The sequence below is a fragment of the Micromonospora sp. CPM1 genome (genome assembly GCF_023896895.1).
Lineage (GTDB): Bacteria > Actinomycetota > Actinomycetes > Mycobacteriales > Micromonosporaceae > Micromonospora > Micromonospora tulbaghiae.
On sequence record NZ_JAMHIU010000012.1, the window covers coordinates 1 to 55,419 of the forward strand.

The 55,419-nt window shown below is 72.7% G+C and carries 58 protein-coding genes, 2 tRNA genes and 1 pseudogene (1 of these 61 only partly in view); 22 read left to right on the top strand and 39 right to left on the bottom strand.

Annotated elements, in window-relative coordinates:
- Positions 1-599 precede the first annotated feature (599 nt).
- On the top strand, positions 600-821 hold the full coding sequence (locus M8C11_RS16210; RefSeq protein WP_091423357.1) for a hypothetical protein: 222 nt from the start codon (positions 600-602) through the stop codon (positions 819-821).
- Positions 822-827: 6 nt separating this feature from the next.
- On the opposite strand, the pseudogene M8C11_RS16215 reads toward M8C11_RS16210, so the two are convergent.
- Positions 828-1,576 (bottom strand): annotated as a pseudogene (locus tag M8C11_RS16215) (carbon-nitrogen hydrolase family protein).
- Between the two features lie 39 nt (positions 1,577-1,615).
- Entirely contained in the window at positions 1,616-2,449 is an 834-nt protein-coding gene (locus M8C11_RS16220; protein ID WP_120574193.1) for an EamA family transporter, read from the bottom strand.
- Between the two features lie 41 nt (positions 2,450-2,490).
- Between M8C11_RS16220 and M8C11_RS16225 the strand changes: the two genes are divergently transcribed.
- Positions 2,491-3,114, top strand: a complete 624-nt coding sequence (locus tag M8C11_RS16225; RefSeq protein WP_252450168.1) for a helix-turn-helix domain-containing protein — start codon at positions 2,491-2,493, stop codon at positions 3,112-3,114.
- A gap of 25 nt (positions 3,115-3,139) precedes the next feature.
- Here the strand turns inward: M8C11_RS16225 and clpX are convergent, their stop codons facing one another.
- The 5 genes from clpX to M8C11_RS16250 all read right to left on the bottom strand — a co-directional run bounded on the left by clpX (position 3,140) and on the right by M8C11_RS16250 (position 7,723).
- Entirely contained in the window at positions 3,140-4,432 is a 1,293-nt protein-coding gene (gene clpX, locus M8C11_RS16230; protein WP_091423211.1) for an ATP-dependent Clp protease ATP-binding subunit ClpX, read from the bottom strand.
- A gap of 227 nt (positions 4,433-4,659) precedes the next feature.
- Positions 4,660-5,322: an ATP-dependent Clp protease proteolytic subunit gene (locus tag M8C11_RS16235; protein WP_013288034.1), complete on the bottom strand. Its 663-nt coding sequence runs from the start codon at positions 5,320-5,322 to the stop codon at positions 4,660-4,662.
- 14 nt (positions 5,323-5,336) lie between these two features.
- Positions 5,337-5,978: an ATP-dependent Clp protease proteolytic subunit gene (locus M8C11_RS16240; protein WP_013288035.1), complete on the bottom strand. Its 642-nt coding sequence runs from the start codon at positions 5,976-5,978 to the stop codon at positions 5,337-5,339.
- A 175-nt stretch (positions 5,979-6,153) separates the two neighbouring features.
- Positions 6,154-7,500, bottom strand: a complete 1,347-nt coding sequence (tig, locus tag M8C11_RS16245) for a trigger factor (protein ID WP_120573609.1) — start codon at positions 7,498-7,500, stop codon at positions 6,154-6,156.
- 149 nt (positions 7,501-7,649) lie between these two features.
- Positions 7,650-7,723: transfer RNA gene (locus M8C11_RS16250), tRNA-Pro, on the bottom strand.
- Positions 7,724-7,953: 230 nt separating this feature from the next.
- Here M8C11_RS16250 and M8C11_RS16255 point away from each other — a divergent pair.
- Positions 7,954-8,027: transfer RNA gene (locus M8C11_RS16255), tRNA-Gly, on the top strand.
- 121 nt (positions 8,028-8,148) lie between these two features.
- On the opposite strand, the gene M8C11_RS16260 is transcribed toward M8C11_RS16255, so the two are convergent.
- Entirely contained in the window at positions 8,149-8,655 is a 507-nt protein-coding gene (locus M8C11_RS16260) for an O-acetyl-ADP-ribose deacetylase (protein ID WP_252450548.1), read from the bottom strand.
- Positions 8,656-8,712: 57 nt separating this feature from the next.
- Positions 8,713-9,126 (bottom strand): contact-dependent growth inhibition system immunity protein, encoded by a 414-nt coding sequence (locus M8C11_RS16265; RefSeq protein ID WP_252450169.1) that lies wholly within the window; start codon positions 9,124-9,126, stop codon positions 8,713-8,715.
- 273 nt (positions 9,127-9,399) lie between these two features.
- Here M8C11_RS16265 and M8C11_RS16270 point away from each other — a divergent pair, with 273 nt between their 5' ends.
- Entirely contained in the window at positions 9,400-9,855 is a 456-nt protein-coding gene (locus M8C11_RS16270; RefSeq protein ID WP_252450170.1) for a hypothetical protein, read from the top strand.
- Here the strand turns inward: M8C11_RS16270 and M8C11_RS16275 are convergent, their stop codons facing one another.
- From M8C11_RS16275 to M8C11_RS16290, 4 genes are all read right to left on the bottom strand, one after another.
- Positions 9,856-10,131: a hypothetical protein gene (locus tag M8C11_RS16275; protein WP_252450171.1), complete on the bottom strand. Its 276-nt coding sequence runs from the start codon at positions 10,129-10,131 to the stop codon at positions 9,856-9,858. It abuts the gene before it with no gap.
- A gap of 601 nt (positions 10,132-10,732) precedes the next feature.
- Entirely contained in the window at positions 10,733-10,972 is a 240-nt protein-coding gene (locus tag M8C11_RS16280; protein ID WP_252450172.1) for a YrhB domain-containing protein, read from the bottom strand.
- Between the two features lie 140 nt (positions 10,973-11,112).
- A complete protein-coding gene (locus tag M8C11_RS16285) occupies positions 11,113-11,538 on the bottom strand; it encodes a nucleoside deaminase (RefSeq protein WP_194803417.1) in 426 nt (141 codons plus the stop codon).
- A gap of 15 nt (positions 11,539-11,553) precedes the next feature.
- Positions 11,554-12,585 (bottom strand): questin oxidase family protein, encoded by a 1,032-nt coding sequence (locus M8C11_RS16290; RefSeq protein WP_252450173.1) that lies wholly within the window; start codon positions 12,583-12,585, stop codon positions 11,554-11,556.
- Positions 12,586-12,666: 81 nt separating this feature from the next.
- Here M8C11_RS16290 and M8C11_RS16295 point away from each other — a divergent pair, with 81 nt between their 5' ends.
- On the top strand, positions 12,667-13,182 hold the full coding sequence (locus M8C11_RS16295; protein WP_252450174.1) for a hypothetical protein: 516 nt from the start codon (positions 12,667-12,669) through the stop codon (positions 13,180-13,182).
- Positions 13,183-13,193: 11 nt separating this feature from the next.
- Here the strand turns inward: M8C11_RS16295 and M8C11_RS16300 are convergent, their stop codons facing one another.
- Entirely contained in the window at positions 13,194-13,841 is a 648-nt protein-coding gene (locus tag M8C11_RS16300) for an MOSC domain-containing protein (RefSeq protein ID WP_252450175.1), read from the bottom strand.
- A 128-nt stretch (positions 13,842-13,969) separates the two neighbouring features.
- On the opposite strand from M8C11_RS16300, the gene M8C11_RS16305 reads away from it, so the two are divergent.
- Together M8C11_RS16305 and M8C11_RS16310 are read left to right on the top strand one after the other, a co-directional pair.
- Positions 13,970-16,927, top strand: a complete 2,958-nt coding sequence (locus M8C11_RS16305; RefSeq protein WP_252450176.1) for an Hsp70 family protein — start codon at positions 13,970-13,972, stop codon at positions 16,925-16,927.
- A gap of 77 nt (positions 16,928-17,004) precedes the next feature.
- The gene (locus M8C11_RS16310; RefSeq protein WP_252450177.1) at positions 17,005-19,125 is read left to right on the top strand and encodes a M14 family zinc carboxypeptidase; all 2,121 of its coding nucleotides are present in this window, start codon (positions 17,005-17,007) and stop codon (positions 19,123-19,125) included.
- Between the two features lie 70 nt (positions 19,126-19,195).
- On the opposite strand, the gene M8C11_RS16315 is transcribed toward M8C11_RS16310, so the two are convergent.
- Positions 19,196-21,076, bottom strand: coding sequence for a propionyl-CoA synthetase (locus M8C11_RS16315; protein WP_252450178.1), 1,881 nt, complete (start codon positions 21,074-21,076; stop codon positions 19,196-19,198).
- 155 nt (positions 21,077-21,231) lie between these two features.
- Between M8C11_RS16315 and M8C11_RS16320 the strand changes: the two genes are divergently transcribed.
- Together M8C11_RS16320 and M8C11_RS16325 are read left to right on the top strand one after the other, a co-directional pair.
- Positions 21,232-21,483, top strand: a complete 252-nt coding sequence (locus tag M8C11_RS16320) for a hypothetical protein (RefSeq protein WP_252450179.1) — start codon at positions 21,232-21,234, stop codon at positions 21,481-21,483.
- Between the two features lie 199 nt (positions 21,484-21,682).
- Complete coding sequence (locus M8C11_RS16325; protein ID WP_252450180.1) at positions 21,683-22,162, top strand: hypothetical protein; 480 nt, start codon at positions 21,683-21,685, stop codon at positions 22,160-22,162.
- A gap of 54 nt (positions 22,163-22,216) precedes the next feature.
- On the opposite strand, the gene M8C11_RS16330 is transcribed toward M8C11_RS16325, so the two are convergent.
- Complete coding sequence (locus tag M8C11_RS16330; protein WP_120573593.1) at positions 22,217-22,759, bottom strand: hypothetical protein; 543 nt, start codon at positions 22,757-22,759, stop codon at positions 22,217-22,219.
- Between the two features lie 99 nt (positions 22,760-22,858).
- On the opposite strand from M8C11_RS16330, the gene M8C11_RS16335 reads away from it, so the two are divergent.
- Positions 22,859-24,079 carry a GNAT family N-acetyltransferase gene (locus M8C11_RS16335; RefSeq protein ID WP_252450181.1) on the top strand — a complete coding sequence of 407 codons (1,221 nt, stop codon included), beginning with the start codon at positions 22,859-22,861 and terminating at the stop codon, positions 24,077-24,079.
- 125 nt (positions 24,080-24,204) lie between these two features.
- On the top strand, positions 24,205-24,612 hold the full coding sequence (locus tag M8C11_RS16340) for a hypothetical protein (RefSeq protein ID WP_252450182.1): 408 nt from the start codon (positions 24,205-24,207) through the stop codon (positions 24,610-24,612).
- A gap of 16 nt (positions 24,613-24,628) precedes the next feature.
- Here the strand turns inward: M8C11_RS16340 and M8C11_RS16345 are convergent, their stop codons facing one another.
- The 4 genes from M8C11_RS16345 to M8C11_RS16360 all read right to left on the bottom strand — a co-directional run bounded on the left by M8C11_RS16345 (position 24,629) and on the right by M8C11_RS16360 (position 27,539).
- Positions 24,629-25,099 (bottom strand): ribose-5-phosphate isomerase, encoded by a 471-nt coding sequence (locus M8C11_RS16345; protein ID WP_120573590.1) that lies wholly within the window; start codon positions 25,097-25,099, stop codon positions 24,629-24,631.
- A 72-nt stretch (positions 25,100-25,171) separates the two neighbouring features.
- The gene (locus M8C11_RS16350) at positions 25,172-26,371 is read right to left on the bottom strand and encodes a DUF1015 family protein (RefSeq protein WP_252450183.1); all 1,200 of its coding nucleotides are present in this window, start codon (positions 26,369-26,371) and stop codon (positions 25,172-25,174) included.
- 87 nt (positions 26,372-26,458) lie between these two features.
- The gene (locus M8C11_RS16355; protein ID WP_252450184.1) at positions 26,459-26,788 is read right to left on the bottom strand and encodes a hypothetical protein; all 330 of its coding nucleotides are present in this window, start codon (positions 26,786-26,788) and stop codon (positions 26,459-26,461) included.
- A gap of 127 nt (positions 26,789-26,915) precedes the next feature.
- Positions 26,916-27,539, bottom strand: a complete 624-nt coding sequence (locus M8C11_RS16360; protein ID WP_252450185.1) for a disulfide bond formation protein DsbA — start codon at positions 27,537-27,539, stop codon at positions 26,916-26,918.
- 228 nt (positions 27,540-27,767) lie between these two features.
- Between M8C11_RS16360 and pepN the strand changes: the two genes are divergently transcribed.
- The gene (gene pepN, locus M8C11_RS16365) at positions 27,768-30,314 is read left to right on the top strand and encodes an aminopeptidase N (RefSeq protein ID WP_252450186.1); all 2,547 of its coding nucleotides are present in this window, start codon (positions 27,768-27,770) and stop codon (positions 30,312-30,314) included.
- Between the two features lie 107 nt (positions 30,315-30,421).
- On the opposite strand, the gene M8C11_RS16370 is transcribed toward pepN, so the two are convergent.
- The 14 genes from M8C11_RS16370 to M8C11_RS16435 all read right to left on the bottom strand — a co-directional run bounded on the left by M8C11_RS16370 (position 30,422) and on the right by M8C11_RS16435 (position 43,344).
- The gene (locus M8C11_RS16370; protein ID WP_091423148.1) at positions 30,422-30,835 is read right to left on the bottom strand and encodes a DUF5130 family protein; all 414 of its coding nucleotides are present in this window, start codon (positions 30,833-30,835) and stop codon (positions 30,422-30,424) included.
- The gene (locus M8C11_RS16375) at positions 30,822-31,106 is read right to left on the bottom strand and encodes a hypothetical protein (RefSeq protein WP_026268244.1); all 285 of its coding nucleotides are present in this window, start codon (positions 31,104-31,106) and stop codon (positions 30,822-30,824) included. The genes M8C11_RS16370 and M8C11_RS16375 overlap by 14 nt, the downstream gene beginning before the upstream one ends.
- A gap of 70 nt (positions 31,107-31,176) precedes the next feature.
- Complete coding sequence (locus tag M8C11_RS16380) at positions 31,177-32,649, bottom strand: amidase (RefSeq protein WP_252450187.1); 1,473 nt, start codon at positions 32,647-32,649, stop codon at positions 31,177-31,179.
- 63 nt (positions 32,650-32,712) lie between these two features.
- On the bottom strand, positions 32,713-33,708 hold the full coding sequence (locus M8C11_RS16385) for an amidohydrolase family protein (RefSeq protein WP_252450188.1): 996 nt from the start codon (positions 33,706-33,708) through the stop codon (positions 32,713-32,715).
- Between the two features lie 3 nt (positions 33,709-33,711).
- Complete coding sequence (locus M8C11_RS16390) at positions 33,712-34,236, bottom strand: 3-hydroxyanthranilate 3,4-dioxygenase (RefSeq protein WP_121683149.1); 525 nt, start codon at positions 34,234-34,236, stop codon at positions 33,712-33,714.
- Complete coding sequence (locus tag M8C11_RS16395; protein WP_252450189.1) at positions 34,229-34,666, bottom strand: RidA family protein; 438 nt, start codon at positions 34,664-34,666, stop codon at positions 34,229-34,231. The genes M8C11_RS16390 and M8C11_RS16395 overlap by 8 nt, the downstream gene beginning before the upstream one ends.
- Positions 34,663-35,436, bottom strand: a complete 774-nt coding sequence (locus tag M8C11_RS16400; protein ID WP_120573583.1) for a 2-keto-4-pentenoate hydratase — start codon at positions 35,434-35,436, stop codon at positions 34,663-34,665. The genes M8C11_RS16395 and M8C11_RS16400 overlap by 4 nt, the downstream gene beginning before the upstream one ends.
- Positions 35,433-36,491: a 4-hydroxy-2-oxovalerate aldolase gene (gene dmpG / locus M8C11_RS16405; protein WP_252450190.1), complete on the bottom strand. Its 1,059-nt coding sequence runs from the start codon at positions 36,489-36,491 to the stop codon at positions 35,433-35,435. Before dmpG ends, M8C11_RS16400 begins: the two co-directional genes overlap by 4 nt.
- A complete protein-coding gene (locus M8C11_RS16410; protein WP_252450191.1) occupies positions 36,488-37,417 on the bottom strand; it encodes an acetaldehyde dehydrogenase (acetylating) in 930 nt (309 codons plus the stop codon). The genes dmpG and M8C11_RS16410 overlap by 4 nt, the downstream gene beginning before the upstream one ends.
- Positions 37,418-37,462: 45 nt before the next feature.
- Positions 37,463-38,272: a 2-keto-4-pentenoate hydratase gene (locus M8C11_RS16415; protein WP_121683144.1), complete on the bottom strand. Its 810-nt coding sequence runs from the start codon at positions 38,270-38,272 to the stop codon at positions 37,463-37,465.
- 56 nt (positions 38,273-38,328) lie between these two features.
- Entirely contained in the window at positions 38,329-39,810 is a 1,482-nt protein-coding gene (locus M8C11_RS16420; RefSeq protein ID WP_252450557.1) for a 2-hydroxymuconic semialdehyde dehydrogenase, read from the bottom strand.
- A gap of 20 nt (positions 39,811-39,830) precedes the next feature.
- Positions 39,831-41,168: an NAD(P)/FAD-dependent oxidoreductase gene (locus tag M8C11_RS16425; RefSeq protein WP_252450192.1), complete on the bottom strand. Its 1,338-nt coding sequence runs from the start codon at positions 41,166-41,168 to the stop codon at positions 39,831-39,833.
- A complete protein-coding gene (gene kynU / locus M8C11_RS16430) occupies positions 41,165-42,445 on the bottom strand; it encodes a kynureninase (RefSeq protein ID WP_252450193.1) in 1,281 nt (426 codons plus the stop codon). Before kynU ends, M8C11_RS16425 begins: the two co-directional genes overlap by 4 nt.
- A gap of 14 nt (positions 42,446-42,459) precedes the next feature.
- Positions 42,460-43,344, bottom strand: coding sequence for a tryptophan 2,3-dioxygenase (locus tag M8C11_RS16435; RefSeq protein ID WP_120573576.1), 885 nt, complete (start codon positions 43,342-43,344; stop codon positions 42,460-42,462).
- A gap of 142 nt (positions 43,345-43,486) precedes the next feature.
- Between M8C11_RS16435 and M8C11_RS16440 the strand changes: the two genes are divergently transcribed.
- The 3 genes from M8C11_RS16440 (at position 43,487) to M8C11_RS16450 (ending at position 45,399) form a co-directional block, all read left to right on the top strand.
- Complete coding sequence (locus tag M8C11_RS16440; protein WP_091423095.1) at positions 43,487-43,927, top strand: Lrp/AsnC family transcriptional regulator; 441 nt, start codon at positions 43,487-43,489, stop codon at positions 43,925-43,927.
- A 78-nt stretch (positions 43,928-44,005) separates the two neighbouring features.
- A complete protein-coding gene (locus tag M8C11_RS16445) occupies positions 44,006-44,515 on the top strand; it encodes a hypothetical protein (protein ID WP_252450194.1) in 510 nt (169 codons plus the stop codon).
- Between the two features lie 14 nt (positions 44,516-44,529).
- On the top strand, positions 44,530-45,399 hold the full coding sequence (locus tag M8C11_RS16450; RefSeq protein ID WP_252450195.1) for a class F sortase: 870 nt from the start codon (positions 44,530-44,532) through the stop codon (positions 45,397-45,399).
- Between the two features lie 9 nt (positions 45,400-45,408).
- On the opposite strand, the gene M8C11_RS16455 is transcribed toward M8C11_RS16450, so the two are convergent.
- Positions 45,409-45,948: an HNH endonuclease gene (locus M8C11_RS16455; protein WP_013288071.1), complete on the bottom strand. Its 540-nt coding sequence runs from the start codon at positions 45,946-45,948 to the stop codon at positions 45,409-45,411.
- 255 nt (positions 45,949-46,203) lie between these two features.
- Between M8C11_RS16455 and M8C11_RS16460 the strand changes: the two genes are divergently transcribed.
- The 3 genes from M8C11_RS16460 (at position 46,204) to M8C11_RS16470 (ending at position 49,305) form a co-directional block, all read left to right on the top strand.
- A complete protein-coding gene (locus tag M8C11_RS16460; RefSeq protein WP_256486828.1) occupies positions 46,204-47,232 on the top strand; it encodes a mechanosensitive ion channel family protein in 1,029 nt (342 codons plus the stop codon).
- 234 nt (positions 47,233-47,466) lie between these two features.
- Positions 47,467-48,840 carry an MFS transporter gene (locus M8C11_RS16465; RefSeq protein ID WP_252450197.1) on the top strand — a complete coding sequence of 458 codons (1,374 nt, stop codon included), beginning with the start codon at positions 47,467-47,469 and terminating at the stop codon, positions 48,838-48,840.
- Between the two features lie 78 nt (positions 48,841-48,918).
- Complete coding sequence (locus tag M8C11_RS16470; protein ID WP_252450559.1) at positions 48,919-49,305, top strand: globin; 387 nt, start codon at positions 48,919-48,921, stop codon at positions 49,303-49,305.
- 16 nt (positions 49,306-49,321) lie between these two features.
- Here the strand turns inward: M8C11_RS16470 and M8C11_RS16475 are convergent, their stop codons facing one another.
- The 4 genes from M8C11_RS16475 to ettA all read right to left on the bottom strand — a co-directional run bounded on the left by M8C11_RS16475 (position 49,322) and on the right by ettA (position 52,809).
- Entirely contained in the window at positions 49,322-49,906 is a 585-nt protein-coding gene (locus M8C11_RS16475) for a YbjN domain-containing protein (RefSeq protein WP_252450198.1), read from the bottom strand.
- A 131-nt stretch (positions 49,907-50,037) separates the two neighbouring features.
- Positions 50,038-50,700, bottom strand: coding sequence for a hypothetical protein (locus M8C11_RS16480; RefSeq protein ID WP_252450199.1), 663 nt, complete (start codon positions 50,698-50,700; stop codon positions 50,038-50,040).
- On the bottom strand, positions 50,697-51,140 hold the full coding sequence (locus tag M8C11_RS16485; protein WP_252450200.1) for a thioesterase family protein: 444 nt from the start codon (positions 51,138-51,140) through the stop codon (positions 50,697-50,699). The genes M8C11_RS16480 and M8C11_RS16485 overlap by 4 nt, the downstream gene beginning before the upstream one ends.
- Positions 51,133-52,809: an energy-dependent translational throttle protein EttA gene (gene ettA / locus M8C11_RS16490; RefSeq protein WP_252450201.1), complete on the bottom strand. Its 1,677-nt coding sequence runs from the start codon at positions 52,807-52,809 to the stop codon at positions 51,133-51,135. The genes M8C11_RS16485 and ettA overlap by 8 nt, the downstream gene beginning before the upstream one ends.
- 214 nt (positions 52,810-53,023) lie before the next feature.
- Between ettA and M8C11_RS16495 the strand changes: the two genes are divergently transcribed.
- The 4 genes from M8C11_RS16495 to otsB form a co-directional block, all read left to right on the top strand.
- Positions 53,024-53,305, top strand: a complete 282-nt coding sequence (locus tag M8C11_RS16495) for a hypothetical protein (RefSeq protein WP_121685652.1) — start codon at positions 53,024-53,026, stop codon at positions 53,303-53,305.
- A 10-nt stretch (positions 53,306-53,315) separates the two neighbouring features.
- A complete protein-coding gene (locus tag M8C11_RS16500) occupies positions 53,316-53,684 on the top strand; it encodes a hypothetical protein (RefSeq protein ID WP_252450202.1) in 369 nt (122 codons plus the stop codon).
- A 141-nt stretch (positions 53,685-53,825) separates the two neighbouring features.
- Positions 53,826-55,226: a trehalose-6-phosphate synthase gene (locus M8C11_RS16505; protein WP_013288079.1), complete on the top strand. Its 1,401-nt coding sequence runs from the start codon at positions 53,826-53,828 to the stop codon at positions 55,224-55,226.
- A protein-coding gene (otsB, locus tag M8C11_RS16510; RefSeq protein ID WP_120573565.1) for a trehalose-phosphatase crosses the window boundary here: on the top strand, positions 55,223-55,419 show its beginning. Its footprint extends 2,404 nt past the window's final position; 197 of the gene's 2,601 nt are visible here — the first part of the coding sequence; the start codon lies at positions 55,223-55,225; its stop codon lies beyond the right edge, outside the window. Before M8C11_RS16505 ends, otsB begins: the two co-directional genes overlap by 4 nt.

Below are 55,419 nucleotides of genomic sequence, written 5' to 3' on the forward strand. Positions count from 1 at the left end.
GGAATCCCAACCAGCAACCATCCTCAAAAAGAACAGCCACCAGTCCGGGGTATAAAACAATTGGCACTGGCTTTACAAGCACCCTGTTGAGTTCTCAAAGAACAACCACACACCAACCAGAAGCCCCGCGCTAGCGGAACCCCCGTTTGGGGCAACCTCTCCAACCTACTCGGTCTTACTTCCGTCGTCAACCTCATGTTCGAGGTGATCAACTTGGTTCGACCGGAACCACGCTGACGCTCACCGTTTCCGGTGGTCGTTGCTCTCGTGGGTTTCGGCGGACCGGCCGGTGTCGCTCTCGCAACCACCCGCCCGGCTCCCTGCCGGCTTTCGCACTCTACCCGGTCGGCTTCGCATTCGCAACTCCGTGTCCCGGAGTGTCGAGCACCGCCCGAATCTCAGTCTGGCTCGGCGTCACCGCCACCAGCCTGGCGCCCGCTCTCGGCCGGTTTGCCCGGCCTCCCGCGTGCAGAGAGAAAGTTACGCGGACCCGCCTCGGAAGGCAAATCAATGATCGTCATTGGGCGAGCGCGACCGTCCGCAGAAGGGCCACTGCCGAAGGGGGACGCCGGGAGCGGCGCCGTGCCAGAGTGGTCGGCATGGATGATCCGTCCCCGGTCCCGGCCGTCGCCGAGGACGCTCTGCTCGGCCTCCTGCTGCCGTTCTGGCAGTTGGTGATCGGGGCCGTCGTGCTCGCCGTACTGCTGCTGTCGGTCAGACGCCTGGCCCGGCGCGGCCCCTCCCGGATGACCACCGCCCTGCTGATCACCGCGGCGGCGATCGCCGGGATCGCCGCACTGGGTCTGCTGTTCGGAAGCTGACCGCGGTCAGAGCCGGCGGTTGGCGAGGCTGGGCAGCTCGCTGCGGATCGTCCGCAGCCGCTCCAGGTCGATCTCGGTGACGGCCAACCCCGGACCGTCGCCGACCTGACTCAGCACCGTCCCCCACGGGTCGACCACCATGCTGCGTCCGAAGCAGGTCCGGCCCGGGTCGTGGTCACCGGTCTGGCCCGCCGCCGCCACGAAGCACTGGTTCTCGATCGCCCGGGCCCGCAGCAGAACCTCCCAGTGGTCCCGCCCGGTGTGCATCATGAACGCCGCCGGCACGACGAGCAGTTCGGCGCCGCCGTCGGTCGCGAGCTGCCGGTACAACTCCGGGAACCGCAGGTCGTAACAGATTGACAGGCCCACCCGGAGGCCCTCCACGTCGACCACCACGGGCTTCTCGCCGGGCGCGACGGTTGCCGACTCCAGGTAGGAGACCCGACCGGGGATCTCCACGTCGTACAGATGGATCTTCCGGTACGCGGCGGCGAGCGCGCCCTCGCGGTCGAAGACCAGCGAGGTGTTCCAGGTGTGCGCCGGGTCCGGACCGGACTCGTGGAACGAGCCGGCGATCACCCACATGCCCAACCGACGGGCGGTCTCCGCGAAGAACCGCCCCACCGTGCCGTCGACCGGCTCGGCGGGCGGCATCCGGTCGGCGTGACCAAGGTAGTCGACGTACTCCGGAAGCAGGGCGAGATCCGCGCCGGCCGGTCGTCGCGGGCGTTGAGCTGGCAGACGGCGACGCGCATGACCCGAGGGTACGGGCGGAAGCGGGCGCGCGACAGGGCTCAGACGCTGGACAGGACGAGCGCTGCCGCGGCGAAGCCGAGCCCCGCGACCTGTGCCGGCCGGAGTCGTTCCCGGTCGACGGCGAGCGCGAGCAGGACGGTGCTCGCCGGGTAGAGCGAGGCGATGGCGGCCACCACGCTCAGGTGTCCCCGGCCCGCGGCGGCGAGGAAGAGCGCGTTCGCGGCGGAGTCGAGCAGGCCGGCCGCCGCGGCCCAGCCGAGGACCCGCCGTCCCAGGCGCAGTCGTGCGCCGGTGCGGACGGCGAGCGCGAGGCCGAACGCGATCGAGCTGACGCGTACCGCCAGGACCGGCCACATGCCGGCGGCCTCGTCGGCCTGGCCGAGCAGCGCGAAGAAGATGCCGAAGAGCAGTCCGGCGGCCAGCGCCATGCCGAGCACGCGGCCGGAGACGCGGCGCGCCGCGCCGCGCTCCCCCAGGCTGACCAGCCCGATGGCGACCACGGCGAGCCCGGCGCCGCCGAGCGCGACGGCGCCCGGGGAGTGGGCGAGGACCAGGCCGGCGACGATCGGCACGATCGCCGCGGTGATCGCGGTGACCGGGGCGACGACGGCCATCACGCCGGTGGCGAGCGCGCGGTAGAGCAGCATGACGCCACCCGCGCCCGCCACGCCGGCGAGCAGTCCCCATCCCAGGTCGAGCGGGCTCGGCGAGCCGGGCACCACGAGGACGAGGACGAGCAGCAGCGGAACGCTGAGGATCTGCGACACCACTGTCACGGCGATCGGGTCGGCGCGCCGGGACGCCTTGCCGCCGGCGAAGTCGGCGGTGCCGAAGGCGAGCGCGGACACGGCGGCGAGGACAATGGGGAGCACCCCGCAGTCGTACCACAATAGTGACCGTGAAGGACAGTGTGATGACCGACGCAAGCGGACGGGTCGGCGCGGTGACCTCCGCTGTCGCCCGTCAGGTACGTGAGCTACGCGCCGCCCGTGGCTGGTCGTTCGAGGAACTGGCCGGCCGGTCCGGGGTCAGCAAGGGCATGCTGGTGCAGATCGAGGGCGCCCGGACCAATCCCAGCATCGGCACGCTCTGCCGGGTCGCCGACGCGTTCGGCGTCAGCATCGCCCGGCTGCTGGAGCCCGCCGAGGAGAGCACCGTACGGGTCAGCGCGGCGGACGAGGCGCCGGTGCTGTGGCGCGGCCCCCACGGCGGCCTCGCGCGTCTGCTCAGTGGGCTAGGCGAACCCGACCTGGTCGAGCTGTGGGACTGGCGGATGGAACCCGGGGAGGCGTTGCAGTCCCCCGACCACGCCCACGGCACCCGGGAGATCCTGCACGTGCTCGACGGTGCCGCCACTGTCACCGTCGACGGCGTCGACCACGAGGTACGCGCCGGCGAAACTGTCGAGTTCCACGCCGACCGGGAACACGGCTACCGCACGGCCGGCGACGGGCCGGTGCGCCTGATGATGGTGGTGGTCACCCCGTCGGGCGAATGGGACCGGCGGACCCGTTCACGCGGACCGCGCCCGAGCTGACCCGGGCGCGGTCGCGAACGGCGGGTCAGGCCGACTTCTCCTCGCGGTCCCGCCGGCGCCGGCCGGTGAACTCGCGGGGCACGATCGTCGGGTTGACGTTCTCCAGGACGACCTCGCGGGTGATCAGCACCCGGGCGGCGTCGGGGTTGCTCGGCACCTCGTACATCACGGAGAGGAGCACCTCTTCCATGATCGCCCGCAGGCCACGGGCACCGGTGCCGCGGAGCATGGCCTGGTCGGCGATGGCCTCCAGCGCGGGCGGCTCGAACTCCAGCTCGACGCCGTCCAGCTCGAACAGGCGCTGGTACTGCCGGACCAGCGCGTTGCGCGGCTCGGTGAGGATCCGCACCAGGGCGCTGCGGTCGAGGCTGCGCACATTGGTGATCACCGGAAGCCGGCCGATGAACTCGGGGATGAGCCCGAACTTCAGCATGTCCTCCGGCATGACCTGGCTGAAGATGTCGTCGGTCGACCGCTCGGACACCGACCGGAGCCGGGCGCCGAAGCCGGTGCCGCCGGAGCCGGTGCGTGCCTCGATGATCTGGTCGAGCCCGGCGAACGCGCCACCGCAGATGAACAGCACGTTCGTGGTGTCGATCTGGATGAACTCCTGGTGCGGGTGCTTACGCCCGCCCTGCGGCGGCACGTTGGCGACGGTGCCTTCGAGCATCTTCAGCAGCGCCTGCTGCACACCCTCGCCGGAGACGTCGCGGGTGATCGACGGGTTCTCCGACTTACGGGCGATCTTGTCGACCTCGTCGATGTAGATGATGCCGGTCTCGGCGCGCTTGATGTCGTAGTCGGCGGCCTGGATGAGCTTCAGCAGGATGTTCTCGACGTCCTCACCGACGTAGCCCGCCTCGGTGAGCGCGGTGGCGTCGGCGATCGCGAACGGGACGTTGAGCATCCGGGCGAGCGTCTGCGCCAGGTGCGTCTTGCCGCAGCCGGTCGGGCCGAGCAGCAGGATGTTGGACTTGGCCAGCTCGACGCCGTCGGTGCCGGAGCCCGGCGCGCCGGCCGCCTCGGCCTGGATCCGCTTGTAGTGGTTGTAGACCGCGACGGCGAGCGCCTTCTTGGCCTGCTCCTGACCGACGACGTAGTTGTCGAGGAACTGGCAGATCTCCATCGGCTTGGGAAGCTCTTCCCACTTCACCTCGCCGGACTCGGCCAGCTCCTCTTCGATGATCTCGTTACAGAGATCGATGCACTCGTCGCAGATGTAGACACCAGGGCCCGCGATGAGCTTCTTGACCTGCTTCTGCGACTTGCCGCAGAAGGAGCACTTGAGTAGGTCGCCGCCGTCACCGATCCGTGCCACCTACGTTCTCCCTGCACTCGTCGGCCGGAACGCCGGCCCTGACCTGCGGGCGCCGGAGCGCCCGTCCGTCCTGTCGTCCCACCATGCTGTCGGCTCCACCTGATCCGACCGGCGGAGCGGTACAGACCCGACGTTACCCGGTGGCCGGGTTTTCTCCGACCCCCAAAACGGGTGTGTCAGAGGTCGACCGGGAACGATACCCCGACCGACCTCCGACCACACGTTGCTCAGCCCGCGGCGTGCGACGCCAGCAGACCCTTCTTGCGGCTGGTCAGGATCGTGTCGACCAGCCCGTACTCCTTGGACTCCTCGGCCGTCATGATCTTGTCACGGTCGATGTCCTTGCGAACCTGCTCGATCGGGCGGTTGCAGTGCCGGGACAGCATGTCCTCCAGCTGCGTCCGCATCCGCAGGATCTCCCGCGCCTGGATCTCGATGTCCGAGCCCTGACCGTAGCCACCCTCGGTGGCCGGCTGGTGGATGATGATCCGGGAGTTGGGCAGCGCCATCCGCTTGCCCGGGGTGCCCGCGGAGAGCAGCACCGCCGCCGCGCTCGCCGCCTGCCCGAGGCAGACGGTCTGGATGTCCGGGCGGACGTACTGCATGGTGTCGTAGATCGCCGTCATGGCGGTGAAGGAGCCACCGGGCGAGTTGATGTACATGATGATGTCGCGGTCCGGGTCGGTGCCCTCCAGCGTCAGCAGCTGGGCCATCACGTCGTTGGCCGACGCGTCGTCCACCTGCACGCCGAGGAAGATGATCCGGTCCTCGAAGAGCTTGTTGTACGGGTTGGACTCCTTCATCCCGTACGACGTGCGCTCGACGAACGACGGCAGGACGTAGCGGTTGTGCACAGCCGCGAACTGGGGCGGCAGGCTCAGGTCGGTCATCGTCAGCTCCTCGGTCAGCTCAGGGTCCCGGCGCCATCCGGAACCTGCGCGGCCCCGATGATCACCTTGTCGATGAAGCCGTAGTCCATGGCCTCCTGGGCGGTGAACCAGCGGTCACGGTCCGAGTCCGCCTCGATCTGCGCCTGGGACTGGCCGGTGTGGAACGCGACCCGCTCCTGGAACATCCGCTTGGTGTAGAGCATCTGCTCGGCCTGGATCGCGATGTCCGACGCGGTGCCGCCGAGGCCACCCGACGGCTGGTGCATCATGATCCGCGCGTGCGGCAGGGCGTAGCGCTTGCCCTTGGTGCCCGCGCAGAGCAGCAGCTGGCCCATCGAGGCGGCCATGCCCATCGCCACGGTCGAGACGTCGTTGTCGATGTACTGCATGGTGTCGTAGATCGCCATGCCGGAGTAGACCGAGCCACCCGGCGAGTTGATCCAGAGGAAGATGTCGCGGTCCGGGTCCTCCGCGGCGAGCAGCAGGAGCTGCGCGCAGATGCGGTTGGCCACCTGGTCGTTCACCTCGCTGCCCAGGAAGATGATCCGTTCCTTGAGCAACCGGTTGTAGACCGAGTCGTCGAGGTTGCCAATGGAGTCGCCACCGCGGGCCTCGTTCACCCGGAGCGACTTCTTGGGGATGTGCATGTCGGTCATGGCAGCCCTTCGCTCTCCGTACCGTCCTACCCGACACTAACCGCTCAGCCGGGAGGCGTACTCCCGGTCGGGGCACTGTTCGCTCTCAGCGCAGTCACCCGCACGGCGTACCCCGGAAAGGGTTTCGGCCGCCACCCGGCGCGCAGCGCGGGACGGCGGCCGACACCCCCGATGATCAGTGCTGGTGGTCGTGCTCGGCCTCGTTCTGGGCCCGCAGCGCGTCGAGGGAGACCTCGTTGCCCGCCGAGTCCTTGATCTTGATCTTCTCCATCACCGCGGCGAGCGCCTTGCCCCGGCGGACGTCGCCGAAGACGGCCGCGGCGGCGCCGGAGCGGACCAGCTGGTCGTAGTACTGCTGCGGGGCCATGCCGGCGCGCTGCGCCCGGTGCACGATCTCGTGACCGAACTCGTCGTCGGAGACCTGCACGTCCTCGGCGTCGGCCAGGGTGTCCAGCAGGAGCTGGATCTTGACGCCGTCGGTCGCCGCCTCGGTCAGCTCGGTGTCGATCTGCTCCTCGGTCTTCTCCTCCGCCGCGAGGTATTCCTCCAGGGAGGCGCCGATGCGCTCGAGCTGGTCGACCATCGCGGCCTTGCGGCTCTCGACCTCCTCCTTGACGACGCCCTCGGGCGCCGGCACCTCGGCGGCGGCCACCATCTGCTCCAGGGCCTTGTCACGGGCGGCGTAGATCTGCTCGACCTGCTTGCCCCGGGTGACCCGCTCCCGCAGGTCGCCGCGCAGCTCGTCGATGGTGTCGAACTCGCTGGCCATCTGCGCGAAGTCGTCGTTGAGCTCGGGGAGCTCCTTCTCCTTGACCGTGCGGACGGTCACCGCCACGTCGGCGTCACGGCCGGCGAAGTCGCCGCCGACGAGCTGCGTGGTGAAGGTGGTGCTGTCGCCGGCGGCCAGGCCGACCAGCGCCTCGTCCAGACCCGGCAGAAGCTGCTTGCTGCCCACCTCGTGCGAGATGTTGCTCGCCGAACCGCCCGGGACCTCCTCGCCGTCGACCGTGGCGTTCAGGTCGATCTGCACGAAGTCGCCCTCCTGGGCGGCCCGCTCGACGGTCTTCAGCGTGGCGAACCGCTCGCGCAGGCTGTTGATCTGCTCGTCGATCTCGCTGTCGGCGATCTCGATCTCGTCGACGGTCACCTCGATGGTGGCCGGGTCCGGCAGGGTGATCTCCGGCCGGACGTCCACCTCGGCGGTGAAGTTGAGCGAGTCGCCGTCGTTGAACTCGGTGATGTCGACCTCGGGACGGCCGAGCGTCTTCAGGTCGTGCTCCCGGACCGCGGCGAGGATGTTCTGCGGGATGGCCTCCTGGATCGCCTCGTTGAGGACGGTCCCCCGGCCCACCCGCTGGTCGATCACCGCGCTGGGAACCTTGCCCCGGCGGAAGCCGGGAACCTGGACCTGCTGGCCGATCTCCCGGTACGCCTTCTTGAGGCTCGGCTCGAGCTCGACGAACGGCACCTCGATGGCGAGCCGCACGCGCGTCGGGCTCAGAGTCTCGACGGTGCTCTTCACAGGCGTACTCCTTGACGGATCTGGGTGTTCAGTCTGGGGCGTGATTGCGCGCATCGAGTGTAGGCGAGCCGGCCGACGGCATCGGCAGGGCCCGGGTACCGCGCGGAAAAAACCGGCGGTTCCCGGGACGATCCGGTCGCGAACGACAGTCGGGGTGGCGGGATTTGAACCCACGGCCCCTCGCTCCCAAAGCGAGTGCGCTACCAAGCTGCGCCACACCCCGGTGGCGACGAAGAGTGTATGCCGTCCGGCCCCCCGCGCGGGTGACCGGGTGCCGCCGGGGTGGCGTCGGGCGCCACTTCGGGGAAGTGGCTGGGTCCGGGGCGCAGGAAGGCGCCACCTCGGCGAAGTTGTGTGGATCTTGACGGTCGGCGGCGTGCGCGGGGTACGCGCTGCACGGCGGCGGGGGTGATTCGGTACGCTGTCGGCGCGCCCTGCTGTGGTGGGGCGCTCGCGGGCGTAGCTCAATGGCAGAGCTTCAGTCTTCCAAACTGACGGTGCGGGTTCGATTCCCGTCGCCCGCTCCAACAGCCTCCGGCCCCGGTCAGGGGCTGCATCCCCGATCCTGGGCCGGTCGGCGGCTCCCCCGCTCGGACCATCCGTGGCCGTCAGCTGCTCTGGCCGCCGGCGAGGATCCGCCTCACGAACTCAACGGCCGGGCCCCTGGAGCGCCGAAGCCAGCAGCTCGTACGTGGCCTGGTCGAAGGCGACCAGGCGGACGTGCTCGACGTTCGTCGGTGTCGCTCTGAGGGTCGAGATTGCGATCTCCGCTGCCTGGTCCCCCGGAAACCCGTAGACACCAGTAGCGATGGCGGGGAAAGCGACGCGGCGAGCGGCGAGCTCATCGGCAACCTCAAGGCTGCGGCGGTAGCACGACGCCAGGACGTCGGCCTCACCGTAGCCGCCGCCTTCCCACACCGGGCCGACGGTGTGAATGACATGGCGTACCGGTGGGTCCAGATCGAACGCCGGCGTGGCGACCGCCTCGCCCGGATCGCACGGTGCCAGCGCGGCACCCGCCTGGGCCAGCCGCGGTCCGGCTGCACGATGAATCGCCCCGTCCACACCGCCGCCACCCAGCAGGGACTCGTTCGCCGCGGTAACGACGGCATCGACGTCCTCTCGGGTGATGTCACCGAGGACAACTTCGATCACAGGCACGGATCGATGATGCCACCAGAGCGCTTCGCCGGCAGATGATCTCCGCCGCTCTCATCGACCGAGGAACCCCACGATGGCGTCGCGCAGGTGCCGGTCCGGCCCGCGAGGGTCAAGGTCGGGGTCGGAGAACGGGCGACCGGCGACGAGTTCGGCCAGAACAGATCGCAGCCGCTCCCGTTCGGCTCGCAGGCCCGACCACGCCGGCTCGGGGAGCCGCAGCACGTTGGCGAGCAGGTCACCCGGGTAGTAGTCGCCCTCCGCCAACGGATCGCGAAGCAGGACCTGCAACGCGAGAGGCAGCAGAGCAGGAACGCCGATTTCCTGCCCGAGCATGATGCGCAGGTCTTCGACTGTGAACTCAGCCAGCGGTTTGCGTCGTAGCTTCACGCAGCGCCTCATGAGAGACGTGGCCTCCGGGCCGGGGTCCGGCCAGACGTCCCGTTCAAGCTGCTCGATCGACGTCACGGCGGTCAGGCTAGCCCGCACTCTGGGATCGCGCGTTCTAGTTCCCGGGCCGCTTCCGGGCTTCGGCGCAACGCAGCCGTCCGGAGAATGGGCGAGCAACCGAAGGCTCATCGGCACCCGCTGGCGGAGAGCCAGGCCGAGCAGGAACCCTGCGGCCACGAACGAGATGGGAGTGGCTGACTCATGACGAGCCCCTGGCATGTCCTGACCGAGGCAGAGCGAGAGCAGTGGACGTACACGCCGTCGGTCAGCGTGGGACCTCTGCGGTTCGGCATGAGCCACGACGAGGCCGTCGAGGCGCTACCCGGGTTCGCTGCATCGGTCTCCGTCGCACAACACGACTTTGACCAGCCGAAGAAGGCGGAGTTCCGCAACGCGTGCGTCCCTGCCCATGCCACCGCCATCACGGCCTATTACGGCAAGACAGAGGGTCTGTTCTGCGTGGTCGTCGATGCGCGGCACGGCCCACAGGTGACGCTGGACGGAATCAGGCTGGTCGGACGTGTGCCGTCCCGGCTGGAGGAGCAGTTCCTGAGCTACGTGCTGGCGCGCGGCATCGCGTCGCGGTACGCCCCGGAAGGCGATCCGGCCTCCGACGAACTGGGGATCGTCGTGCGCGTCCAGCGGGCGGGCGACGTAGTGCTGTCCCGGCCGGTGTTCGCGGTCGTCCGCGAGCGTGCGAACACCCTGTGGGACTGCGTGCCGTACGACGAGTCGGGCGTCCACTGATCAGCCCGCATAACCAGTAGCGACCGGATCGGTGACGGGCACTGCCGGATCCCGTCGCCTCGCGAGGACGATCACGCCGATCAGAAGGAGCACGAGCCAGAGCGGCACCAGCACGGGAGCGAGCCCGCGCCAGACGGGCCACACCGGCTCGGCGAGCCGATTCGCGGCCAGATCCATCCAGGTGAGGGCGGCCCCCGGGAACAGGGCGACGGTCACCAGGGTGCCGACCAGCAGGGGTACGGGCCGACGACTCCGCGCCACCACCCGGAACAGCACCGGCGACGGCGCCGAGCAGGGTGCCGGTGATCGTGGCGGCGCGGAACCCTCCGGGGGCGGACTGCGTGATGCTCAGCCTCGACCCGTGCGCCGGATGGGTGAGCGTGACTGTCATCCCGTCTCGCTCGGCCCGCCAGCCGTCGCACGAGGCGCCCGGCACCCGACGGAGTTCCCGCCATCCGCGCGTCTCGGCGGCCCGCCGCATCTGCTCGGACAGCGCGCAGTCGGCACCGCCGCCGTACTGGAACTCGATCCGGCTCCCGCCGACGTCGTCGGCGGCCAGCCAGACGCCGTACCGGTAGCCCTGCACTGTCGTCGCGCCGCTCGGCTCGACACCGGGAAGCAGTTCGCCGGGCGCGCTCCGAGTTGCCTCGGCGCTCAGCGGCTCGGCGCCCCGGCCGCCGTACCAGGACCCGAGGGCCAGGCCGGCCGTACCGAACAGCAACGCGCCGAGCAGCGCCATCGCGACGTACCCCAGCCGACGCCCCACCGGCCCACCCCCTGTCGCCGTGCGGCACAGCGTAGGCGTCGCACACCGCCCGCGGTGCCCCGCGTGACGACGGTGCCGGCACCCCGGTGCGTGGGCAGGCGATCTCCGCGTTCAGGCAGAGAAGCGGGCTTCGCCCGTTCGCTTGTCCACCGCGACCGGAGAGTTGCCGGCCATCGCCTCGCGCCAGTCGCCGGATTCGACGTACGCCTTCCCGTCGTAGGGGAACACGTACACGTCGTCGAGTTCCTTCACGGCGTCGTCCACGATGACGACCGGATGGGGGAAGCGGTATCGGATCTCGGTGTCCAGGAACTCTTCGGCGATCTGCCGCGCCGATTCCGGTGCGATCACGGTTTCACCGTCTCCACATCTCGGCCCAGCCGCTTCCTCGCAGCAGGGGCGGCCACCACACGGCCATGTAGCGACGCCGGAGGCCACCGCGCCGCTCGACCCGGTGCTCCGCCGTGGCGCGTCCACCGTCGCCCGGGTGCCTAGTAGTGGTCCTCGATCGGCCGGCGTGCCTCGTCGAACAGCGCCGGCCCGTCGTACCGCACCGGACGCGGCGCGGGCGTCGCCGGCTTGACCTGCTCGAACTGCTCGGTGGACAGCGCGTACACGACCCGGCCGAGGCCGGACGCGTTGATCGCCACAGTGCACATCGGGCAGGGCTGACAACTGGTGTACATGGTGGTGGCGACCGCCGCCTCGGGGGCGAGCTGCCGGGCGGCCCAGCGGGCCAGTTTCAGCTCCGGATGGGCGGTGACGTCCCGGTCGGAGACCACCGTGTTGTGGTCCTCGATCAGGACGGTGCCGTCCGCGCCGACGAGCAGCGACGCGAACGGCCGCTCGCCGGACGCGCCGGCCCGGTCGGCGAGTTCCACGGCGCGGCGCAGGAACGCTTCGTCGTCGGGTGTCATCGGCCCTCCACGTGTTCAGTCGGCGGCGATCTGCTCGACGGATCGGGCGGCGACGGCGAGCAGGGCCGGGTCGGCGCTGCGGGCGTACGCATCGCTCAGGGTGTCGACGAATTTGATCGCGTGCGCGTCCCCGGTGTCCAGCGCCCGCGCCACGGCCTCGTCGAGTTCCGGCCCGGCGGCCGGCGGGAGGGAACGGGCCTCGGCCGGGGCGTAGGCCGCGGTGACGGCGGCGGTCGCCGCCCAGGCGGCGGCCAGGCTCGGGTGCCACAGCGCCGGCGGCAGGGCCGGCAGGGTACGCAGGACGGCGTTCGGCGCGGTGGCGGCGTGCACGAGCATCACGGGACTGGCGTACCCGTGCGTGCCGTGCCGGACCAGAGCGGCGTCGACGACAGCGGCGAGCCGGGTGGGCACGTCGGCGGCGGCGTCGCCGGGCACGGCCGCCGCGGCGGCCGGCCACCGGTCCAGGTCGGCCAGCTGCGCCAGGCGGGACCGGATGCCGAACCGCTGATCGGGTACGCGCGGCATGGCGTCGAGCGCGGACCGGGCGTCGGTTCCGGGGTACGGCCCGGCGCCGGGCGGGGCGAGCGGTTGCCAGCGGGCGGCCCAGTAGGCGAGCCCCTGGCCGAGTTCGGCCACGCGCGGTGCGGTCTCGGCGTCGAGCAGCGCGCGCACGGCGTGGCCGACGCGGATGACGCCGTGGGTGGCGCCGGCGGCGATGCCCGGCAGCAGGCGCGGCCACCAGCGGGCCAGCACGTCGCGCCACGGCTCGCCGGCCAGCTCGCGGTCGAAGAGGTCGAGCCAGTCGCCGGTACGCACCGGGTCGCCGAGCGGGTCGCGCCACTCGTCGGCGGCGATGCGCCGGATGCCGCGCGGGCGTTCCTCTAGCCGGTCGGCGTACGCGTCGATCCAGCGGTGCACTGCTCGCTCGTGGCCGTGGCGCACCAGGGCCTCCGCCGCCATCGGCACGTGGTTGGACAGCCACCCGTCGCGCTCGGGACCGGTGTGGCGTACGCGCTCGTACGCCTCGTCGAGTACGGAGTTCAGCACGCCCGCAAGCGTCCGACCTGAAGTCCGGTTGACGTCAAGCGGGCGCGGAACCGACTGGTGTCCGGCGGCGTCGAAGCGGCCATGAGACTTCGTGCCCTGCTCGTCGTCGCCCTGGCCGCGCTCGGCCTGGTCGTGGTCATGTCACCCGCCGAACCCGCGTGGGCCTGCTCGTGCGCCGGGTTCACGCCCGAGCGGGAGGAGCGGGCGGACAGCATCGTCGTCGGCACCGTCTCGCAGGTGACCGACAGCGGGGTCCGGATCACCGTCGACTCGGTCGAGAAGGGCGGCGCCGAGGTCGGGGACACGCTCGGCCTGAAGGTGTCGCGCAGCGAGGAGAGTTGCGGCTACGCCTTCCGCCTCGGCGCCCGGTACCGGGTGAACTCGTCCGCCGGTGAAACCGGGCTGTGCGCCGGGATCCGCGAGATCTCGGCCCCGGCGCTCGCCGCCACCCCGTCCGCCGCCTCGGCGGAGCGGACGCAGGTCGCGGGACGGCACGTCCCCGGCCCGTGGTGGATCGTCGGCGGCGCGACAGTGGCGGTACTCGCCGCCGGGCTGGTGGTGGCGGCCAGGCGGCGGGCCGGAGGCGGACACCCCTGACCGTCCGCCGGTCAGGACAGGCGGCGGCGGAGCCGCGCCATGTCCTCCGCGGGCAGCGCGTCGGCGACCAGCAGCCGGGGCAGCAGCTCCGGCTCCAGCATCGTGGCCCGGAACACCAGCGCCACAGTCACGTCGTGGTCGGGCCGGTGCACGATCTCGACCGGGTCTCCGGCGCCGACGCTGCCCGGAGTGATCACCCGCAGGTACGCCCCGGGCCGTACCTCCTGGGTGAACCGCTTGATCCAGCCGCGTTCGCCCAGCCACCCCTGGAACGTGCCGCAGGGGATGCGCGGGCAGGAGGCCTCCAGCACCAGGTCCGGCCCGATCCGCCACCGCTCGCCGATCCGCGCGCCGTTGACGTCCAGCCCGGTGGTGGTCAGGTTCTCCCCGAAGCTGCCGTCGGCGAGCGGGCGGCCCAGCTCGGCCTCCCAGTGGTCGAGGTCCTCCCGCGCGTACGCGTAGACCGCCTGGTCGGTGCCGCCGTGGTGGGCGACGTCGTAGACCCGGTCACCGGCGAGCCCGACGTCGCCGGTGCCCTTGGGGCCGGGCGCGGTGACGGCGACGCGACCGTCCACGGGCCGCTTGTCGATGCCGGTGGCCCCGATCCCCTTCCACGGGTTCGGTTGCGGTCGGCCCACGTTGACGGAGATCACCTTCATGACGGTGACGGTATGCGGCCGGGCGCCGTACCGGCCAGTCCATTCCCGGGCCGGGTGGGCGGCGCGGCGGCGCGGCCTGCGTACGATGCGGGCCGGACATCCTCGTCGGGTGGTGGAGGTAGCCGCGGATGGCAGGCCAGCAGGACGGTTTCGCCCTCGGCGTGGACCTCGGCACCTCGAACACCGTGGCGGTGCTGCGCTGGCCGGACGGGCGGACCCGGCCGGTGCTCGTCGACGGCCACCCGATCCTGCCGTCCGGCGTCCACGCCGACGCGGACGGTCACCTGCACGTCGGGCGGGACGCGCAGCGCCTGGCCCAGGCCGACCCGGCCGGCTACGAGCCGAACCCGAAGCGCCGGGTCGACGAGGAGACGGTGGAGCTGGGCGGGCGGGCGTACCGGCCGGCGGAGCTGCTGGCCGCGACGCTGCGCGCGGTCGCGGACGCGGCGGTGGCGGCGGTCGGGATGCTGCCCCCGGCGGTGGTCACCCACCCGGCGGCCTGGACGCCGGCTCGCCGTCAGGTGCTGCACGACGCGCTGGAACTCGCCGGCTGGCCGGCCGCGGCCGAGCACACGCTGGCCGGGCCGATCGCGCCGGGCACCCGCCTGCTGCGCGAGCCGGTGGCCGCCGCGCGCTACTTCACGCAGGTGCTGCGCCGGCCGGTGCCGGTGGGCGGCTCGGTGGCGGTGTTCGACTTCGGCGGCGGCACGCTCGACGTGGCGGTGCTGCGCAACGAGGGCGCCGACCCGTGGGGCGACTCCGGTTTCCAGCTGGTCGCCACTGGCGGGATCCCCGACCTCGGCGGTCTCGACCTGGACGCGGCCCTGCTCGGACGGCTCGGCGAGCTGGTCGGCCCGGTCCACCCGCGCGAGTGGGCCCGGCTGACCGACCCGGCGACCACCGCCGAGCGGCGGGACCGCCAGCAGCTCTGGGACAACGTGCGCGGCGCCAAGGAGATGCTGTCCCGGGCCATGGTGGCGCCGGTCGCCGTACCGGGGGTGGAGGCGGCGGTCCCGCTGTCCCGGGAGGACTTCGAACGCCTGGCCGCGCCGCTGCTGGCCCGGGCGGTGACGGAGACCCGGGAGGTGACCGCCGCCGCCGGGCTGCGCCCCGAGCAACTGTCCGGCCTGTTCCTGGTCGGCGGGTCGACGCGGGTGCCGCTCGTGGCCCGGCTGCTGCACGCCGAGCTGGGCATCGCGCCGACGGTGCTGGAACAGCCGGAGATGCCGGTCGCCGAGGGCGCGCTCACCGACCTGCCGCTGCCCCGGCGGTCCGGCCGTCCCGCCCACCCGGCGTCGGCACCACCCGCGCCGACCCGGCCCGAGCCGGCCGAACCCGCGCCCACCCCGCCCGGATCGGCTGCGGACGCCACCGCGGCCACGGTCCCCGCCGGTGCGACGAGGCCGAACCCGACCGCGCCGTTCGGCGGAGCGGACGCGGCGCCCCCCGGTCCGCACGGCACGCTGGTCGCCGACGGGCCCGTCCCACCGACGTCCCCCACGAGGTACGACGGCATGCCGCTCGCCGGGAGCCCGGTCCCCCACCCGAGGCACGACGGCACTCCGGGCGCCCCCGGTTTCGTGCCGGGGGCAGCGCCCGTCGCGCACCACGCCGGACCCGGCGTACCCGGGATGCCGCCGCCCCCGCCCGGTGGAGGATGGCCGCCGGCGGGGCCCGGTCCCGGCGTACCCGGGGCGCCCTTCTCCCCCGCCCCGGGCGGTGTCCGGCCCGGCGGCGGCCGGCCACGGCGCGGCCGGTGGATCGCGCTCGGCGCGGGTCTCGTGGTCGTCGCCGTGGCGGCCGCGGTGCTGCTCTGGGTGTTCCGGGACCGGCACCCGGCGCTTGACTTCCACACCGCCGAACTGGTGAAGACCGTGGCCGCCGGTGACACGCGGCCGGACCAGATGTTCACCGCGACGCTCGGGGAACGCGCCTACCTGGTCCGTTCGCTGCCCGACGACCACCTGCACGTGACGGCCGTCGAGGCGGCCACCGGGAAGACGGTCTGGGAGAAGCGGACCGACGCGGCCGCGCAGCGGTGGGCGGGGATCCGGCCACTGCCCGACGGGCTGCTCGTCCTCGGCGACGCCACCGGCAGCGGCAACCCGCGCGTGCTCGCGGTGCTCGACGGCGACTCCGGCGAGCAGCGCTGGCAGACCGATGTCGGCCGCGACGACACCCTGTACCTCGGGCCCGACACGATCGTCCGGCTGGACCGCACCGGCGAACGCCTGGTCGGGCTGCGGCTGGACGACGGCCGCCAGCGGTGGGAGCGGCGCAACCCGCGCACCGAGTACGGCGACGCGCGCACGAAGGTCGTCCCGGTACGCACGGGCGCGGCACTGGACGGCCCCGCCGACGCCGAGGGCGCGCCGCTCGCGCCGTGGGCGGGGAAGGCGGACCGGCTCGTGCAGGTCGGCGCGGACCGCTCGGTCCGGGTCCTGGACATGCGCAGCGGGAAGATCCTCAAGGAGCGGGGCAACATGGCCGGCCTCGACGATCCGATGGCCGCCCGCGACGACCGGCTGTACGTGGCGGAGAACGATCGTGGCCTGCGGCTGCTCGCGTACGACCTGGGCGGTCTCGGCACGCCCAGCGTCCTGTACGAGGCGCCGGAGCAGGGCGGCCGGGTGAAGGATCTCGTCACCTGCGGGGAACGTCGCGTCTGCCTGCTGGAGACTCCCGGCAGTGGCGCCGACGACACCCGGGTGGTGGCGGCGACCGAGGGTGAGGGCACCCGGCAGTGGCCGGCGCCGCGCGCCGAGTCGCTGGTGCCGGTGGGTGAGCACGTGCTGGCCGGGCGGGACTCACCGGACGCGGTGACGCTGTTCGCGCCGGACGGCGCGGTGGTGCTGCGCGACCGGGACGGGTTCGCGGTCCGGCTGGACGCCGGGAATCTGCTGATCTTCTCCGAGGCGCCGAGCGCGTACGAGGACGACCGCGTCCTCGCCGGGACGGCGGTGGACGGCAAGCCGGTCGAGATGGGGCAGTTGAAGCAGATCCGCAGCGAGTCCTGCTCGTGGAACACGGACATGCTGGTGTGCGGCGCGGACAAGGAGTTCCGGCTGTACCGGTTCGCCGGCTGACCGGAAGTGAGCTTGACAGCGATCGATGCCTCGACTGGTGTGAACGGCAGAGAGATCGACGTTCGTCAGGAGGCCCCGTGTTCGTCCGACGACGGTGGACCGCACTCGCCACCACCAGCATCCTGATCGCCGCGGCGCTGGCCCATCCCGGGCCGGGCGCCGCCGCACCGCCCTCCCCCGCGATCACGCTCGCCCCCACCGAGACCGCTCTGGTCCGCGTGCGGCTCGCCGACCGGGCGCAGCTCGACCGCCTGGTAGCGGGCGGCGCCGACCTGGCCAACCGTCCCCGCTCCCGCGACGGCGAGTGGATCGCCGACCTGGTCCTCACCGGACGGCAGCTCGCCGACCTCACCCGGCAGGGGGCCACCGCCGTGCAGGTGGTGCAGCGCGCCGACGACGGGGCCCGGCACCTGGCCGAGAGCCGCCGCGCCGCGCAGGACCGCACCCGCGCCGGACTGCGTACGAGCGGCGCCGCCGCCGTCGACACGCTCCAGTTCCTCCAGGCGTACTGGTGGACCACCGGCGGCCGGACGTTCCTCCAGGCCCAGGTCGCCACCACCGCCACCGACGACCCGGACGTCGAGATCACTGTCACCTGGCGGACGGCCGACGGCGCCACCGGCTCGTTCCCGCTGTACCGCTTCGAGGACTCGGGCGAGTACCAGTACCACTACGCGCTGCCGCAGCCGGTGCCGAGCCGCCCGGTGCAGCTCACCGCCACCTCCACGCTGGGCGGCACGAGCCGGCCGGTGACGCCGTCGCTCTGGCCGAACGCGACCCCGCCGCCGCAGCCGGCCGGCTACCAGAAGGACTTCATCGACGCGTACCTGACGCCCGTGGACATCAAGGCGCGCATCGCCCGGCTCGGCCGCCAGTACCGCGACCTGGTCGACGTGATCGACCTGCCGAACAAGACCCAGGGCTACCGCCGCAACGCCGCCGCCTACCTGGGCGACCCGGCGGCCGCCGCCGTCGTGGTCGAGTCGGTTCGCTTCGGCGACCAGGGCATGAACGGCGTACAGGTGCGCACCGTCGACCCGGGCCGGCCGAACCGGCCGCTGAGCATGCGCTACCGGGACCGGGTGCTCACCATCTCGCTGGCCACCGACGGCGCGGGCAAGGTCACGAGCACCACCGACGACGTCGCCGCCCTGATCAACGCCCCGCGGGGCGCCCGCTTCCGGGCCACCGTGGAGGACGGCTCGGCCGGCCTGCCGATGCCGGTGACCGGGCCGGTACGCCTCGACGACGGGTTGCAGGGCACCGAGGTGCCGGCCCGGCCGTGGACGGTGCAGGCGCTGCGGATCGGCAAGCACCGCGACGGCTCCCGGATCGGCGTGCTGGCGTACTCGCAGGAGCACGCCCGCGAGTGGGCGACCCCGCTCGTGACGCTGGAGTTCGCCGAGCGGCTGCTGGCGAACGCGCGTACCGACGCGGCGACCCGCAAGCTGCTGGAGCAGGTGGACGTGTTCGTCGTCCCGACCGTCAACCCGGACGGCGCGAACTACTCGTTCCACGACTACAACTTCCAGCGCAAGAACCTGGTCAACCACTGCACCGGCGCCTCCCGTGACCCGAAGAACCGCACCATGTGGGGCGTCGACGTCAACCGCAACTACACAGTCGGATCCCTGTTCGACGGGTACGTGGGCGCGAGCGCCAACTGCCTGTCCGGCAACTACGCGGGCACGGCGGAGCTGTCCGAGCCGGAGAGCCGCAACGTGATCGACCTGGCCAAGGCCCACCCGAACATCAAGTTCGCGATGAACGTGCACTCGTACGGCGGCTACTTCATGTGGCCGCCCGGGGCGTACAAGGCCGACGGGCGGGTGACGCTGCCGCGCCCGTCGATCGACGAGTCGACGCTGTTCCTGGGCAGCGCGCGGCGCATCGTCGGCGCCATCGCGGCCGAGCGCGGCACCGTCACCTGGCCGTCGCAGACCGGCCCGGTCGCCGACGTGCTCTACTCGGCGGCCGGCAACTCGGCCGACCAGCTCTACTACGAGCTGGGCATCTTCGCCTGGGACTTCGAGGTGGGCAACGACAGGTGGAACGAGGCCACCGGTCAGTGGGAGGGCGTCGGCTTCCAGCCGCCGTTCGACGAGGCGCACGCCGAGGCGCAGGAGTACGCCGGCGGCCTGGTGGAACTGGTGCGGGTCGCGCGCGACTACGCCGCCGGCAACCCGGTCCGGCGCTGACCGCAGCGGTCCCCGGCCGGTGGAGTCCGGCCGGGGACCGTCCGTCCGGCGCCGTGTCGGCCCGGTCGCGTCAGCTCGTGGCACCGAGGTCGCGGAAGACGGCGAGCGCGCCCGGGTCGTCGATGGTCGCCGGCACCGGCTCGTCGCGCCCCTCCACCAGGCCCCGCATGGTGCGCCGCAGGATCTTCCCGGAGCGGGTCTTCGGCAGCGCCGGCACCACAGTCACCCGGCGGAACGCGGCCACCGGGCCGATCCGCTGCCGGACCAGCGCGACCAGCTCCGCGGCGAGCGCGTCCGGGTCCACGTCGGCGCCGGCCTTGAGCACCACGTACCCGCTGGGCACCTGCCCCTTGAGCGCGTCGGCCACGCCGATCACCGCGCACTCGGCCACCGCCGGGTGCGTCGCCAGGACCTCCTCCATCGCGCCGGTGGACAGGCGGTGCCCGGCCACGTTGATGACGTCGTCGGTGCGGCCCATCACGTACAGGTAGCCGTCCTCGTCGAACCGGCCGCCGTCGCCGGTCAGGTAGTGGCCGGGGAACGTCGACAGGTAGGAGCGGACGAACCGCTCGTCGTCACCCCAGAGCGTGGGCAGGCAGCCGGGCGGCAGCGGCAGCCGGATCACGATCGAGCCGTCCGTGCCGGGCGGCACGTCCCGGCCCGCGCCGTCGACCACGCGCACGTCGTAGCCGGGCACCGGCACCGACGGCGACCCGGGCTTGATCGGCAGCGGCTCCAGGCCGCGCGGGTTGGCCGCCACCGGCCAGCCGGTCTCCGTCTGCCACCAGTTGTCCACGACGGGTACGCCGAGCCGCGCCCCCGCCCAGGCCCAGGTGTCCGGGTCCAGCCGCTCACCGGCGAGGAAGAGGGTACGCAGCGCGCCCAGGTCGTACCGGTCGATGTGGCTGCCGTCCGGGTCCTGGCGGCGGATCGCCCGGATCGCGGTGGGCGCGGTGAACAACGCGGCCACCCGGTGCTCGGCGGCGACCCGCCAGAACGCCCCGGCGTCGGGGGTGCCGACCGGCTTGCCCTCGTAGAGCACAGTGGTCGCGCCGGTGAGCAGCGGCGCGTACACGATGTAGGAGTGGCCGACCACCCAGCCCACGTCGGAGGCGGCCCAGAAGACCTCGCCCGGCTCGATGCCGTAGACGTTGCGCATCGACCAGCGCAGCGCCACCGCGTGCCCGCCGTTGTCCCGCACCACGCCCTTGGGCCGGCCGGTGGTGCCGGAGGTGTAGAGGACGTAGAGCGGGTCGGTGGCGGCCACCGGCTCGCACGGCGCCGGTTCCGCGTCCGCCATCACCTCGGCCCAGGTCAGGTCGCGGCCCGGCACCAGCGGGGCCGGCTCCTGCGGGCGCTGCACCACCACGCAGCGCTCCGGCGCGTGCGCGGCCTCGTCGAGTGCGGCCGTCAGGATCGGGTGGTACGGCACCACCCGGTCGGCCTCGATGCCGCAGGAGGTGGCCACCACCACCTTCGGCCGCGCGTCGTCGATCCGGACGGCCAGCTCGTGCGCGGCGAACCCGCCGAACACCACGGAGTGCACCGCGCCGATCCGGGCGCACGCCAGCATGGCGACCACCGCCTCCGGGACCATCGCCAGGTAGAGCAGCACCCGGTCGCCCCGGCCGACGCCGAGACGGCGCAGCGCACCGGCGAACCGGGCGGTCTCGGCGAGCAGTTCGGCGTAGGTGACGGTACGGACCGTGCCGGTCACCGGGCTGTCGTGGATCAGCGCGGGCTGGTCACCGCGCCCGGCGGCGACGTGCCGGTCCAGCGCGTTGTGGCAGGTGTTCAGCACCCCGTCGGGGAACCAGCGGTACAGCGGCGCCGCCGAGTCGTCGAGGATGCGTTCCGGCGGGATGACCCAGTCGATGTCGGCCGCCGCGTCCCGCCAGAAGCCGGCCGGGTCGGCGATGCTCCGCTCGTACGCTGATCGATACGCGCCCATGCCGTCATGCTGCTCCGCGACGCCGGGCCGGCACGACGGCCGGGCGGGGCCGGTGCGCCGGAAGCACGCCCCGGCTCGCTGAACGGCCGCTCACGGCGGTGGGCGGTAGCCGGCCCGGCCGTTTCCGCCGGCCCGGACGGGGGTAGGGCGGGCACATGGAGACGAACACGAAGGCGTACCTGGTGGGCGGTCCCCGCGACGGCAGCAGCCAGGACGCGGACGGCAAGGCCCTGGTGGAGATCGAGATCGACGGGATGATCCACCGCTACATCCGGACCACCAAGCAGCACGGCGACGACGGCGTGGTCTACAACTACGACGGCATGGTGGCCCCCGGTGGCGGCGAGCCGGGCGTCGAGGACCCGGCGGCCCGGGTCGCGTCGCCGAAGGCCGACGAGCAGGGCTGAGCGCTCAGCCCAACGGGCGACGGATGAAGCCCGTGCGGCGGGGTAAGGCAGCACGGTCCTGGTGGAGCGACGACCGGTGTCGCGGCGTACCGCGGCCGGGCACGGGCGGGCGGCACGCATGCCGCCCGCCCGTGCGTCCCGCGGACCACCCCGGCAAACGAGTTTGATCAATGACGGGCATCGACTAGCGTGCCCAGACGTGAAAACGAACCGGATCATCCCGATCCTCCTGACCTGTGCCGTGCTGGGCCTCGCCGCGTGCGGCGACGAGAAGCCCTCGACCACGGCCGGGCCGGCGGCCACGTCGGCCGCCGCGGTCCCCTCCACGGCGGCACCCTCGCCGTCGGCGGCCGCCGTGAGCGACAAGGACCTCTGCACCGCCGCAGAGAAGATCAACAAGGACATGCGGACGAAGCTCATGGCCGTCGTGCAGGGGGGCGGCGACCTGACGAAGCAGACCGGCGCGATCCTGATCGAACTCGGCGACCGGGTGACCGAGCTGGCCGGGACCGCCGGCGACGGCAAGGCGGCCACCGCCCTGAAGGAGTTCGGCGCGGAGGCCCGCAAGGCCGGCTCGGCCGCCGACCCGGGCACCGCCGCCGACAACCCCGCCATGGAGAAGGCCAGCAAGGACATCAACGCCGCCTGCAAGACGGCCGGCGCGCCGACCACCTTCTGACGCCGACGCCCCGGGTCGTCCGTCCGGCGCGTACCGGACGGACGACCGGTCGGCTCAGTTGCCGGTCACCCAGTTCCAGGCGGAGACCACCCACTCGGTCTGCTGGAGATAGGCCACACCGACGCCGACCAGGAACAACGCGGTCACCAGGTGGGCGCCCCTGGCGCTGCGGCGCACCCGGCCGAACTGCCGCTCCAGGATCAGCCGGCCGAGCAGCCGGGCCAGCGCGAACAGGCCGACCGCGGTGAGCAGGCTGAGCACGAACGTCAGCAGCGGGGCGACCAGGTTGCCCCGGCCGGAGATCGCCCAGATGCCCCAGCACACGAACGCGAACAGCGCGCCGGCGGCGCTCAGCTCGCCGCCCTTGCGCGCCTGGGCCAGGTGCCAGCTCATCGGCCGGCGCGGCGCCGGCTCCGCCGCCCAGTCGCCGTGCTGCTCGACCGTGGGGAACTGCTCGGTGCGCGGCGTACGCGACGGGCGCGGCTGACCGACCGCCGCCACCCCGCGCTGGAACGCGTCCCGCTGCGGGGGCACCACCCCCGGCTGGGGCGGCACCTCCACGGTGCGCTCGGCCCACGGCTGTGTCTGGTCCGCCATCTTCCGTCCTCCCCCTCGACCGATACCGGCCTCCGTTCCGAGGGTAGCCAGCCCGCAAATAGGGTGCCGACCCCCGTCACCGTGCGATACACACGTGCCGTGACTGACGTGCTGGTATCCCGAGCTGAGGACTTCGACGACATCGCGGCGCTGCTGGCGCTGGCCTTCCACGGCGATCTCGACCCCGAGGTGCAGGCGCTGGAACGCCCGATCTTCGAGCCGGACCGGTCGCTGCTGGTCCGCGACGGCGGGACGGCGGTGGCGCACGCCGCCGCGTTCAGCCGCGAGCTCGCGGTGCCGGGCGCGGAGGTGCCCGCCGCGCACGTGACGATGGTCGCTGTCGCGCCGACGCACCGGCGGCGGGGCCTGCTCACCACGCTGATGCGCCGCCAGCTGCGGGACGTCCGCGACGCCGGCCGGGAGCCGATCGCGGTGCTCTGGGCCAGCGAGGGACGCATCTACCCCCGCTTCGGCTACGGGTCGGCGGCCCCGCGCTACGTCCTGTCCGTGGACACCACCGGCCTGCGGCTGCCCGCCCCGGCGCCCGCCGAGGGCAGGCTGCGTCTGGACCGTCCGGACGCGCACCGGGACGAGCTGGCCCGGCTGTACGAGCGGGTCCGCGCCGAGCGTCCCGGCTGGTCCCGCCGCGACGAGCGCTGGTGGTCGTACGTGCTGGCCGACCTCAAGGCGCACCGGGGCGGCGCCACCGAGCGCCGGGTGCTGCTGCACGAGGGCGCCGACGGCCTCGACGGGTACGCGCTCTACCGGACGAAGGACAGCTCGTCGGCCACCGGGCCGCAGGCCGAGGTGCAGGTCGGCGAGGTGGTGGCGGCGACGCCGGAGGCGTACACGGCGCTGTGGCGGTTGCTGCTCTCGGTCGACCTGACCCGCCGGCTGTCGTTCCCGATCGCGGCCCTGGACGAGCCGCTGCTGCGGCTGGTGGACGAGCCCCGCCAGCTCTCCCCGCAGCTCGCCGACGCGCTCTGGGTGCGGGTGGTGGACGTGCCGGCCGCGCTGGCGGCCCGGCGCTACGCCACCGACGTGGACGTGGTGATCGAGGTCACCGACGAGCTGCTGAAGGAGAACACCGGCCGCTGGCGGCTGGTCGGCGGGCGCGACGGGGCGGAGTGCACGCCCACCACGGCCCCGGCCGGGCTGGCGTGTGACGTACGCGCGCTCGGCGAGCTGTACCTCGGCGGCGCGAACCCGTACGCGCTGGCCGCCGCCGGCCACGTCCAGGAGCTGATCCCGCACACGCTGACCGCGCTGACGCCCGCCTTCACCTGGCACCGCGCCCCCTCCCCCATGGAGGTCTTCTGACCGTCCCACCCGCCTTTTCCCCGTCGATCATGAAGTTGGCGGCGTGAACCGTCCGGTTCGTCCCGGCCAACTTCATGATCGCGCGACCCAGGGCGCGGGTGGGTCGGGGGCGGTACGGTCGGGGGATGGGTGAGGCGGAGCGACGGCGACGACGGCTGCGGCATCACGGCGAGGCCGCCCCGCCGACGGAGACCGCCGGAACCGGTGCCGGTGCCGACAGCACCGGTGCCGGCGGGACCACCGCCAGCACCGCACCCGTACACGACGACGTGGCGTCCCGGCCCGCGCGCGGTGGCCGGCCGGGCGAGCCGGAGCCCCGGGGACGCCGCGCCGCCGCGCCCGCCGAGGAGGGCGAGCGCGGGCTGCGCGGGCTGGTCGGCTCCGGCTCGTCGCAGGTGAGCGTGACGGCCGCGCTGCGGGCACGCGACGCGGCCCGCCCCACCGAGGACGACCTCGCCGAGGCCGAACAGCGGGTGGTGCTCATCCGCCGCAACTGGGTGCCGCGCGAGGACCTGCCCCGCAACGGGCGGTGAACCCGGAGGGGTCCGCTCAGGCGGGCAGCTCGGGCAGGCGGCGGCTCTGCTCGTAGGCGGCCACCTGCTCGATGCGCCGGCTGTGCCGGGGGTTGCCGGAGAACGGCGTGGTCAGGAACGCCTCGACGAGCGCGGTGGCCTCGTCCAGCGTGTGCTGCCGGGCGCCGATCGCGACGATGTTGGCGTCGTTGTGCTCACGGGCGAGCTGGGCGGTGTCGACGTTCCAGGCGAGCGCCGCCCGGACGCCCGCGACCTTGTTCGAGGCGATCTGCTCGCCGTTGCCGGAGCCGCCGATCACCACGCCGAGGCTGCCCGGGTCACCGACCACCCGGTCACCGGTGTGCAGGCAGAACGCCGGGTAGTCGTCGTCCGGGTCGAAGACGTGCGGTCCCACGTCGACCACCTCGTAGCCCTGCTTGGCCAGGTGGTTGGCGAGGTGCACCTTCAACTCGAAACCGGCGTGGTCGGATCCCAGGTAGACGCGCATACCGCGCAGTCTGACAGGCCCGCCTCCGGGCCGGCGCGCGGGCGGCGACCCGGAGGCGGATTCGTCACACGGTCAGTGCGGCAGCTCGGCCACGACCAGGCCGGCCCGCGCCTTCGGGGTGAACCAGGTGCTCTTGCGCGGCATCTTCTCCCGGGCCAGGTTCACCGCGACGAAGTCGTCGACAGTCACCGGCGCGACGAGCACCGCCAGCTCGGCCCGGCCGGCGTCGACCTCACCGACGAGCCAGCTCGCCGGGTAGTCGCCGCCCACGTACGTGATCCGCTTGTCGCCCGGGTCGAGGCCCAGCGCGTCGCGCAGCAGCAGGCGCTCGACGAGCGCGTGGTCGAGGTTCTCCAGCCGGCCGGCGCCGACGTGCGGCAGCGTCACCGCGTACCCCCGGCCGCCCAGGTGGAGGTGCACGACGCCGCCGGTGGCCGGGACGTCGACCGGCCCGTCCACCGGGGTGACCTCCGCGCCCGCCGCGCGCAGCCGGTCGAGCAGCTCGTCCGGCGTGGTGGTCAGCTCGCTGACCAGCCGGTTGTAGGGCTGGATGGCGACCGACGCGGGCGTGGTGACCACCGCGAGGAAGCGCGGGAAACCGCCGGTCTGCGCGGCCAGGCTGCGGTGGTTGCCGTCCGCGACCACCAGATCCCCGCCGCCTGCGAGCGCGGTCAGCTCGTCCTGCGCCGGGCCCGGACCGAGCAGCCAGATCGCGTGCGTGCGGCCGGACTGGTCGACGTCCGTCGCGGCGGGCGCGCCGGCCGCGTCGGTCGCCGCCGCGAGCGCGGCGTGCAGCTCGTCGCCCTTGCCGGTCTGGAGCAGGAGTACGGGCGAGAGCAGGTGACCGAGCGCCTCGGCCAGGGCGACGCGCTCGCGCACCTTGGCGATGAACACGTCCTCGTTGCGGATCACCAGGCCCGGCTCGTCGGCGCGGGTGGAGATCTGGTCGGTGTCGACCATGGCCCACAGCCCGTACGCGCTCTCCTCCCCCGGCGCGCTGATCCGGTAGAGCACCACCACCTGCTCGGCCGGCGTGTAGCTGCCGTCCGCCTTCGCCTCGGCCAGGCGCGCCACGGCGTCCGGCAGCGCGTCGAGGAAGGACTTCCCGAGGCTGCCGGGCGCCCGGTGGGGCATCTCGATGCCCAGGGCGCTGTGCGGATTCGCCTCGACGATGGAGGTGATCTCCGCGTCGTCGGCGAACTCGTCGTAGTTCTGCGCGCCGGTGCCGCCAGTGGTGATCCAGGCCCGGGCGATCGGATGCACGACCGTCATGTCCGCTGACGCTACCCGGGCCCCGATCGGCGCCGCCGCCGGACTCACCCGCTTACCACCAGGTGATAGCGACCGGCCCCGGCCGGCTCAGGCGGTGGAGTTGCGGTGCCGGCCCGCGGCGGGGCGGCGCACCGGCGGGGCGGGGCGGGAGCCGGCGTTGAGGCGTACCGTCGTCGCACCGACGGCGGCGCCGGACCGCGACGGCGCGCGGCCGGGCCGGACGGTCTCGCCCGGCGGTGTCATCCGCGAGGTGGCCACCACCCGGGCCACGCCGACCACGATCGGCGGGGCCAGCAGGTCGGCCACCTCGGCCGGGCCGGCCGGCCAGTCGCTCTCGGTCACCGACCAGTACGTCGCACCGGAGTCCTCGGTCGCCTGCTGCGGCGCGTCGTCGGACATGCGGCGGTGCTTGGCCATGGGAACGCCTCCAGGAGCTGCCGTGCTGCGGCCCCCCGCGGGCCGTCGGCTGGGACACCCGGTGAAACGAGCCCCGCACCGGCCCGGTGACGGGCGGTGCGGGGCCCGGGCGCGTCACGTCCCGCGCTCAGTCGAAGATCGGACCCTGCTCCCGGGTGCGCTTCAGCTCGTAGAAGCCGGGGGTGCCGGCGACGAGCAGCACGCCGTCCCAGAGACGGCCGGCCGCCTCGCCCTTCGGCGCCGGGGTGATCACCGGGCCGAAGAAGGCGACCTGACCGCCGTCCGGACCCGGGGCGTGGATCACCGGGGTGCCCACGTCGGTGCCGACCGGCCGCATGCCCGCCTCGTGGCTGGCCCGCAGCGCCTCGTCGTACTGGGTGGACCCGGCCGCGTCGGCGAGCGCCGGGTCCAGGCCCACGTCGGTGAGCGCGCCCACCAGCATGTCCCGGCCCAGGCCCTCCTTACCGAGGTGGATCCGGGTGCCCATCGCGGTGTAGAGCTTCGCCAGCGCCTCGGCGCCGTGCGCCTGCTCGACGGCGATGCACACCCGCACCGGGCCCCAGCCGTCGCGCATCAGATCCCGGTACTCCTCCGGCAGTTCCCGGCCGTCGTTGAGCACGGACAGGCTCATCACGTGGAACCGGATGTCCACGTCCCGGACCTGCTCGACCTCCAGCAGCCAACGGGAGGTGATCCACGCCCACGGGCACAGCGGGTCGAACCACATGTCCGCGGTGACACGTTCGGTCACGGTGTTTTCCCTTCACGACATCGTCGCGCCGGGGACCCGGCGCGGTCACCTCCGATCCTCACCCCGTACCCCGGCGCCCGGTACCGGAATGAGAGCGTGACCTCGACCACCGAGAGCGGTCCGTGCATGGAAGACTCGGTCTTCGACGGGCCGTCACGAGCGGCCGGGGGAGAACCGGCGCCGCGGGGCGCGGCGAGACGAGTGGGATGGAGACGAACAGTGCCGGGAGTGCGCAACCTGACCCAGGTCGAGGCGACCGAGCGGGCCCGCCTGCTCGAGGTGACCGGGTACGACATCAGCCTTGACCTGTCGACCGCGGTGCAGTCCACCGGTCGCACGTTCCGCTCGGTGACCGAGGTCCGGTTCCGCTGCACCGAGCCGGGGGCGACCACATTCATCGAGACAGCCGCCGAATCGGTGCGGTCGGCCACGCTCAACGGCGAGCCGGTGGACCTGTCCGGCTGGTCCGCCGAGAAGGGACTGACGCTCAGCGGCCTGGCCGCCGAGAACGTGCTGGTGGTCGACGCCGACTTCGGCTACTCCAACAGCGGGCAGGGCCTGCACCGCACCGTCGACCCGGTGGACGGCGAGACCTACCTCTACAGCCAGTTCGAGACCGCCGACGCGCAGAAGGTCTACGCCTGCTTCGACCAGCCCGACCTGAAGAGCGTCTACACCTGGCACGCCACCGTCCCGGACCACTGGCGGGTCGTGTCGAACATGCCGGTGCAGCGCGAGGAGGCCGCCGGTGAGGGCCTGAAGACGGTGCACTTCACCGTCTCGGAGCGGATGAGCACCTACATCACCGCGCTGTGCGCCGGCCCGTACCACGAGGTGCGCCGCACCCACGACGGCATCGACATGGGCTACTTCTGCCGGGCCAGCATGGCCCCGCACATGGACGCCGACGACCTGCACCTGATCACCACGCAGGGCTTCGACTTCTTCCAGGAGAAGTTCGGCGTGCGCTACCCGCTGCCCAAGTACGACCAGCTCTGGGTGCCGGACTTCAACGCCGGCGCGATGGAGAACTTCGGCTGCGTCACGCACGCCGAGTCGCACTACATCTTCCGGTCGCAGGTCACCGACTTCGAGTATGAGCAGCGCGCCAACACGATCCTGCACGAGCTGGCGCACATGTGGTTCGGTGACCTGGTCACCATGCGCTGGTGGAACGACCTGTGGCTCAACGAGTCGTTCGCCGAGTGGGCCAGCCACTGGTGCAACACGCACGCCACCCGCTTCACCGACGCCTGGACCACGTTCCTGTCGATCCGCAAGAACTGGGGCTACCGGCAGGACCAGCTCTCCTCCACCCACCCGGTCTACTGCGAGATGCCGGACCTGGAGGCCGTCGAGGTCAACTTCGACGGCATCACGTACGCCAAGGGCGCGAGCGTGCTCAAGCAACTCGTCGCGTACGTGGGCGAGGAGCCGTTCCTGGCCGGCCTGCGCGCCTACTTCGGCAAGTACGCCTGGGGCAACGCCACCTTCGACGACCTGCTGTCCGAGCTGGAGTCGGCCTCCGGCCGGGAGCTGCGCAAGTTCGCCGCCCAGTGGCTGGAGACCGCGCAGGTCAACACGCTGCGCCCGGAGGTGACCATCGGCACCGACGGCACGTACGAGCGGGTGGTGGTCCGGCAGGAGGCGCCGGCCGCCTACCCGACGCTGCGTACCCACCGCATCGGCGTCGGCCTGTACGACCTGACCGACGGCCGGCTGGTGCGCCGCGAGCTGATCGAGACGGACGTGACCGGCGAGCTGACCGAGCTGTCCGAGCTGCACGGCAAGCCGGCCGCCGACGTGCTGCTGCTCAACGACGAGGACCTCACCTACGCCAAGCTGCGGCTGGACGAGCGGTCGATGGCCACTGTGGTGCAGCACATCGCCGGCTTCGACTCGTCGCTGGCCCGGGCGCTGTGCTGGACCGCCGCGTGGGACATGACCCGGGACGCCGAGCTGTCGGCCCGCGACTACGTGGCGCTGGTGCTGGCCGGGCTGACCGCCGAGACCGACATCAACCTGGTCACGGCCACGCTGCGGCAGGCGACCACGGCGCTCACCTTCTACGCCGACCCGGAGTGGGCGCCGACCGGCTGGGCCGACCTGTCCCGTACCGCCCGGACCGCGCTCGCGGCGGCCGAGCCGGGCAGCGGCTTCCAGCTCGCCTGGGCCCGCGCGTACGCCTCGTCGGCCCGCTCCGGCGAGGACCTGGCCACGCTGCGCGGCTGGCTGGACGGCAACGGGGTGCCGGAGGGGCTGACCGTCGACACGGAGCTGCGCTGGACGGTGCTCCAGTCGCTCGTCGCCAACGGCGCGGCCGGTGCCGCCGACGTGGACGCGGAACTGGCCGCCGACCGTACCGCCAGCGGCGAACGGGAGGCCGCGTACGCGCACGCGCTGGTGCCGACCGTCGAGAACAAGGCCGCGGTGTGGGCGCTGCTCACCGGCCCGGACGCGCTGCCCAACTGGCGTAACCGGGCGCTGTTGCAGGGCTTCACCCACCCGGCGCAGGTCGAGCTGACCGCGCCCTACCGGGAGCGGTACTTCGCCACGGTGGACCAGGTGTGGGCGCAGCGCGACAGCGAGCCGGCGCAGGAGTTCGTGCAGCTCGCCTACCCGGCGTACCTGGTCGAGGAGGACACCGTCGCGGCCACCGACGCCTGGCTGGCCCAGGACGGCCGGCCGGCGTCGCTGCGGCGGCTGGTGGCCGAGGGCCGCGACGGCGTGGTCCGCGCGCTGAAGGCCCGGGAGCGGGACGCGCGCAGCGCCTGAGTGAGGCATGCCGGCCCCGGCCGCTGTCGTGGGCCCTGCGCCGCCGGCGAACGAGAAAGCCCGGCCCGCGTGTGCGCGGGCCGGGCTTCGTCGTGTGTGCGGGCGGATCAGCCCTTGCCGGCGTGGCTGGCGAGCTGGTCGAGGCCCTGGATGATGCCGCCGGCCAGGTCGCCGCCGCCGAAGGAGGCCACCATGGAGAGCGCGGCCAGCTTGGCGTACGTGTCCGGGATGCGCTTGCGCGCGTACTTGCCGGTGACGATCTCCAGCTGCCGCTGGTTGGGCGACACCGCGATCAGCACCGAGCGGTCCGGGTCGGCGAGCTGGCGGTGCAGCCGCTCGGCGTGCTCCCGGATCGGCTCGTCGAGGCCGCCGACGTAGACCGAGAAGACCAGGCCGGTGCCCTGGTCGGCGAGGCGCAGCGCCTCGTCGATGCGGAGCAGCTGACGGGTCGAGAACGGTCCGTCCAGCACGTCGGGCGGGGTGCCCGTCCCCGTCGTGGGCCGCGCTTCACCAACGGTCACTTGCGCCTCCGGTTCCACCGGCCGGCGCCTCCCGGCCGGCCTGCTCCTGCTTGCGGCTGGTCAACGCCGGCGCCTGCGCCCCGGCGGCCAGCGCCGTGCCGGCCGAGTCGGCCAGCTGCTCCGGACGGCCCAGGAACCAGACCGGAGTGAAGTCGAAGGGCCGGCCCGGCCGGTAGCGCTTGGCGCCGCCACCGTTGCCGCGGCTGCCGACGGCCGCCAGGGCGGCGATCAGCAGCACCGCGGCGGCCGGGATGCCGACGAAGACCACCAACGTCTCGGTAACAGACAATCCCAACGCCCCCAGGCGGAAAGAGAGACCAGGAATGGTGCGGGTCGGCCGGTCAGGACCGGTCGCGCCCCACGTCACTTGTGATGTTCACGTTAGCGGAGTCGGCGGCCCGCCAGATTGCGGGGTGCTGATCCCATCCGTCACTCCGGTGCTCCAGTTGCGCGGCAGTGGCGAGCAACGTCGCGTCGTCGCCGTACCGGCCGGTGAGCAGCACCCCGACCGGTAGCCCGCCAGCGGTCCGTCCGACCGGCAGCGAAACGGACGGATCACCCGTCACGTTGAAGACCGCGCAGTACGGCGAGAAGCGCCGCTGCCGGTCGAAGTCCTCGGCCGGTTCGAGGGCGGCGAACGCGCCCACCGGCGCCTGCGGGGTCGCGAGCGTCGGGCAGAGCAGCAGGTCACAACCGGCGGTACGGCGTACGCCACGGCGTACCTGCGCCTGGAGTTCGCCGAGCGCGGCCATCAGCCGGGCCGCGCCGAGCGCCTCGCCGCGCTCGCGCAGGAACCGGGTCAGCGGCAGCAGGTCGCCCTCGCGCCCGGCCGGGACCGGGGTGACCGCCAGCGCGTACCAGACGGTCTCAAACAGCGGCCACGCCTCGGGGCCGAGCGGCGCGGGGACGTCGACCACCTCGTGGCCGGCGTCGGTGAGCAGCGCGGCGGCCCGGTCGACGGCGGCGACGCAGTCCGGGTGGACCGGTTCGTCGGCGAGCATCGGCGTGGTGAAGCGGCCGACGCGCAGCCGGCCGGGGCCGGTGGCGTGGGCGGCGCGGGTGACGCCGAGGTACCCGCCGGCGGGCGACGCCGGCGGCAGGTACGGCTCGCCGGGCACCGGGCGCGCGAGCACGTCGAGCAGCGCGGCCACGTCGCCGACGGTACGGCCGATCGGCCCGTTCACCGGCAGCCCGAAGCCGCCGAAGCCGAGCGGCCCGCCGGAGACCATGCCCCGGCTGGGCTTGTAGCCGACCAGGCCGCAGAGCGCGGCCGGGATGCGCAGCGAGCCGCCGCCGTCGGAGCCCTGCGCCACCGGCACGAGCCCGGCGGCGACCGCCGCTGCCGCTCCGCCGCTGGACCCGCCCGCGGTGTACGCGAGGTCCCACGGGTTTCGGGCCGGCGGCGCCGCCAGCCCCTCGGAGTAGAGCGAGCAGCCGAGTTCGGAGGTGGTGGTCTTGCCGAGGCTGACCAGGCCGGCGTCGGCCAGGAGGCGGACCACGTCGGCGTCGACCGGCGGGACGAAGTCGGCGAAGGCGGCCGAGCCGAAGGTGGTGCGTACCCCGGCGGTGAGCGTGAGGTCCTTGATCGCGGTCGGCACCCCGTGCAGCGGGCCGCGTTCCTCCGCCGCGAGCGCGTCGGCGGCACGGGCGGCGGCAAGGGCCCGGTCGGCGGTGACGGTGACGAACGCGCCGACGGTGTCGCCGAGCGCCTCGACCCGGCGCAGGTGGTGCTCGACCAGTTCCAGGCTGGACAGCTCGCCCCGGCGGATCGCGGCGGCCTGTTCCAGCGCGGTCAGGTCGTGCGGCTCGGCCATGCCGTCCATCCTGCCGGTCCGGCGGCCGGGAGGCCCGGCGACACGTCCGGCGGGCGGCCGCCGTCAGCGGCCGAGGAACCGCAGCGCGTTGCCGCCGAGCAGCGCGTCCCGCTGCGCGTCGGTGAGGAAGTCCGCCCGGTGCACCACGTCGCCGACCGGCCGCTCCCCCAGCGGGTACGGGTAGTCGCTGCCGAGCAGCACCCGCTCGGCGCCCATGGTGTCCACCAGCAACCGCAGCGCGGCCGGTTCGAAGACCACCGAGTCGACGTGGAACCGGTCGACGTAGGAGCTGGGCGGTGCGCTGGACGCGCCGCGTACCAGGTCGCCGCGACGGTGCCAGGCGTTGTCGGCGCGGCCCAGCCAGAACGGGAAGCTGCCGCCACCGTGCGCGAAGCAGATCCGCAGCGTGTCCGGCACCCGGTCGAACACGCCGCCGAGGATCAGCGAGAGCACCGACAGGTGCGTCTCGGCCGGCATCCCGGTCAGCCAACGCGCCATCCACCGGTCCAGCCGGGGCCCGCCGGGCATGTCCCACGGGTGTACGAACACCGGCGCGCCGACCTCGGCGCAGTGGGCGAGGAACTGCACGATGCCCTCGTCGTCCAGATCCCGGTCACCGACGTGGTTACCGATCTCCACGCCGGCGTGCCCCGCCGACAGGCAGCGGTCCAGCTCGGCGCAGGCCGCGTCCGGGTCCTGCAACGGCACCTGGCAGAACGGCACCAGCCGGCCGCCGCCCGCGGCGGTGACCTCCAGCGTGAGGTCGTTGAAGATCCGGGCCACCTTGACCGCCTGGTCGGCCGGGCGGTCGTAGCTGAAGAACACCGGAGTGGGCGAGACGACCTGCACGTCCACGCCGTCGGCGTCCATGTCGGCCAGCCGGGTCGGCGCGTCCCAGCACTGCGCGCCGATCGGGCGGAACTCCGTCTCCCCCACCATGATCATGGCGGCGCGCTCGGAGTCCACCCGCAGCCAGGGCCAGCCGGACCCGCCGCACGCCGCGGCGAGGTCCGGCCACCCCTTCGGTACGACGTGCGTGTGCACGTCCACGACCGGCACGCGTCAGCCCTTGCCCGGGTGCAGCGCGCCGCAGTTGTCGCACGTGCGGGCCTTCTCGTCGGCGTAGAACGCGGCGAACACAGGGGGCAGGTCGGCGGCGATGTCGCGGACCTGCAACTCCACCTCGTGCACCTTGTGGTGGCACTCGCCGCAGTACCACTGGAACTTCTCCAGCGTGCCCTCCTCGCGGACCCGCTCGATCACCATGCCGATCGAGCCGGCCTCGGGGCGCTGCGGCGAGTGCGGGGTGTTGCGCGGCAGCATCCACATCTGACCCTCGCGCACGTGCACCGTACGCGGGCCCTCGGGCAGCATCAGGTTGATGTGCATGTTGCCCTTGACCTGGTAGAAGAACTCCTCGTACGGGTCGACGTGGAAGTCCGTGCGCTGGTTCGGGCCGCCCACCACCATGACGATGAAGTCGTCGCTGCCGGGCAGCATCTCCTTGTTGCCCACCGGCGGCTTGAGCAGGTGCTGGTTGTCGCCGATCCAGCCGGAGAAGCTGAACGGCTCGGCGATCTCACTCATGGGAACCTCCCGACGGAAGTAGGGCGACGGCCTGCATCTCGATCAGTAGATGCGGGTGCGGAAGCTGGTGTACGGCCACCGTGGTCCGGGTCGGCCCGGTGGCGTCGAAGAACTCCGCCCACACCTCGTTGTAGCCACCGAAGTCGTTCATGTTGACCAGGTAGCTGGTGACCTGCACCAGGTCGGTCAGGTCGGCGCCGACCGTGCGCAGCAGGTCCCGGATGTTCTCGATCACGGCCCGGGTCTGCTCCCGGATGTCCAGGTCGGTGGTGCCGAACTCGTCCACCGCGACGCCGGCGAACGTGTTGTCCGGCCGGCGCGACGACGTGCCGGACACGTAGACGAACCCGCCGGCCACCTTGATGTGCGGGAACGCGCCCCGCGGCACGGCCTTCCCGGCCACCACGCGGGCCGTCACGCGGGCCGTCATGGCAGGGCCTTCAGGGTGGCGGAGCCGAGCTTCTCCACAGTGGCGCGCACGTGCGCACCGGGGCGCAGCGGCACCGCGGCGGTGGCCGCGCCGGCCAGGAACACCCAGCCCTTGCGCAGCCGGACGCCGTGCCGGCCGGCCAGCCGCAGCCCCTCGTCCAGCGCGCGGCGCGGGTCGCCGAGGATGGCGGCGGTCGAGCCGACCTGCGCCACCCGCCCGTCGATCTCCAGCAGCACGCCGAGGTTGTCCAGCCCGTCCGGCACCGGCGACCACGGCCCGACCACGAACGCGGCGGCCGAGGTGTTGTCGGCGATCACGTCCGGCAGCGAGAAGGTGAAGTTCGCGTACCGGGAGTCGATCAGCTCGATCGCCGGTGCGACCGCGCGCACGGCACGGGTGAACGAGCCGACCGGTTCGCCCGGGTCGGGCAGCCGGTCCAGCAGGAACGCCACCTCCGGCTCGACCCGGGGGTGGATGAAGTCGCCGACGTCGACACCGCCGCCGTCGGGCACCCGCATCACGTCGGTCAGCCGGCCCCAGATCACCTCGTCCACGCCGACCTGCGCCATCTTGGCCTTGCTGGTCAGCCCCATCTTGAGGCCGACCAGCCGCTCACCCCGGTCGAGGCGGCGCTGCACCAGCGCGGTCTGCACCGCGTACGCGGCGTCGACGTCGAGGCCGGTCTCGGCGGCGAGCTGCGGGATCGCGGTGGCGTCGTCGGCCGCCGCACCCAGCTTCTCCGCGATGCCGGCGATGTCCGGCCCGATCATGAGTTGTTCTCCTTAGCCGCCAGGTCGAGTGCCACGTCCACGATCATGTCCTCCTGGCCGCCGACCATCCGGCGGCGGCCCAGCTCGACCAGGATCGAGCGGACGTCCACGCCGTACTTGGCCGAGGCCCGCTCGGCGTGCCGCAGGAAGCTGGAGTAGACGCCCGCGTACCCCAGGGAGAGCGTCTCCCGGTCGACCTGGACCGGCCGGTCCTGCAACGGGCGGACCAGGTCGTCGGCGGCGTCCATCAGCGCGAACACGTCGCAGCCGTGCTTCCAGCCGTGCAGCTCGGCGACCGCGACGAAGACCTCCAGCGGCGCGTTGCCCGCACCGGCGCCCATGCCGGCGAGCGACGCGTCCACCCGGACGGTCCGCCCGGACGGCGAACCGAGTGGGCCGTCGCCGAGGATCCGGCCGTGCTCGACCGCCAGCACGCTGTTCGCCACGCCCAGGGACAGGTTGTGGTGCGCGTGGATGCCGATCTGCGTCTCGGGTTCCAGCACCTGACGGTACGCGTCGACGCGCTGCGCCACGTCCGACATCAGCAGCCGCCCGCCGGAGTCGGTGACGTAGACGCAGTGCGCGCCGTACGACTCCAGAAGCTTGGCCTGCGCGGCCAGCCCGGCCGGGTCGTTGAGGTGCGACATCATCAGGAACCCGGAGACGTCCATGTCGTTCTCCCGGGCCCACGCGATGTGCTGGGCGGAGATGTCCGCCTCGGTGCAGTGCGTGGCGATCCGGACGCTGGTCACGCCGAGCGCCTTCGCCGCCTTCAGGTCGGCGATGGTGCCGATGCCCGGCAGCAGCAGCGTGGTCAGCCGCGCGGTGGTCAGCACCTCGGCGGCGGCGGCGATCCAGTCCGCGTCGGCGGCGGCGCCGTGCCCGTAGTTGACGCTGGAACCGGCCAGGCCGTCGCCGTGCGCCACCTCGACCGCCGCCACACCGGCCGCGTCGAGCGCGGCGGCGATGGTACGCACCTGGTCGACCGTGTACCGGTGGGCGATGGCGTGCATGCCGTCGCGCAGCGTCACGTCCTGGATGTAGAGGTCGGTCATCGCGCACTCACCTCCCGCAGCGCCACCAGCCGCTCGGCGGTACGCAGCGCGGCCGACGTCATGATGTCGAGGTTCCCGGCGTACGCGGGCAGGTAGTGCCCGGCGCCGGAGACCTCCAGGAACACCGACACCTGCAGGCCGGTGAAGTGCCGGCCGAGCACCGGCGCGTACGTGTCCACGGCGTCGAACTGCACGTCCTGCTTGAGCCGGTAGCCGGGCACGTACTCCTGCACCGTCTTCACCATGTCGGCCACCGAGGCGGCGATCGCGCCCCGGTCGGCGTCGGCGTCCGGGCACAGGCAGTAGACCGTGTCGCGCATCAGCAGCGGCGGGTCGGCCGGGTTCAGCACGATGATGGCCTTGCCGCGCTCGGCGCCGCCGACCACCTCGATGGCGCGGGCGGTCGTCTCGGTGAACTCGTCGATGTTGGCCCGGGTGCCCGGACCGGCGGACTTCGACGCGATCGAGGCGACGATCTCGCCGTACGCGACGGGGGTGACCCGGCCGACCGCGTGCACGATCGGCACCGTCGCCTGCCCGCCGCAGGTCACCATGTTGACGTTCGGTTCGCCCAGGTGCTCGTCGAGGTTCACCGGCGGCACCACGTACGGGCCGATCGCGGCGGGCGTCAGGTCGACGACGGTGCGGCCGTGTGCCCGCAGCACCTCGTCGTGCCGCTTGTGCGCGCCGGCCGAGGTGGCGTCGAAGACGAGCTGGACATCGGCGAACTCGGGCAGCGCGACCAGGCCGTCGACGCCCTCGGCGGTGGTGGTCACGCCGAGCCGGCGGGCCCGGGCCAGACCGTCCGAGGCCGGGTCGATGCCGGCCATCGCCACCATGCGCAGGCTCTCACTGAGCCGCAACACCTTGATCATCAGGTCGGTGCCGATGTTGCCCGACCCGAGCACCGCCACTCCGACGCTCATGCTGTGCCGCCTTTCGTTCGCGACTGCGGGGCTCGCAAAACCGGCTCACTCCTCGCGCTCACGGGTCTCCTCCGAGGAGAAGCAGGTACGCACCGAGCCGAGGCCGGAGATGCGCGCCTCGTACGCGGCGCCGGGCGTGACCGGCACCATCGGGCCGAGCGCGCCGGAGAGCACCACGTCACCGGCCCGCAGCGGGTCACCGGCGCGGGCCATCGTGCCGGCCAGCCACTGCAACGCGTGCAGCGGATTGCCGAGGCAGGCCGCGCCCGCGCCGACCGAGACCGGCTCACCGGCGTGCTCCAGCACCATGCCGCACAGCCGCAGGTCCACGTCGGCGAGCCGCCGGGGCGCGGTGCCGAGCACGAACAGGCCGCTGGAGGCGTTGTCCGCCACCGTGTCCACGATGGAGATGTCCCAGTCCGCGATCCGCGAGTCGACGATCTCGATGGCCGGCAGCACGTGGTCCACCGCCCGGATCAGGTCGACGGTGGTGACCCGCTCGTCCGGCAGGTCCGCGCCGAGCACGAAGGCGATCTCCGCCTCCACCCGCGGCTGGAGCAGCCGGTCGATCGGCACCTCGACACCGTCGCCGACGGCCATGTCGTCGAAGAGCACCCCGAAGTCGGGCTGGAAGACGCCGAAGCTCTCCTGCACGGTCCGCGACGTCAGGCCGATCTTCGCGCCGACGCGGCGGTGCCCCTTGCCCAGCCGTTGCCGGGTGTAGACCTGCTGCACCTGGTACGCGGCCTCGATGTCGCCCTCGGGCAGCAGCCGGCCGCGCAGCGGCGGGCAGGGCTTCCCGTCCTGCCGGGCCACTGCCAGTTCCCGGTTGGCGGCCTCGATGTCCACGGTCATGGCGGCTCCTCGCTTACGTCGCTGGGGATTCCGGCCATTCTGCCCACCACGCGCACTCATGTGAGGTCCACGCAGACGTTGGTCAGCTCGGAGTAGAAGTCGAGCGAGTGCACGCCGCCCTCACGGCCCACTCCCGACGCCTTCACCCCGCCGAACGGGGTGCGCAGGTCGCGCAGGAACCAGGTGTTCACCCAGACGATGCCGGCGTCGAGCCGGGCGCCGGCCCGGTGCGCCCGGCCCACGTCCCGCGTCCACACCGTCGCCGCCAGGCCGTAGGCGGTGCCGTTGGCCAGCGCGTACGCCTCGTCCTCGTCGTCGAACGGCGCGACGTGCACCACCGGTCCGAAGATCTCCTCCTGGTTGGTGCGGGCGTCCGCCCCCAGGCCGGTGAGCACAGTCGGCTGCACGTACGCCCCGCCGTCACGGCCGTCGCCGAAGCGCGGCGTGCCGCCTCCGGCGCGGACCTCGGCGCCCTCGGTGCGGGCCAGCGCGTAGTGGCCGAGCACCTTGTCCCGGTGCCCGTGCGAGATGAGCGGCATGTTCGCCGTCGCCTCGTCGTCCGGCCAGCCGTACGCCAGCTCGCCGGCGCGCGCGGCCAGCCGCGCGGTGAACTCCTCGAACACCGGCCGCTGCACGTAGATCCGCTCGGTGCAGAGACAGACCTGGCCGCCGTTGGTGAAGCTGGACCGCACCGAACCGGCGACCGCCGCGTCCAGGTCGGCGTCGGCGAACACCAGGCCGGCGTTCTTGCCGCCCAGCTCGAAGCTGACCGCCTTCACCCCGTCGGCGGCGGCGCGCATGATCGCGCTGCCGGTCGCCGACTCGCCGGTGAACGTGATCGCGTCCACCCCCGGGTGGCGGGTCAGGTGCTCACCGGCCGAGCCGGGGCCGAAGCCGTGCACCAGGTTGAACACGCCGTCGGGCACGCCCGCCGCGGCCATCACCTCGGCCAGCAGCGTGGCCGACGCGGGGGTCTCCTCGCTGGGCTTGACCACCACGGCGTTGCCGCAGGCCAGGGCCGGGGCGACCTTCCAGGTGAGCAGCAGCAGCGGCAGGTTCCACGGCACGATGACGGCGACCACGCCGACCGGCTTGCGGACCGCGTAGTTCAGCGCCCGGCCCCCGGCCGGGGTGACTGTGGTGAACGACTCGGTGGGCGCGGTGGCCACGATCTCGGCGAACGCCCGGAAGTTGGCTGCGCCGCGCGGGATGTCGAGCGTCCGGGCCTGCGAGATGGCCTTGCCGGTGTCCGCGACCTCGGCGGCGACCAGGTCGTCGAAGCGCCGTTCCAGCTCGTCGGCGACCCGGCGCAGCACCTCGGCGCGTTCCCGCTCCCCCATCCGGCCCCACGGGCCGCGCAGCGCCGCCCGGGCCGCCGCGACCGCGTCGTCCACAGTCGACTGCGACGCCTCGACCACCTCGAACACCGGCTCGCCGGTGACCGGGCTGCGCTTGGTGAACCGGGAACCGGCGTCGACGAACTCGCCGCCGACGAAGTTACGGAGCAGGCCGGGGCCGTCCGGCGCGTGCCCGGTCATCAGCCGGGGATCCCAGAGCGTCATCGCCGCCGCCCCAGCGCCGCGCGGACACCACCGGCCAGCAGCGCGACCGCGCCGGCCGCGACCGCGCCGACCACCGCGTACTGCGCGCGCACCCGGCGGCGCACCTGCGCGTACGGGGTGGTGGAGAAGGAGACCAGCTCGTACTGGGAGACGTAGCGGCCGGGCAGCGCCCGTTCCAGCGCGTGCTCGACCTGCTTGCGGGTGCGGAACACCGGCGAGGCGACCTTGTCCCGCATCTCCACGAAGTTCGCCAGCGCCATCCGGGCGATCGCCTCGGCGTTCTCCTGGCGGCGGTGCTGGAACAGCGGCAGCGCGGCGGCCCACTCGTCGTCGCACTCGTCGAGGCAGCGGTCCAGCTCGACCACGTCCTCGAACGCGCAGTTCGCGCCCTGGCCGTAGAACGGCACGATGGCGTGCGCGGCGTCGCCGATCAGGCCGACCTTGCCGGCCACCTGCCACGGCGTGCAGCGCACCGTGCCGAGCACACCGACCGGGTTGTGCTGGTAGTCGTCGACCAGGTTCGGCGCGAGCGGGACCAGGTCCGGGTAGTGGGTGGCGAAGAACTGCTCGATCGCCGCCGGGCTGCTGAGCGAGGCGAAGCTGCGGGTGCCGTGGGTGGGCCAGAACAGCGTGCAGGTGAAGGAGCGGTCCGGGTTCGGCAGCGCGATCATCATCGAGGTGCCGCGCGGCCAGATGTGCAGCGCGCCCGGGTCGAGCGCGAACTCCCCGCCCAGCGGCGGGATGGTCAGCTCCTTGTAGCCGTAGTCGAGGAAGTCCAGGCTCTCGGTCAGGCCGCCGTACGCGAGCAGTTGCCCGCGCACCGCGGAGCCGGCGCCGTCGGCGCCGAGGACGACCGAGGCGGTGGCGGTGACCTTGCCCTGCGGCGTCTCGAACGTCATCTCGCCGCCGAGCGGGTCGAGCCCGACCAGCCGGTGGTCGAAGGCGACGCGCACGTTCGGCAGCGCGGCGGCGGCGTCGAGCAGCGCGTTGTTCAGCGCGCCCCGGCTGATCGAGTTGATCGCCCGGTCCCCGGAGCCGCTGTACGACTGGAACTCCGGCTCGCCCTCGACCGGGTGGATCATGCGGCCGCGCATCGGCAGCGCGTCCGCCATCACCTCGTCCTCCAGGCCGATGCGGCGCAGGGCGTCCAAGCCGCGCTCGGACAGCGCCAGGTTGATCGACCGGCCCCGCTCGACGGTGCCGGTACGCGGGTCGGGCCGCCGCTCGTAGAGGGCCACCGGGTAACCGCGGCGGGCCAGGTAGCAGGCCAGCAGGCAGCCGGCCAGCCCGGCGCCGACCACAGCGATCTCGTCGCGCTCACTCCTCGCGCTCACGAGCCCTCCTTCTCAACAGTTGCCGCCAGCGCCTCGGCGACCCGCCAGCAGTCGTGGTACGTGGAGTAGAGCGGCACCGGCGCGAACCGGACGATGTCCGGCTCCCGGGCGTCGGCGACCACGCCGTGCTCGTGCCGCAGCCGTTTGGTCAGCTCGTTCGCGCTGCCCACCCCGATCCGCACGGAGAGCTGGCAACCGCGGCGGGCCGGGTCGCGCGGGGTGACCACTGTGAGCGGGCGGCCGGGCGTCACCTCGTCGAGCAGCTGCTCCAGCCAGGCGGTGAGCCGCAGGCTGCGTTCGCGCAGCGCCGGCATGCCGACGGAGTCGAACAGCTCCAGCGACGTGCGCACCGGGCCCATCGCGAAGATCGGCGGGTTGGAGATCTGCCACGCCTCGACGGTGGCCGGCGGCCGGGACACCGGCGTCATCTCGAACCGGGTCGCCGCCTCGGTGCTCCACCAGCCCTCGAACCGCGGGATCGACGGGTCGCCGAGGTGCCGCTCGTGGACGAAGACGCCGCCCAGCGCGCCCGGGCCGGAGTTGAGGTACTTGTACGAGCACCAGGCGGCGAAGTCGACGTCCCAGTCGTGCAGCGACAGCGGCACGTTGCCGGCGGCGTGCGCCAGGTCCCAGCCGACCACGGCGCCCGCGGCCCGGCCGGCGGCGGTGATGGCGGGGATGTCCATCAGCTCGCCGGTCAGGTAGTTCACGCCGCCGAGCATCAGCAGCGCCACCGTGTGGCCCTCGCGGGCCAGGAAGTCCAGCACGTCCTCCGTGCCGAGCGTGTCGGAGCCGGGACGCGGCTTGAGGCGGACAACCGTGGTGTCCGGGTCCAGGCCGTGGAAGCGGGCCTGGCTGCGCACGGCGTAGCTGTCCGAGGGGAACGCGCTGTCCTCGATGACGATGCGGGTGCGCTCGCCGGCGGGCCGGTAGAAGCTGACCATCAGCAGGTGCAGGTTGACGGTGAGGGAGTTCATCACCACGGTCTCCGCGGGCAGCGCGCCGACCAGGCGGGCGGCCGGTGCGGTCAGCAGCTCGTGGTACGGCAGCCAGGGCCGCTCCGACTCCAGGTGCCCCTCCACGCCCAGGCGGCTCCAGGCGTCCAGGTCGGCGAGGAGTTCGTCGCGGGTGGCCCGCGGCTGGAGGCCGAGCGAGTTGCCCGCCAGGTACGCCGTGTCGGGGTGGCGGCCGCCGTCGGCGGGCGGGATGTGGAACAGGTGCCGGTGGCCGGGGTCGGCGGCGTCGCGGCGGAGGGCTTCGTTCTCGGGGGTGTGCATGCTGTTCTCTCTCGTCACATCGCGGTGCGGGCCGACCACAGCTCCGGGAAGACCACCCGGGCCATGCTGCGCTGCAACCATGCCAGTCCGGCGGAACCGCCGCTGCCGACCTTGGCGCCCATGGTGCGCTGGACGGCCTTGACGTGGTTCCAGCGCCAGTCGCCGAACTCCTCGGCGATCTCGGTGAGCGCGTCGCCGAGCAGGCGCAGGTGGTTGTCCGGCCCGTTGTCGCCGTAGATCCGGACCCAGGCCGCCTCGATCGCCGGGTGCGCCTCGTGCTCGGCGTTCACGTCCCGGGACAGCAGCTCGTCCGGCACGTCGAAGCCCTTGCGGGCCAGCAGCGCCACCACCTCGTCCCACAGGCTCGGCGTGGCGAGCGCGGCGGTCAGCTCGTCGTACACCTCGGTCTGCCGGCGGAACGGGCGGATCAGCGCCCGGTCGCGCAGGCCGAGCAGGAACTCCAGCTGGCGGTACATCGCGGACTGGAAGCCGGAGCCCTCGCCGAGCCGGTCGCGGAAGCGGTTGAAGTCGGCCGGGCTCATCCAGCGCAGCCCGTGCCACGCGGCGTTGAGGCCCTCCAGGTGCAGGGCGGCCCGGCGCAGCGGGGGCAGCGCCTCCCAGATCCGGTCCTCGCGCAGCTCGCGCTTGGCGTGCCGCAGCTCGTGGCAGGTCAGGCCGAAGTACAGCTCCATGATCTGGCTGACCATCAGGAAGGACATCTCGCCCGGGTCGTCGCTGAGCGGCTCCTGGAGCCGGTGCAGCGTGCTGGCCCGCACGTACGCGTCGTACGGCACGCGGTCGGCGAACTCCAGCGTCGGCTCGCCGCCGTTGCGTGCCGCCCGAGCCGCCCGTTCCTGGGGGGTTACCGGGCGCACCGCCGTCGTCTGTTCCACAGTCATTCTCCGTCCGTGCGCGGGGTAGACGTCATGATCCCGCTGGTGGGCGGCCGAATGGAATGCCTGTTCAACGGCGGTATGGTGGTCTCACTTCGCGAACCGAAACCATCTCGCGTCGCCGCCTTTACGGAAGGAAGGTCCGCGCGTGGACGACATGGACTGGGCGCTGCTGCGCGAGCTCCAGGCCGACGCCCGGCTCTCGTACAGCGAGTTGTCCCGCCGGGTCCACCTGTCGCCGCCCGCTGTCGCCGAGCGGGTACGGCGGCTGGAGGAATCCGGTGTGATCACCGGCTACCACGCCCACGTCGACCTCACCCGGGCCGGGCGCACGGTGCTCGCGCTGATCCGGATGTCCTGCTACGGCGCGCGCTGCATCCTCAACGACCCCGACGTCGCGGGCTGGCCGGAGATCATGGAGATCCACCGGATCACCGGCGACGCGTGCAGCATGCTCAAGGTCGCCGCCACCAACATGGGCGAGTTCGAGGAGGTCATCGACCGTCTCGCGCCGTACGGGCAGCCGTCCAGCACGATGGTGCTCTCCACCCCGCTGGCCTGGCACCCCGTGGTCAAGGCGCCCCGTTAGCTTCCCCTGCCCTCCGGGAAAGCAGGCGCCGCTGCCCGTCAGTGGTCCGGCGCACCGTCGCGCCGGGAGGGGGGAACCATGCGAGGGCTCCTGTCACATCGTGCGTTGTCGTCCGTGTTGGGCCTGCTCGGCCTGGTCGCGGCGTTCGTCCTGACCACCGCGCCGCCGGCCCGGGCCGGGGAGAGCGTCTTCATCGAGGTGACGCCGAACAGCGTCCAGGCCGGTTCCCGGGTGAACCTGCGCGCCGGGTGCGACAACAGCAACAACCGCCAGGCGCAGGTCACCTCCGACGCCTTCGGGCGGGTGACGCTGCGGCCGGACAACGGCTTCCTCAGCGGCTCCGTCACCGTGCCCGGCAACAAGGCGCCGGGCGACTACCCGGTGAACCTGGACTGCTCCAACGGCAACACCGCCTCGACCATGCTCACCGTGCTCAACATGGCGCAGCCGAGCAAGGGACCGGCGACCGGCGGTGGTGGCACCGCGGGTAGCCGGGGCGCCGGCTCGCTGCTGCTGGTCGGTGGCCTGGTCGCGGTGGCAGTGGTCGCCGGTGTGAGCGCCCGCCGTAAGTCCGGCGGCCGCGTCTGACGAGAGGTGCCGCAATGGCCCGCTCATCGCGCCGCCGGGACCGTACCGGCCCGGCGGCGGACCGCAGACGCCGCGCCGCCGCCCGTCCCGGCCGCCGGTCGCCGCAGCGCACCGGCCGGCTCCGGGCCGCGCTGCGGCTGACCGCCGGAGCCGCGCGCCGGTTCGCCCACGTCGCCGGGCACGCGTTCTCGGCCAGCGTCGCCACCGCCGACCCGCAGTCCCGGCCGGTCCCGGCCCGCGCCGCCAGGACCACCACCCGCCGGTACGCCCCGAGCCGCAACCCGGGTGTCCCGGTGCTCGTGGTGGCGAGCGTGATGGCGCTGATCGTGGCCATGCTCGGCGTGGAGCGGGTGACCGGCGTCAGCGTGCTGCCGGACCGGATCGTCGCCGGCCTGCGCCCGCCGCCGAAGAAGTTCCCGGTGCTGCCGGCCAGTCCACCGACCGGCCTGAGCATCGGCAAGCTCGACCTGCGTGCGCCGGTGCACCGGGTGGGCATCGCGCCGGACGGCAGCATCGCCGTGCCGGACGTGGAGCGGGCCGGCGAGGTCGGCTGGTACGACCAGGGCCCCACCCCCGGCCAGTACGGACCGGCCGTGCTCGTCGGGCACGTCGACACCACCACCGGTCCGGCCGTCTTCCACGGGCTGAGGGAGCTGGACGACGGCGACCGGATCGAGGTGACGCGGGAGGACCGCTCGGTGGCGGTGTTCGAGGTGACGTCGATCGAGCGGTACGGCAAGGAGAAGCTGCCGGTGGAGGACGTCTACGGCGACTTCAGCCGGCCCAACCTGCGGCTGATCACCTGCGGCGGGCGCTGGGTGGGGGGCGAGACCGGGTACGCGGACAACCTGGTCGTCTACGCCTCGCTGGTCAAGGCGCGCTGAGCGGGCCGGTCAGGCCGCCTCGGGCTCGGGCTCGCGCAGGTCGAGCCAGTCCGCCCAGCGCGGGTCGGGGGCGCGGTGCCCGAGCACCCGCCAGGCGGCTCCTTTGGGCGCGGCCGGCAGGTGGTGCAGCCGCCAGCCCAGCTCGGCGGGCGTCTTGTCGCCTTTGGTGTGGTTGCAACGCGCGCACGCGGCGACCACGTTCTCCCAGGCGTGCCGGCCGCCCCGGCTGCGCGGGAAGACGTGGTCGATGGTCTCGGCGGGCCCCCGGCAGTACGCGCACCGCCATCCGTCGCGGGCGAACACGGCCCGCCGGGACAGCCCGACGTGGGTGCGGTACGGCACCCGGACGTAGCGGGTCAGGCGTACCACCGAGGGCACCGGTAACGCGTTGCGCGCGCTGTGCAGGATGCCCTCGCCGTCGGCGACGCAGACCGCCTTGGCGGACAGGACGAGGATCGCGGCACGACGCACCGACACGACGCACAGGGGCTCGTAGGTGGCGTTGAGAACGAGTGCACCGGAGCCCGCCGTGGGTCGTATGTCAGGCATCGCGCTCACCCTCCCGGTCCAGTCGCTCCCGCCTCGTCTGCGCCGGAACCGCCCCGCGGACAGCGCGGAACGGCTCCGACGCCGGCCGGATCACCGACGTCCGTTGCGCCAATAGTCCCTGATCGCGCCCCGGATTGCACGTACTAATCCGGGCTACCCCCTGCGGTAGCGACACTTCGCCGAGGTGGCGGTGTCCGCCGCTCGTCAGCGGTGCGGTACGAAAGCAGGGTGAACGTCTCCGACCTGATCTCCGCCCTGCTGTCGGCCTTCTCCGACCGGCGCCCGGACTGCCAGGGCAGCAGTTCCTGCGAGTTCCTGTACCGGCTCACCGGCTCCGCCTGGTTCGCCGAGAGCAGCTACTGGATCCTGCTGAAGCCGCTACGGGTCGCGTTGATCCTGTTGATCGCGGTGGCCGCCCGGTGGGCGCTGCACCGGACCATCAACCGGCTGGTGCGGACCACCACCCAGGGCGCGGTGCCGACCATGCTCCGCCCGCTGCGGGAACGCATCCCCAGCGCCACGCTCGAACCGGACCAGTTCGTGCCGGAGCGGCGGCGGCAGCGGGCCGAGGCGATCGGGTCGGTGCTGCGCAGCATGGTCACCGCGTTCGTCTTCGGCATCGCGCTGCTGATGGTGCTCAAGGAGTTCAGCTTCGACCTGGCCCCGCTGCTGGCCAGCGCGGGCATCGCCGGCGTGGCGCTCGGCTTCGGCGCGCAGAGCCTGGTGAAGGACCTGATCGCCGGCCTGTTCATGTTGATAGAGGACCAGTACGGCGTCGGCGACACCGTCGACCTGGGCGAGGCCACCGGCGTGGTCGAGGCGGTGGGGCTGCGGGTCACCACGGTCCGGGACGGCCGCGGCGTGCTCTGGTACATCCGCAACGGCGAGATCGTCCGGGTCGGGAACAAGAGCCAGGGCTGGGCGCTGGTCGTGGTCGACCTGCCGATCGGTTTCGCCGGCACCGAGGAGGCCACCGCCGTGCTGCGTACCGCGGCGGCGTCGGTGGCGCTGGACCCGGAGCTGGCGCCGAGCATCGTGGAGCAGCCGGAGGTCCTGGGCGTCGAGCAGATGACAGTCGACGGCGCGGTGATCCGTACCGTCGTCAAGACCACAGCGGACGGGCAGTTCGCGGTCGGGCGCGAGCTGCGCCGGCGCCTCGCGGAGGCCTTGGAGAACTCGGGGATCGTCGCGCAGATCGCGGCCGCCCGGCTGTTCCCCGGCCTGCCGGTCCAGCCGCCGGCGCCGCCCGCCGCCGAGGGTACGGGCACCGGCGGACCCACCTGAGCCGCCGGACGAGCCGGGCTATTTTCCGGGGTTCCGCACCGCGCGGCCCCTCGGGTATCGTCCGTTCGTTCAGTCGGAGATGCGACGATCAATCCGTTCGCCCTAGCCAGTTGTCAGACGATCGGGCAGAATCCGGTGCACACGCTCCACCGGGGGGCGTGCTCGTGTCCTCGCTGATCGGTTGATCTGACGACGGTTCCCGGTCGGGCCATCACAAGTGGTCGACCAGGAACGATGGAGGCGACGGTGTCCGACGCGCGACCCGCCCGGGAGGGCCCGGCCACCTTCCGGGACGTCTTCGGTCAGTCGGAGTTCCGCGCCATCTTCGCCGCCAACACCCTGTCCTGGGTGGGTGACTACCTGGCCCGCGCCGCGGTCACCGTGCTCGTGCTGCGCGAGACCGATTCGGTCGCGCTCTCCGCCGCCGCGTTCGCCGCCAGCTACCTTCCGTGGCTGGTCGGCGGACCGCTGCTCTCCGCGCTCGCCGAGCGGCACCACTACCGGCGCGTCATGGTGGTCTGCGACGTCCTCCGGATGGCGCTGATGGCGCTGGTCGCGATGCCCTGGATGCCGACCTGGTCGGTCTTCGCGCTGATCTTCCTGGCCACGCTCGCCAACCCGCCGAGCCAGGCGGCGCGGTCCGCGCTGATGCCGCACATCCTGACCGGGGACCGGCTGGTCGTGGGCCTGTCCGCGTTCACCAGCGCCGGCCAGGCCGCCCAGGTCGTCGGCTACCTGATCGGCGCCACGGTGGCGGCGCTCAACCCGAACACCGCGCTGCTCGTCAACGCGGTGACCTTCGCCGTGTCGGCCGCGATCGTCCGCTTCGGCGTACGCGAGCGGCCACCGGCGATGACCGAGGTGCACCGCAGCCACCTGCTGCGGGAGACCGTCCAGGGTTTCCAGATCGTCTTCGAGCGGCCGGTGCTGCGCGCCATCGCGGTACTGGTGTTCAGCGCGATGCTCTTCTCGATCGTCCCCGAGGGGCTGGCCGCGGGCTGGGCCGCCGACCGGACCGACGGCGGGATGGACGCCGGCACCGCCCAAGGGCTGATCATGGCCGCCGTCCCGGTCGGATACATCCTCGGCGGGCTGACCATCAGCCGGCTCGTCGGCCCGGACCGGCGGCTGACGCTGATGCGACCGTTGATGATCATCGCGCCGGCGACGCTCGTACCCGCGCTGTTCAATCCGCCGCCAGCCGTGGTGGCGCTGCTGGCCGCCGGGTGCGGCTTCGCCGTCGCCGGGCTCGTCCCGGTCGCCAACGGCCTGTTCGTGCAGGCGCTCCCGGACGGCTTCCGGGCCCGGGCGTTCGGCGTCATGGCCAGCGGCACACAGATCATCCAGGGCGCCGCGGTGCTGGCCACGGGCGCGCTCGCCGAGCGCTTCTCGGTCCCGTCGGTGGTCGGCGTGTGGAGCGCCGCCGGGGTGCTGATCATGTCTGTGGCGGCACTCGCCTGGCCCCGGCCGCAGGTGATCCACGACGCCATCGCGACGGCCCGCGCCGAGTCGCCGGCCGGCGGCGGAACCGCGCACGCGCCCGCGCGCGGCCCCGCGTCGGGTGACCGGAACCACGAGCACGGCCGACGCCGGCACGCGGTGACGTGATCCGCGCCGCCCCGCGGCCGGGCGCAGGCGCCGGGTCGCACCTGGCAGGATGGAAGCGTGACTTCCCCAGGCGAGTCGATGACCCTCTTCGAGGCGATCGGCGGTGAACCGGCCTTCCGCAAGCTGGTGGACGAGTTCTACGCCGGTGTCGCCGACGACCCGCTGCTGCGGCCGATGTACCCGGAGAAGGACCTGGGCCCGGCGGCGGACCGGCTGACCCTGTTCCTCATCCAGTACTGGGGTGGCCCGCACACCTACTCGGAGCAGCGCGGCCACCCGCGGCTGCGGATGCGGCACGCTCCGTACCGGATCGGCGCGGCCGAGCGGGACGCCTGGCTGCTGCACATGCGCCGGGCGGTGGACGCGCTCGACCTGCCGCCGCAGCTCGCCGCCGCGCTCTGGGACTACCTGGAGCGGGCCGCCTACTTCATGGTGAACGTGATGGAGGATCCGGCCGCCGGCTGAGCCCGGCCGGCCCGGCTCAGAGCAGGGCACCCTCGTCGTGCAGCCAGTCGACGAACGTGACGGCGACCGCGGCGCCGCAGTCGAGCATCTCGACGAGCAGTGCGTCGTGGGCGCCGGCGCCGAGCGGGACCTGCAACTCGGCGTAGATCGGGAGCTGACCGCGCTCGGTCGGGTCACCGATGTACGCCTTGCAGAAGCGCCGGGTGTGGTTCCACTCGTTCACCACGCGGTAGGCCCGGTCGGCCCAGTCCGGCGGGACCGTCGCGTGCGGGCGGGCCCGCATCACCAGGATCTCGTCCTCCGGACCCTCCAGCGCGACCAGCACGGCGTGCCGCTCCCACATGGCCAGCAGGTTGCCGTCGCCGTCGGCCAGGTAGCGGACGTCGAGCAGGTCGAGCGCGTCGCAGACCCGGCTCAGCGTGACCGGCGCGACGGTGGCCGGCATGTCCGCGAGGGCCGGCCGCTCGGGTGGCGCCACGTCGTCCCCCGGCTGGCGAGGGGTCGGTGGGCCGACCCGGATGGTGTCATCCACTGTGGTCCCGCTTCGAGTCTCCGGCTCCCCGCCAGCGGCGGGACCAGGGCGCCATGACCACCACGGCATCGCTCGCGCACCTCACTCCCCAGCGGATCCGGACGCCTACGGTGCGTTGGATCCGAGGATGGACGGTACCCGGACAGACGGCGTGAGGCATCCCCCCAACGACCGCCCCAAACCGGAAGGACGAAGCGGGGTCATCCGTTCGGATGACCTGGCGTCGGCCTGAGTGCAAGATCGGCGACGGTACGCGACCAGGCCGCCCCGAACGGTCCGACGAGTCCGACCCATCGGCCCGCCGTGCGCACCTGAACGTCGTCCGCACCTGCGCCGAGGAAACCCATCCGGACCAGGGCCTGCACCAGCCGCTGCGACACCTCCACGGGCGTGCGCGGCGCCTCGTCCGGGGTCACCACCACCGCGACGTGGTCCAGCAGCGCGTCCCGCAGCACCCGCTGCCCGACCGCCCGGCCCGCCACCCCGTGCGTGGCCGCCTCGCGCAGCGTCCCGGCCGCCGCCTCCGCGATCCGGCGCAGCTCGGCGCCGGGCAGCGCCTCCACCGCCCGGCTCGCCGCCGGTGGGAGCTGCCACCGCCAGCCGTCGTCCCGGCGTACCGGGAGCGCCCCGCCGCCGGCGGAGAGTTCGGCCAGCAGCTCCCCCGCGGCGACAGTGACGTCCCCGGGGGCGGTGCCCGGCACGGTACGGACCACGAGCACGCCCCACGGCAGCCGCGCCCAGAGGGCGGTACGGCCCGCACCCGGCACCGGCCGCAGCCGCACCAGTGTGGCCGGGTCGAACCGGACCAGCCGGGCCAGGAACGCCCCGGCGTCGGCCGCCCCGGTCAACCCGTGCCCGGTCATCCGCTGAGCCCCGGCGCGTAGCGGAGCAGGAACGCCCGCTCCTCCGGCGAGATCCGGCGCGGGCGCTGCTCCGCCAGGTCGAACGGCACCAGCAGCGACCGGGCGGTGCCGGCCAGCGTGTCGCCGTCGTACAGCTCGTACGCGACCGAGAAGGAGGCGGCCTTGATCTGGTCCACCCACAGCTCGATCCGTACCGTCGGCGCGGCCTCCGCGCTGGCCCGGCCGAGCGCGTAGTCGACCGGGCGCAGGTAGTCGACCTCGTGCCGGCGGATGACCACACCGTCGGCGAACGAGCCCACTCCCCACGCCCGGCCGCCGGCGAACATCATCGCCACCCGGGCCTCCTCGTAGAGCGTGAGGAAGCGGGCGTTGTTGACGTGGCCGTACGCGTCCAGGTCGGACCAGCGCAGCGCGCAGTGGTAGACGAAGCGGTCAGTCACGGGTGAGCTTGCGGTAGGTCACCCGGTGCGGACGGGCCGCCTCGGCGCCGAGCCGGTCGACCTTGTTCTTCTCGTACGCCTCGAAGTTGCCCTCGAACCAGAACCACTTGGCCGGGTTCTGGTCGTCGCCCTCCCAGGCCAGGATGTGCGTGGCGACCCGGTCCAGGAACATCCGGTCGTGGGAGATCACCACGGCGCAGCCGGGGAACTCCAGCAGCGCGTTCTCCAGGCTGGACAGCGTCTCCACGTCCAGGTCGTTCGTCGGCTCGTCGAGCAGGATCACGTTGCCGCCGATCTTCAGCGTCAGCGCCAGGTTGAGCCGGTTGCGCTCGCCGCCGGAGAGCACCTTGGTCGGCTTCTGCTGGTCCGGCCCCTTGAAGCCGAACGCGGCGATGTACGCCCGGGACGGCATCTCGACCTTGCCCACCATGAGGTGGTCCAGCCCGTCGGAGACGACCTCCCAGACGGTCTTGTCACCGTCGAGGCCCTGCCGGTTCTGGTCGACGTACGACAGCGAGACGGTCTCGCCGACCCGGACCGACCCGCTGGTCGGCTGCTCCAGCCCGACGATGGTCTTGAACAGCGTGGTCTTGCCGACGCCGTTCGGGCCGATGATGCCGACGATGCCGTTGCGGGGCAGCGAGAACGACAGGTCGTCGATCAGCACCCGGTCACCGAACGCCTTGGTGAGGTTCTGCGCCTCGATGACCGTGTTGCCCAGGCGCGGGCCCGGCGGGATCTGGATCTCCTCGAAGTCCAGCTTCCGGGTCTTCTCCGCCTCGGCGGCCATCTCGTCGTACCGGTCGAGCCGGGCCTTGGACTTGGTCTGCCGCGCCTTGGCGTTCGAGCGGACCCACTCCAGCTCCTCGGAGAGGCGCTTCTTCATCTTGGCGTCGCGGCGTCCCTCGACGGAGAGCCGGGCGGCCTTCTTCTCCAGGTAGGTGGAGTAGTTGCCCTCGTACGGGTAGGCCCGGCCGCGGTCCAGCTCCAGGATCCAGTTGGCCACGTTGTCCAGGAAGTACCGGTCGTGGGTGATCGCCAGGACGGTGCCGGCGTACTTGGCGAGGTGCTGCTCCAGCCACTGCACGCTCTCCGCGTCCAGGTGGTTGGTGGGCTCGTCGAGCAGCAGCAGGTCCGGTGCCTCCAGCAGGAGCTTGCACAGCGCCACCCGGCGGCGCTCACCACCGGAGAGCGTGGTGACGTCGGCGTCCGGCGGCGGGCAGCGCAGCGCGTCCATCGCGAGTTCGAGCTTGGAGTCGATGTCCCACGCGTCGGCGGCGTCCAGATCCTCCTGGAGCTTGCCCATCTCCTCCATCAGCTCGTCGGAGTAGTCGGTGGCCATCTGCTCGGCGATCTTGTTGAACCGCTCCAGCTTGGCCTTGGTCTCGGCGACCGCCTCCTCGACGTTGCCGAGGACCGTCTTGGCGTCGTTGAGCGGCGGCTCCTGCGCGAGCATGCCGACGGAGTAGCCGGGCATGAGCCGGGCCTCGCCGTTGCTGGGCCGGTCCAGCCCTGCCATGATCTTGAGGAGGCTGGACTTACCGGCGCCGTTCGGACCGACCACCCCGATCTTGACACCCGGCAGGAAGTTCAGCGTCACGTTGTCGAGCACGACCTTGTCGCCGTGCGCCTTGCGCGCCTTGTCCAGGACGTAGATGAACTGGGCCACGGTGCGGGCTACCTCCGTCGGTTGCGATCGCGGGCTTGTCGGGTGCGGGGGGCCGGCGTCGATCTCCGCCGGCCGCCGCCGGCCGGGAGCCGGCCGCACGCACGCCGCCGTCAATCCTGACAGGTACGGACCGCGACGCCCACATCACCCCACCCCAGGGGTACGGCGGCGCGCCTCGTTGCCGACACGGGTACTACTCGTTAACGTCGGCAGTATGACCAAGAAGATCGCCATCAGCGTGCCCGACGACGTGGCCGAACGACTGGCCCAGGAGCCGAACGTCTCCGCGTTCGTCACCGAGAGCGTGCGGCAACGGATGGCGGGCGAGCGCACCCGGCGCACGCTCCGGCAGGTCGGCTTCCGGCTGTCCGACGGCGGGCTCGCCGACGCGGGCCACGCGCTCGACGAAGCCCAGGCGAAGATCACCCCGGAACTGCGCGCCCGGGCCGCCGCGTTGCTGAGCGAGTCGACACGTGGACGGCCGACCCGTGACTGACCCTGGGCTGGTGCTTGACACCGCGTGCCTGCTGGCCTACTCGGAGGGCACCGAGGCAGTCGGGGAGCAGATCGCGTCGGTCGCGGACCGGGGGCAGACGTTGATCGTGCCGGCGCTCTGTCTCGCCGAGGCGTACCGGCAGATGGCCGTCGACGGCTGGCGCCTGCTGGACATCCTCGGCGATCTCGACCACGTGGTCGTCACCCCCGTGGCGCACGACATGTGCATGTTCCTCGGCGGCTGGTCGCGCACGCTCCTGAGCATGGACCTCGCCCAGGTGGCGCTGGAGGCCGCACGGGCCACCACACCGATCATGAGCGACCGGCGGGAACTGCTCGGTGAGGTGCTGCCCAAGGAGTGGCCGATCATCGACCTCTGAACCGCCGGTGTCGACAAGATCACGCGATGGGTTCGGCGGTTCTGGGACGGGTAGGTAACTCCGGCACGGGGGATCAGACGCCGCAGCTACGCTCAGTACGCTCATCGCGGTGGACCCGTCAGTACCCGGAGGTGGCCGATCGTGACCGTCCGTAGCTCCTTTGTCGTAGTGGCCAACCGCCTGCCGGTCGACGAGGTGAGCACACCCGAGGGGCGGCAGTGGCGGCGCAGCCCCGGCGGGCTGGTGACCGCGCTGCACCCGGTGCTGGCCGAGCACCAGGGCACCTGGGTGGGGTGGGCCGGCGGCACCGGCGCCGCGCCCGAGCCGTTCGACCTGGAGGGCATCCGCCTGCACCCGGTGCCGCTGAGCGCCGAGGAGCTTGAGCGCTACTACGAGGGCCAGTCGAACGCCACGATCTGGCCGCTCTACCACGACGCGGTGGAGACGCCCGCCTACAAGCGGCGCTGGCGCGAGGCGTACCGGCTCGTCAACGCCCGGTTCGCGGAGGCCGCCGCCGACGTGGCCGCCGAGGGCGCCACGGTCTGGGTCCAGGACTACCAGCTCCAGCTCGTGCCGGCGATGCTCCGGGAGCTGCGGCCGGACCTGCGGATCGGCTTCTTCCTGCACATCCCGTTCCCGCCGATCGAGCTGTTCATGCAGATGCCGTTCCGCACCGAGATCCTGCGTGGACTGCTCGGCGCGGACCTGGTCGGCTTCCAGCAGCGGCTGGCGGCGCAGAACTTCGTCCGCCTGGCCCGGCACCTGCTCGGCCTGCGCTACGAGGGCCAGATGATCCAGGTCGACGGCCGGCAGGTGAAGGCGGGCGCGTTCCCCATCTCGATCGACACCAAGGAGATGGAGCGGCTGGCCGAGGATCCGGCGATCCAGGCCCGGGCCAAGCAGATCCGGGAGGAGCTGGGCAACCCGAAGACGATCATCCTGGGCGTCGACCGGCTCGACTACACCAAGGGCATCGAACTCCGGCTGAAGGCCTTCCGAGAACTCCTCGCTGACGGAAAGTTGACAGTTCCGGACGCGGTTATGGTGCAGGTCGCCACGCCCAGCCGCGAGCGTGTGGAGCACTACCAGGCACTTCGGGTGAAGGTGGAACGCGAGGTTGGCCGGATCAATGGTGAATTCGGCCGGGTCGGCGTGCCTGCCGTGCATTATCTGCATCAGTCGTACAGTCGCTCCGAACTGGCCGCGATGTACGTCGCGGCCGACGTGATGATGGTGACCCCGCTGCGAGACGGAATGAATCTGGTGGCCAAGGAGTACGTCGCATCGCGCGCCGACCAGGGCGGCGCGCTCGTGCTCAGTGAGTTCGCCGGCGCCGCGACAGAGCTGCGCCAGGCGTTCCTGTGTAATCCGCACGACCCGGACGCGGTGAAGGACGCGTTGCTGCGGGCCGTGCATGTCGAAAAGCCCGAAGCCCGCCGCCGGATGCGCGTCATGCAGCGCCATCTGCGCAGCCACGACGTGGGCCACTGGGCCAAGTCGTTCCTCAGCGAGCTCGGCGTCCCCGATACGGAGGCTGCGTGACCTCGCCCGCCCCCGCCGCCTCCCACGGCGGCGTGCTGGATCCCGAACTGCGTGCCGCCATCGGCCGTATCGCCCGGGTTCCGCAACTCCTGGTCGCCTGCGACTACGACGGCACACTGGCGCCGATCGTCGAGGACCCCAGCAAGGCCGTGCCGCTGCCCGAGTCGGTGGCGGCCGTACGCGCGCTCGCCGC

What these genes read in the sequence shown, in the direction of transcription:
- M8C11_RS16210 (WP_091423357.1), top strand. Translation starts at nt 600, where the DNA reads ATGGATGATCCGTCCCCGGTCCCGGCCGTCGCCGAGGACGCTCTGCTC.
- M8C11_RS16225 (WP_252450168.1), top strand. Translation starts at nt 2,491, where the DNA reads ATGACCGACGCAAGCGGACGGGTCGGCGCGGTGACCTCCGCTGTCGCC.
- M8C11_RS16235 (WP_013288034.1), bottom strand. Translation starts at nt 5,322, where the DNA reads ATGACCGACCTGAGCCTGCCGCCCCAGTTCGCGGCTGTGCACAACCGC.
- M8C11_RS16240 (WP_013288035.1), bottom strand. Translation starts at nt 5,978, where the DNA reads ATGACCGACATGCACATCCCCAAGAAGTCGCTCCGGGTGAACGAGGCC.
- M8C11_RS16270 (WP_252450170.1), top strand. Translation starts at nt 9,400, where the DNA reads ATGAGCCACGACGAGGCCGTCGAGGCGCTACCCGGGTTCGCTGCATCG.
- M8C11_RS16285 (WP_194803417.1), bottom strand. Translation starts at nt 11,538, where the DNA reads ATGACACCCGACGACGAAGCGTTCCTGCGCCGCGCCGTGGAACTCGCC.
- M8C11_RS16295 (WP_252450174.1), top strand. Translation starts at nt 12,667, where the DNA reads ATGAGACTTCGTGCCCTGCTCGTCGTCGCCCTGGCCGCGCTCGGCCTG.
- M8C11_RS16300 (WP_252450175.1), bottom strand. Translation starts at nt 13,841, where the DNA reads ATGAAGGTGATCTCCGTCAACGTGGGCCGACCGCAACCGAACCCGTGG.
- M8C11_RS16305 (WP_252450176.1), top strand. Translation starts at nt 13,970, where the DNA reads ATGGCAGGCCAGCAGGACGGTTTCGCCCTCGGCGTGGACCTCGGCACC.
- M8C11_RS16315 (WP_252450178.1), bottom strand. Translation starts at nt 21,076, where the DNA reads ATGGGCGCGTATCGATCAGCGTACGAGCGGAGCATCGCCGACCCGGCC.
- M8C11_RS16320 (WP_252450179.1), top strand. Translation starts at nt 21,232, where the DNA reads ATGGAGACGAACACGAAGGCGTACCTGGTGGGCGGTCCCCGCGACGGC.
- M8C11_RS16330 (WP_120573593.1), bottom strand. Translation starts at nt 22,759, where the DNA reads ATGGCGGACCAGACACAGCCGTGGGCCGAGCGCACCGTGGAGGTGCCG.
- M8C11_RS16340 (WP_252450182.1), top strand. Translation starts at nt 24,205, where the DNA reads ATGGGTGAGGCGGAGCGACGGCGACGACGGCTGCGGCATCACGGCGAG.
- M8C11_RS16345 (WP_120573590.1), bottom strand. Translation starts at nt 25,099, where the DNA reads ATGCGCGTCTACCTGGGATCCGACCACGCCGGTTTCGAGTTGAAGGTG.
- M8C11_RS16350 (WP_252450183.1), bottom strand. Translation starts at nt 26,371, where the DNA reads ATGACGGTCGTGCATCCGATCGCCCGGGCCTGGATCACCACTGGCGGC.
- M8C11_RS16355 (WP_252450184.1), bottom strand. Translation starts at nt 26,788, where the DNA reads ATGGCCAAGCACCGCCGCATGTCCGACGACGCGCCGCAGCAGGCGACC.
- M8C11_RS16380 (WP_252450187.1), bottom strand. Translation starts at nt 32,649, where the DNA reads ATGGCCGAGCCGCACGACCTGACCGCGCTGGAACAGGCCGCCGCGATC.
- M8C11_RS16390 (WP_121683149.1), bottom strand. Translation starts at nt 34,236, where the DNA reads ATGAGTGAGATCGCCGAGCCGTTCAGCTTCTCCGGCTGGATCGGCGAC.
- M8C11_RS16395 (WP_252450189.1), bottom strand. Translation starts at nt 34,666, where the DNA reads ATGACGGCCCGCGTGACGGCCCGCGTGGTGGCCGGGAAGGCCGTGCCG.
- M8C11_RS16400 (WP_120573583.1), bottom strand. Translation starts at nt 35,436, where the DNA reads ATGATCGGGCCGGACATCGCCGGCATCGCGGAGAAGCTGGGTGCGGCG.
- dmpG (WP_252450190.1), bottom strand. Translation starts at nt 36,491, where the DNA reads ATGACCGACCTCTACATCCAGGACGTGACGCTGCGCGACGGCATGCAC.
- M8C11_RS16410 (WP_252450191.1), bottom strand. Translation starts at nt 37,417, where the DNA reads ATGAGCGTCGGAGTGGCGGTGCTCGGGTCGGGCAACATCGGCACCGAC.
- M8C11_RS16415 (WP_121683144.1), bottom strand. Translation starts at nt 38,272, where the DNA reads ATGACCGTGGACATCGAGGCCGCCAACCGGGAACTGGCAGTGGCCCGG.
- M8C11_RS16420 (WP_252450557.1), bottom strand. Translation starts at nt 39,810, where the DNA reads ATGACCGGGCACGCGCCGGACGGCCCCGGCCTGCTCCGTAACTTCGTC.
- kynU (WP_252450193.1), bottom strand. Translation starts at nt 42,445, where the DNA reads ATGCACACCCCCGAGAACGAAGCCCTCCGCCGCGACGCCGCCGACCCC.
- M8C11_RS16435 (WP_120573576.1), bottom strand. Translation starts at nt 43,344, where the DNA reads ATGACTGTGGAACAGACGACGGCGGTGCGCCCGGTAACCCCCCAGGAA.
- M8C11_RS16445 (WP_252450194.1), top strand. Translation starts at nt 44,006, where the DNA reads ATGCGAGGGCTCCTGTCACATCGTGCGTTGTCGTCCGTGTTGGGCCTG.
- M8C11_RS16450 (WP_252450195.1), top strand. Translation starts at nt 44,530, where the DNA reads ATGGCCCGCTCATCGCGCCGCCGGGACCGTACCGGCCCGGCGGCGGAC.
- M8C11_RS16455 (WP_013288071.1), bottom strand. Translation starts at nt 45,948, where the DNA reads ATGCCTGACATACGACCCACGGCGGGCTCCGGTGCACTCGTTCTCAAC.
- M8C11_RS16465 (WP_252450197.1), top strand. Translation starts at nt 47,467, where the DNA reads ATGGAGGCGACGGTGTCCGACGCGCGACCCGCCCGGGAGGGCCCGGCC.
- M8C11_RS16470 (WP_252450559.1), top strand. Translation starts at nt 48,919, where the DNA reads ATGACCCTCTTCGAGGCGATCGGCGGTGAACCGGCCTTCCGCAAGCTG.
- M8C11_RS16475 (WP_252450198.1), bottom strand. Translation starts at nt 49,906, where the DNA reads ATGCCGTGGTGGTCATGGCGCCCTGGTCCCGCCGCTGGCGGGGAGCCG.
- M8C11_RS16480 (WP_252450199.1), bottom strand. Translation starts at nt 50,700, where the DNA reads ATGACCGGGCACGGGTTGACCGGGGCGGCCGACGCCGGGGCGTTCCTG.
- M8C11_RS16495 (WP_121685652.1), top strand. Translation starts at nt 53,024, where the DNA reads ATGACCAAGAAGATCGCCATCAGCGTGCCCGACGACGTGGCCGAACGA.